Here is a 57,671-nt window from a genome sequence, read left to right on the forward strand (position 1 = left end):
TTATTAGGCGGACAAGTAATTGGAGAAGAAGGTGTAGATAAACGTATTGATGTTATCGCAATGGCACTTTTCAACAAAATGAGCATTCACGATTTAGAAGATGTTGATTTAAGTTACGCACCACCATATAACAGCGTTTGGGATCCAATTCAACAAGCAGCAAGGCGAGCGGAATAGCACTTTTTAAGTGCTATTTTTTTGTTAAAGGGGAATAAATAAAGTTTCACTTTATTTCGAATATACCGTTCACCCTTGAAAACATAGTACGTATCGCTTATATTGTCATATAGTATTTATTTTTTAATAAAGCAATGAACGAATCAGGGGGCACAGTATGGCAATTAACATGAACACAATCGAAGAATGGATTGCTGAATCAAATGCAAGAAACGAAGAAGACTTAGGTAACGTTGTTGAAGAGATGAAAGAAGTATGTGTCGGACTTGATAACGCGACATTAATTTATACGAAAAACGTATTTTGTTTCGGTAAGAAAGTAGAAGTATTGTTCTTCTTCCAAGATCACGTCGTTATCGGAGAAGAGAAGGAAGAGTATATTGAGATTGGGAAATTAAAGTATGATGATATTACAAATAGTAACTTAAAAACAAATGATAAAAATACAACGTTAGAATTAAAGTTTGCTAACGGGCAATCTATCAGTTTAGATAGTCTAAATGATAACTACGGTACGAAAAACTGGTTATTTGCAAGACAAATTAAGAGTATTTTTAAATTAATCTAGTGAAAAAGCAGGCCTTGAAGGGGTCTGCTTTTTACTTGTTTCCAATTATACAAAGGCAACCTCTTTCCTCATAACATTTCACACTTGTAAACCCTGTTTTATAAAAGAGGTTTACTAATTCTTCGGTCGTCTTAAATTTATCCATATGATATTGAATTTTGAAATTTTCAGCGACTAGTAAAAAGGATCCGTTCGGTTTTAAGACGCGAAATACTTCTTTCATATCGTGTTCAAAATCGGGCCAAAAGTAATGAGTTTGAAAGGCAGTAATGAGATCGAAGAAGTTCGTATTGTATGGAATAGAGGACACGCTTGCCTGATGAATGATTATTTTTTCTGTTTTTACATCCTTCATATTGGTTTTCTTTGAGTTTTCAACAGCCTGTTCTGAATAGTCAATGCCGTATATTTTTCCGTGGGGAGTTAGTCTTGAAAGGCTATGTATTGTTTTCCCACCTCCGCAACCGATATCTAAAATAACTGCATCTTCACGTATATGTATTTTTTGTAAAGCCCAATTTGTTAGTCTCGTATGCGCAGCATTCATAATGCAAAGCATAGAGGAACCAATTGTCCCGCGAGGATTTTTCGCTTGCTCGATTAATCTTTTTAAAATACTCAATTCAAACTCTCCTTTTATATAAGAATATGTATTTATTTCGCTTTTAATAATCTAACTCCTTCAAAAAAAGCACGCCATTAATCGGCGTGCTTCTAATTATGCAAGGACCCTTTTAGCCAATTCCGCGCCCGATACGCCCCAACTGGAATTTGAATGAGTGAAGTTTCATTTCCGGCATCAATCCCGTACAATTGATCACAGGAATTTGTATCAAAACTGAGTAAAGGATGCCCGCCCATTCCCATAGCGGTCGCAGCTGAAACAAGTTTATGAACGAGTATACCAGCTTCCATTTGGTGAATGCGATATCCTCTATAGCCTAATGTATTTGTATAGTAATCTTTCTTTCCGACTACGTGTAAGCAAAGCGGTGCTTGAAAAAGGTTTACGTTATCCATCGTCATACTGGATTGCAGAGAATAACGAAGGTCTCCGTGCCTTATGGGCTGTATGGAATGCGTTTTACTGTTATAAGCGTAAGCACCGTTTTCAATGTCTTTTACGTTATAAAAACATCCATATAATGAGACTCGTGCGTTTTTATTTAAATATTTGCCATCAAGGTCGTTGTAATAAGGGAAGGAGAGGCTCGTTTCTTGGAGTAGAGTAGCGAGCTCGACTGCATCCCATTTCGTTAAAATGAAATCAGAATCAGGTGAATATCGTTTTTTACAAAGTTGTAAGAAATCATATGATAAACGCTCTGCTTGCGGTAGCTGCACAGTATGTGAACTATATTGATAATTTTCTGCATGTGTTAACGTTTGAAAGTATTCGGTGGATTCGACCATAGATGCCGCGTTTGTTTTTTTTATCATCGGATAGTCATCTACATGTTTTGAACGAACGAAATGCTCATGTATTAACGGCGGGATTTGTTGCAACAAGTCATGAGAAGTAACTGTTTTATTTTCACGATGATTGTTGTGAAACCAGTCTGCACTTGGTTCTGTACTTAAAGGAAGAACAGCATACACACTTTCTTCACCTTCTGACAGTCCAAGTAAATGATTAATTGCCCGGTCTAGAAACTGAAAATACACACCATTTGTATAACCGAATTGTTTTGCGCATTCAAGCAATTGCCCGATTAGAACACCACTATCTAATCCTTGCAGACGATACGAAAAGTTATTGTATTTAAAGAAGTTTTTCCAAAACATAGTGGATACAAATGCAGCACCAAAACAAGAATGTATGTTGCAACGATTGCCGAGTGCTTCTGTAAGATAAGAATCAAAATTTCCTTCGCGAAGTAAGATAAGACGGTGATGCGCGGCGTCGTAATGGTAAATGCCGTCTGGATAATGATCAATTTTTAAATACATATATAATTCATTTGGATATAAAGCACCCCCAGAAGGGATGAATCTTCGAAATAGAGTCGTTGTTTTATTATTTTCTAGGTTAGTAGTAGGCTGACATAATTGTGTTAAACCAAATGAGTACCAAAGATAATGACCGATTTCCTCTAAGTTAGGTTTAGTAGAAGAATTTCGCAAAGTTAATGGGATTTCTAAAGAGAGAGGGATGACTGGTAAATTTCGATATAATTTATAAGGAAGTGGTGCGTCTTCCCAATCAGTCTCTTTATCGGACGACATAATTTCATTAATAGAAAAATGGAGATGATGTAAAAAAGTATCCAGTTGCATCAAAATTCCCCCTCGCTATGAATTATGGAAACGGATGCGGGTGTGGATTTAAACATTCAATCGTTAAAGGCTCAGCCCTATATCCAAGTGTCATCGGTACGGTATACACTCTATCCAGTCCTGTAACCCGAGTGAGATGGTGGCCAAACGTCATCGGTAACATGCCTGGAATAATGACTTTTACACAATGTAAGCCGTTCTTTTCTATAAGGGGGACCGTTTGATCTACAACAATTACTTCAAGTCCAGATTGATGTAACCTGTTTAAAAGTTGATGAAGATCAGATGTTAAATCCATATCAAATGGTTGTAATGTATTCATTTCTTGGAACGTTTGCACCGGAGCATCTTCACGTAAAAGGAAGTGAAGACGTTCTTCCGCTTCTTTCAATCCGTACAGCATACTATGATCTTCCATGTTATTAACGAGGTAAGGATCTTGTAAGCAGTTTTCATAATGCTCTCTTTTTTGCTTGAGCTCATCGTCTGTTATAAGTAACATGCCTGCTATTTCGTGAATTGCACTCTTTAGAGCTCGGATTGGGTCTAAATGAGAGCCTCCTGCACAAACAACATTCATTCCATTTTCACGCGTATTTTTTGCAATGACCCATAGGCCCGGGATACCATGTTCCATCGTCGCATTAAAAGCATGTAATTCATACCCGGTAATCGTGTGTAACCGCTGGATCATTAATTGTAATTCCGTATCATTTGCTGAACTAAGATCAAGGCGGGGAAGAGGTAATTCGGCATACCAAGTGAGCAAAAAGGCGTCACGCTCTACAATTTCTAAAATGCCGTGAAAAATTGCCTCTTCTAAACTACCACCAATTGCACATCCATTTGATGTTTCATATACGAAAGCATCTCGTTGACCAAGGCTATAATAAGCGATTGATTCTGGAACTAAAAGTGGCTGGCTTTGTGATAAAGAGTATCCCCATACCCAGTTTTGCTCATAATCAGGATCAAACGGCTTAAATGGAAAACTATCACGATTGTAATGTTCATTTGTATGCACACCGAGTGTGAGGGGGTTCAGTGCAATATGCTCTAGCTCATGAAAACTACCATGCACATTTGGCTTTTTCCCGCGAGGCGACATACCGCAATATCGTTCTAATCCTTCTAAAATAGCGGTTGCTTCACTAAGTGCGAATGAATGAGTTCGGCCCGCGACACCTTCATTTCCGAACAGTAATGGCATGTTTATAATGACATCAGCAAACGGTAATAAAGAATGTTGCATTTGGCCGTTTAAAATACCAGTCCGGTAATCTAAATAGTCTCTCGTTAAAAATGTGTTTAGCTCATGAATAGAACGGCAGCGATACGTTTCAGTACTCGTTTTCAAACTTGGTTGTAAAGAAATTTGTGCTGCATCTGCTGTATCGTCAGACAAATTGCTACATACCGGACAGAGAGGGTCTGGAAGAAACGAATGCCGGGTACATTGTAACGTTTGTAAGTCCAGTAAAATGAGTTCATTGTCTATAGAAGAATGTTTGTTAGTTAATATCTTCTCTGTTTCAGCATGAATGAGCTGGCACATTTGTAACATTCCATTTTGGGTAGCGCGTACATCACGCCTCGTCACGTTCTCTGCTTTTAACGCATATTTTCGTTGTAGTTCCCACATTTCTTTTTGATCAAAGCCAGCTATAAACCGGCGTCCATCAGCGCAGTGGGAACATCCAGTTGTAAAAGGCTTCACGAAAGGACCGATAACACCTTCACCAAACGAAGTAAACGCGCGAAGCCACGGAATATTATTTGAGCGAAAGATAAGCTCAGCATCATGATGTACGGAAGAAGGAGACCCGTCATGTAAGACGAGAGCAAGATGAATGTTTTCAGGGAGAGCTTCTGTAATTGTATGCTGGCGGATGAGTGAATATTGCTTACACAATTGCTCATGTACATATTCTGTGAGTAGGCCATCTCCTATAAGTAATATGTTTTGAGTCATTGGTCATCCTCCTTTGCAATTAATACCCCATATACACCGTCTAAGTTGTCTCTTAAAAATGACTCAATAGCTAAATCAAAAACGAATGGATAAAAATTGTTTTCCGCTAAATTTTGCAAGGCAACTTGTAAAGACTGTACGCCTGGAATTTCTTCCTCTTCTTGTATTGCTACTCTAACAGAATCCGTACTATATAAAACGATGGATGATTCTGGTAACATATTAGCTTTATAAGGAATCTCTTCATTTTGAATATGAAGGAGTGCTTGTTGCAGAGCACTTCTTAACGCGAGTGTTATATTAATATTTGCCGCACCATACCATCTATCATTTATACCGATCCAAACGACAGGAAAACCAAGTAACTCCTCACTCATTCCTACTTTAGGTATTTCATGAATTGTAGAGAGAGCATCGTAGTAAAACCTACAATGTTTATCATGAATTTCGGTTAAATCAAGCTCTGTAATCTCTTCTAGCATATGTGATTGGCGTTCATATAATTTATTATTTAAATGTTTTTGTAGTGCTCGGTATACACCTTCTGTCATCGTTTCCCCAGCACCAATACCGATATCAGTATGTTCGGGGATAAGACGATGAATCATTTCAGCTACATATGTTTCAACTCCTGTTAAACCAGCTTCGCGGCGTGCTTCATTATGAGTTAATCCACCGCAAGCTATAGTAGGAAGGGGAGAGGTAGGTCCGTCTGATAATGGATTTGCAACTTGAATATAGCACTGTGATAAAGGCAATTGGTGTAAATCTTGTTCATCCCACATGTGGAATATGCCAGCTTCTTTAGAAGTTAACGTATCAAAAAAACGAAAAAGTTCAGTTGAAGTATATTGTCCGGAACGATGGGCAAGGTTTTCTTGAAGATTTTGCACCGTATCAATTGTAAAGATTTCATCGGTTGCGAGAAGATGTTTTATGAAAGGGTGCCACTTTCCTTCAAGTGTTTCCAAGTTTAATAAAAAGAATTGAGGATTATGCTGCCTGTGTGAATCTTCAGCGACATGTTTAAATAACTCAAAAACGATAATATTTGCTAACATTGCAGATGTAATTGGTGAGAAAGGTTCAGGTGGATTTTCACTTTGTAAAGTAGTTTCGTGTAGACGATGCCAAGCTGATTCCCAGCATTCTTCACGGTCTGCGGTTACGACAGGTCCAGCTAAACCAATTCTTGATAAGCAAATAGCTGGTATGAAATTTTTTCCAATATCTCTACAAATAGTATGGATTGCTCTTAAACTTTCGATATCTCCATTTTGGGAAACGTATAAAATCCAGTCGAAAGGCTCGAATACTTCATGTAAAGGACGATCAATTGTAATATCTATTTCTTGAATAAGTACATTGTCATCATGTGCATATGCACGTTCGCTTAGTTCATGAATTCGATCGTAGTTTGTTTCAGCGCGATCTGTAACAAGATAATGAAATGTAGGTAAACCAGATTCTAATAAAGAAGAAACTAGGGAAGTAAGCATATCGCCAGAACCAATTATAAGCACATTTGCTGCGCGGTACGTTTCGAATTTTAAAGCGCCTGAATGGGAATCAGCTTCTAAAAACTCAATTTGCGAAGCGTATCTGTCGAGTAATGCACTGTTTAATTCGTGGGGAGCATCTTGGCTTACATCACGAATGAAACCATTTTCATATAAAATCTCTCCAATTTCAAATACACGATTTTGATAGGGGAGAGGGAGACCATCGGTTATTTCTGTCAAAGAATGATTACCGTTAAACATAGGCATTAATTTCTCAATCCAGTCATAAATTCCATCACCATCCATACGGAATGAGCTGGAGTTATTTCGAAAGTAAACACCCCCGTTTGAATCGGGGAGGAAGAAAGTATCCTTATTTGCTTTAAGTTTTGCATGAACTGGAAGGTTATTCATGTTTATCCCCCTTACGTTTTAGGCATACATTATTAGTCTATGTAGTGTGATTTGTCCCGTATGAACATAATGAAAAAAGGCTGTAGAATGATTCATTCTACAGCCTTTAATAGATTAATAATCTATCAACCTTCTAATAATAATGATTTTGGATCTTCAAGCATATCTTTAACAGCAACAAGGAAGCTAACTGCTTCTTTACCATCAACAATACGGTGATCGTAAGATAGTGCAAGGTACATCATTGGACGGTTTTCCATACGCTCGTTATCGATCGCAACTGGACGTACTTGGATTTTATGCATCCCTAGAATACCTACTTGTGGACTATTTAGGATTGGTGTCGACATTAGAGAACCGAACACGCCACCGTTTGTAATCGTAAATGTACCACCTTGTAGATCTTTTAATGAAAGTTTATTATCGCGTGCTTTCAGACCTAAATTACGAATCTCGCTTTCAATTTCAGCGAAGTTCAATTGGTTAGCATCGCGTACAACTGGAACAACTAATCCATCTGGAGCTGCTACTGCAATACCGATATCATAGAATTTTTTAATGATAAGCTCGTCGCCTTGAATTTCAGCATTTAATAATGGGAATTGTTTTAATGCTGCAACAACTGCTTTTGTGAAGAATGACATAAAGCCAAGACGTACATCATGTTTTTTCTCGAAAGCATCTTTGCGTTCTTTACGTAATTCCATGATTGCACTCATATCAACTTCGTTAAATGTAGTTAACATTGCAGATGTTTGTTGAACTTCTACAAGACGTTTTGCAATTGTTTGACGGCGGCGGGACATTTTCACACGCTCAACTGGTTTTTCGAATTCAGTTTTTGCAACTGGAGCCGGACTTTGTTTTGGAGCAGCTGGTGCTTCTTTTGGAGCTGCAGCGTGAGCTTGTACATCATGTGGTCTCACACGTCCAAGTGGATCTGTGCTACGTACGTCGTTTAAGTCGATTCCTAATTCACGAGCCATTTTGCGAGCAGCTGGTGATGCGATAGGACGATTTGTATTTGGTAAACCTTGCAACGCTTTATTTTGTTCAGCACTTGGAGCTGCTGCTTTCGGTGCTTCAGTAGTTTCTTGTTTTGGTTGCTCATTAGCTGGAGCAGGTGTACTTACTGCAACTGCTGCGCCGTTTGCATCTAAAATTGCGATAGTAGCGCCAACTTCAACTGTATCTCCAGGTTCGCCTAGTAACTTCGATACAATACCTGAATCTTCTGCAATGATTTCTACATTGACTTTGTCAGTCTCAAGCTCAACAACGCTGCCACCTTTCTCAACTTTGTCGCCTACGTTGATAAGCCATTGTGAAATAGTTCCTTCTGAAATAGATTCTGCAAGCTCAGGTACTTTAATTTCGATCATTTTAAATGTCCTCCCCTTATTTGCCTAACGGTGTGTTTTGTCTTCTTTAATCTTCGGTAATCTCCATTTGTTAGCCCGGCTGTGGCAGATTATCTGCCACAGCTGAGCCTGAAAAACTCATTGTTACTTTCAGTTGCTGAAAACTTCAATTTCTTGTTTATCTTGACGGAAGTTGTACTTCACATCTAAAGCGTGTGCAACGATTAATTCTTGCTCAGCTTTGTGAGCGAATGGATCGCCACCAGATGGGCTAGAACGATCCGGGCGTCCAATGTAACCTGTTCTCACTTTATCCCCAGCTAGTTCGAACAGAATTGGAGCCATGTAATGCCATGCGCCCATATTACGAGGTTCTTCTTGAACCCAAATGATTTCTTCTAAGTTTTTAAAGCGTTTAATAATAGATTGAACTTTTTCAGCAGGGAATGGGTACAACTGCTCGATACGAACCATATGAACTTCATCTAGGCTGTACTCATGCTTACCACTCTCGATTTCTGCTGCTAAGTCAATTGCCATTTTACCTGTACTTAAAACAAGGCGTTTTACTTTGTTTGGTTTCGCAACAAGGTTTCCTTGTTCTAAAGCAGGTTGGAAACGTCCTTCACTTAACTCACTACCTGTAGAAAGTGTAAGTGGGTGACGTAATAAGCTTTTCGGCGTCATAATTACTAATGGTCGAACCGCCTCTGTTCCTAAGATAGATGCTTGACGGCGCAAGATATGGAAGTATTGTGCTGCGCTCGTTAAGTTTGCAACTGTCCAGTTGTTCTCCGCAGCTAATTGTAAGAAACGCTCTGGACGTGCACTAGAATGCTCCGGTCCTTGACCTTCATAACCGTGTGGTAATAGAAGAACTAGACCTGATTTTTGACCCCATTTCGCTCTTCCTGCTGAAACATATTGATCAAATAATGCTTGCGCAGTATTTGAGAAGTCACCATATTGAGCTTCCCACATCACAAGAGTTTCTGGAGCAAATACGTTGTAACCATATTCGTAACCAACAACAGCAGCTTCTGATAACGGACTGTTATGAACAGAGAATGATGCGTTAATGTTCGGTAAACGATGTAATGGTGAATATGTTTCGTTTGTATCAGTATCGTGTAATACGATATGACGATGCGCAAATGTACCACGCTGTGAATCTTGACCAGTTAAACGAATTGGCGTACCTTCTTGCAAAATAGAAGCGAATGCTAAAGATTCAGCAAGTGCCCATTCAATTTTACCGTTCTCTTCCAGAGCATCTTTACGGCGCTCAAGAATTTTCTTCACTTTTGGATATACGTTAAAGCCTTCAGGCCAAGATAATAGTCCTTCATTAATTGCACGAAGCGAGTCAATTGAAACACCAGTGTCAATTGGCTGGATTCCTTTTGCAACAACCTCTGGAACTTTAACGTGAATTGTTGCAGCACTCGTATCAGCTGGTGGCACTTGTGCGTATTCAGCCTTTAATTCCTCTTGCATAAACTGAGTAATTGTTTCGACCTCATCTGCATTCAGAACACCAGCAGATTGTAATTGATCTGCATAAATTGCTCTTACAGTTGGGTGATTTTTAATTTTTTTGTACACTTGTGGTTGCGTAACTGCTGGATCATCCATTTCGTTATGACCATATCGGCGGTAACCGATTAAATCGATTAAGAAGTCCTTTTTGAACAGCGTACGATATTGGATCGCAAGGTTTGCAGCAGCAAGACAAGCTTCCGGATCATCAGCATTCACGTGAACAATCGGAATATCGAAACCTTTTGCAAGGTCACTTGAATATTTAGTAGAACGAGAATCATAGCTATCAGTCGTAAAGCCGACTGCATTATTTGCGATAACATGAATAGTTCCGCCAGTTTGGTATGCATTCAATCTACTTAAGTTCAATGTTTCAGACACAACACCTTGACCAGGGAATGCAGCATCACCATGAACTAAAATTACGAATGACTTTGTAGTATCTTGTTCTGGAAGACCAGATTTTTTACGATTCTCTTGAGCTGCACGTGCGAAACCTTCAACAACAGGGTTAACGAACTCAAGATGACTCGGGTTATTTGCTAATGTAACACGGGTGCTAACTTCTTCATTACCAACGACTTGTTCTCTACCTAAATGGTATTTCACGTCGCCAGTCCAGCCAGCATTTGCCACTGCGCCTTCTATTTTTGCATGTTTGAACTCAGCAAACATGTGACCATATGGCTTTTCTAGTACGTGAGCGAGTACGCTTAGACGACCACGGTGAGCCATACCAATCATGACATCTTCAACGCCGCCTTTAGCACCTTCTGAAACAATTTCATCTAGTACAGGTACAAGCATATCAACGCCCTCTATTGAGAAACGTTTTTGACCAACGAATGTTTTATGCAAGAATTGCTCGAAACCTTCAACAGCAGTTAAACGTTTTAAAAGAGCAGTTCGTTTTTTATTTGATAATGGTTGACGCAATGAATTTGATTCCACCATTTGATGCAACCACGCGCGTTCTTCACTATCTTGTATATGTGAGAATTCATAAGCTAAAGATTTTGTATAAACGTCTTTCAATCCATGAATTACATCAAGTGCAGTGTGAATACCCTCTGGTGCATCTTGCCATACTGTTTTAGCTGGAATCGCTTTCAAATCAGCATCGCTCAGTTCGTTCATTGTTTTCTCGATAAGAGATTGCCCATTTGCAGCATCTTCCATCGGATTGATGTGAGCCAACGTATGCCCGAAAGAACGAATCTGTTCAACAAGTTGAACGACTTTAAGAATCTTTTCAATGTTCCCTGTGTTTTGAGGAGAAAAATGTGTTGCTGTGTTGTCCCCTGTTACGACATCATCTTGAAACGAAGGAGCTCCAAAAATTTCAAAAAGCTCTTGTAATTCCGGATCAACAGAACCTGCTCCAGTTACGTAAAGATCATACTGTTCAATAACATAACCAAGGTTCGGACCATGGAACTTGGCCCAAGGGTTTGTCGTTGTATTCTTCCTCGTCATTTGTTTAAACCTCCCAATGCATATAATCCTTTTCCTATCCAAAAAGGTGCATTTTGCTCTTTTTCAATAATTGATGAAATAATAATTAATGTAAATGTTTTTCTTTACTCTTATGTTATTACAATAATTTACATAATACCAAACACTATTACTTATCTGTTTTGTAAAAAAACATTCACAATAACTTATCACCCAAGTTAATCTTTCATGTTATAAAGTAATTTTACAGAAAAATGGGGTGGATATATTTGGTATACCTACATTAATAACTATAATTGTTGAATTTAAATATAAGTATAACTATCAGAATGTTTCGATAAAATTCAGTTCGAATTATGTATATTGAAATAATAAGCGCTTTCATTGATATTATACAACAATATAACGGAATATAGTATAAAAAATAAAAAATTATGAATTTACCATAAACTTTATATCGATAGTGTTAAATATTGAAAGGAAAATGAAGGATTTCTACAAAAAAAGTGGCTATACATAAAAAATGCTTCATAAACCGTTAGTTTCTATAAATATGGCGAAAAACAACGTAAAAATAATAGCGCACATCACCCAATAAAGAGAAGAATGAAATATTTTAAAAGGATAAAACAAATATGGAGATATTAAATTTTCACAAAAGCGGGGAGGAAATATAGTAACGGCTATATACATTGTTCCATGTTTCATTTCAAAATAGACGTGCTGAATTTGAAAAAATTTCTTCTATATAAATAGAATGCATAATAATTCGAAAGAATGTAAAGGAACCTTGACGTAAAGCTCCCTTTACATATATACTCGATATAAGGGAGGAGGGAGAATTTTCCTTGGAAAATAAAATGGTCGAATACCGAAAAAAATTTGGACTATCTCAAGAAAAATTGGCTGAGAAACTTGGAGTTTCCAGACAAACCATTATCTCGATTGAAAAGGGGAAATATGATCCATCACTTCCGTTAGCATTTGAAATTGCAAAAGCATTTCAGACAACGATAGAACATGTATTTATTTATGAGGGAAAAGAAGAGGAGGAATAGAGATGAATTATTCACAAAAGTACTTTGTAATTATGGGAATTATCTTTTTAATTATGAGTGGAACTATGATATTAGCAGGTATAATGACGCATTCTGCACCGCCAATTCCAACCTATACAGTACTTGCAATGATGATCATGTGTTTCTGCCTAAGCTACTTGCACCCGCAATTTAAAGAAAAAGATGAGCGAATGAAACTCATTCGTTACAAAGGAATGTTCTTCAGTTTTTTTGCGCTAACAGCATACTATCTTCTTTTCTCGATTGGCTTAAACTTAAAAGTAATTACACTATCTGCGGTTGAACTATTGAACATATTAATGGCACTTACGATGAGTACAGTCTTTATATCGTTTGTTGTTTTATCGAAAAGATATTAAGATGTAAGAGAGAAAGGAAGATTAACATATGCAAATGATGTACGCTTTTGGCATGGGGCTTGTTTTATTTTTAGCGGTGTTCCTATTTATTCGTAAAGACGTTCAAGGTGGGACGTTAACGAAACGAGGATTTTATAAAATGATCGGCTGTTTAGTTGTTATGTTTATAGCGATTATTGTAATGATCGTTTTAATAAATCAGTCACTATAGAACTTAAAAACGGAACCTTACTTTTGTAAGGTTTTTCTTTTTGAAAATAAAACTAAAAATTACCATAAAATCCATTTACTATCTATATCTTGTATTATATAATCCGATAAAATGATGAATGAGGAGACTAGTATATGAATAAAAAAGCTATCTTCTTTATAGTAATATGTCTACTACTTATAGCTAGTATTACTTATATAATATGTAACAAACGAGAACATGTACCACCTATATTAGTATGGGAGGGCCAGGAATACTACATTACGAATGAACCTGCCAAAGCAAAAAAGGTCGGGCAAAAACTTGGCGAAGTGACGAAGAAAATTGAAACAAGCAAACAGCCTACTAAAGATAGTGAATCCAACAGATTACAAGAAAAAACAGAAGTATTTGAAATGATTTTAGAAGAAGAGGATGAAAGACCGCCCATACTCGTAAAAGAACCTAATAGTGAAGAATATAGAGTAGCAAGGCCGATGTTAAAACAAGTACTATAATGAAAAGGAGATTCATATGCAGACAGTAACCTCATATCCGTGGTCGTTAAGAAAAACATTTGTCTTTTTCCTTTGCTTTATCCTGCTGCCTATTGGTGCCGTTTACATTTTGATGAATAGAGAGGCGCTACAAAAGAGAGATTTCATTTTATATTTATTATTTGCTGCTGTTAATATATCAATGTGGTTATCACTTATGATTTTTGATCGGAGCATATGAATAAGAGATAAACCGGCAATCTTAAAGTTGCTGGTTTTTATTTTGATATTTATAATGAAGAAACAAATTTTTAATAGAGAGTAGTGAGAGTTATGAGATGGAAAGCAGGAACTTTTGAAAAAATAGAAACGAATGATACATCTATTGAGCAGTTTATACATACATTCAAAGAACAAAACCTAAATGGTGGACCAGTTATAAGTTGTTTTAAAGTACATAACGAAAATTTTTTCAAAGAAATACCGCGTGGAGAAGATGGACACAAGCATTTTTTCAGAAGAATCTTTAACTCTTTAGATATAATCAATAACTTAGAAGAGTTAAAAATACATACATCAGAAAAATATAAGTGTCGTTTTAAAGAGCGTCAGGCAGTTATGCTTGATGGTAGTATTGCCGCTCAAATTTTGTGGGACGGAGCATATGTAGAATTTCAAGAACGACCGGTTGTCGCCAAGCAATTAGCGGTTAATGTATGTCAATACATGTTCCAAGATCGATATGAGGATATTAAAGCATTCGAAAGCTACCGTCCTTGGACAGATTGGTTTTACGGTATTGCATGGGATGCTACTTGGATGGTGTTAGATAGTAAGGATCATAAACTGTGGTTTATTTGTGTTACAGGTACAGATTGATGAAGAAAGCTTTGTAGAAATACTACAAGGCTTTTTCGTTTTCCTATAAGGAATAGAAAACAAATCATATAAATTCTATACTAAAAAATGTTTGTAATGTCAGTTTCATACTATTATATAGTGATGACTTACTAGAAAAGATAAGAGGAGAATGAACGTGAAAAAGATAAAGAAATTATTGCTGTTAATGATGGTAGTAGGATTAACAGTTGGTGTTCTAGCGGGATGTGCAAATCCCAAAGATACTGCTAAAGAATTTTTAACAGCAATACAAAAAGGTGACTTAGAAAAAGCTCGTACATTTGTTGAAAGTGACAAAGAGTTTAGTAAACTAAATGAAAAAACAGATGATGCGGACGGAAAAGCAATGCTAAGCGCAATTACGAAAAACTTTAAATTTGAAAAAATAGAAGAAGTATCAAAAAAGGATGACAAAGCAGAAGTTAAAGTGAAAGTTACATCTGTTGATCTATCTGTTGCCGTAACAAAAGCAATGGGAGAAGTTATGCCAATGGCCTTCGCTAGTGCCTTTAGCGAAAATAAAGAGCAATCTGAAAAAGAGATAGAAAAACTAATGACATCGACAATTATCAAAAACTTATCTGATAAAGAGGCAGCAATGGCAACTCGCGAAGTTACATTGAACTTAAAGAAAGACAAAGATGGCGACTACAAAATTGTTGCTGATGACAACCTACAAGAATTGTTATTTGCTAATGCGAAGTCTTTGGAGAAGATGTTTGGTGGGAAGTGATTGACTGGCAAGATTTTTAGTTTTTATAAGAAGTAACTTGGATAAAAAGAGACACCATATCACCTAATAGGTTGATATGGTGTTTTTTTATGACCCCGGAGAGATTCGAACTCACGACCTCCACCCTGTCAAGATTTGGAAGTGAATATGGGGTATCATTATATGTATAATTGTTGATAATTCAACTTTTCCGATAACTCTATTAACACAATTATACATATTTGATTGACACCCTACAAGAGATTTTAACAACAATATTTAAAATGATAACCAATAGGATGTCGCTTTCCATTCTTTAAATAATATTGAATCGTATTACGTGGAATGTTTAAATTTCGACCCGCCTCGGAGATAGATTGGAACATAATTTCTTCATTTTCATTCATCGCAACAATTTGTTTTTGTTGTTTTCGATATGCCATTTCCCAATTTTCTTTTTGGAGAAGAACCACACAATTTTCAAGCGAATATATTTTTCCACATTTTAAATCTTTGTCCAAATGATAGTCATGATTATATAGTAAATGTCCATTGAGCATTCGGTTATCAATATCATAAACGAAGTTATCAAAATCATGCCAACGTTCATCAACCGTAACACCTTTAGCACCATAATATTTGTAATTTCCGTTTGTTTTGCAATAACATCTATCCCTCATATTCTTCCATGTTTGATATAATGGATGTTTCTTTTTATTCATTTCCATTCCTCCGAAATTTGACCGTTCAGATTCAGCTGTATCGTATTTTAAAATCATTTTAATGTTATTTATCATGAATACATTAAAATCCAATACTCGTCCGTTTGATATATTTAAATCAATCAACGTATTTAAAACGATATCCAGAGCTATGTGTATTACATTTTCTTAAATAATTGTAAACATTTTGGTCTGTCATATTAAATTTTCTTCCAACATCAGCAATAGAATGGAATTCAATTTTTTCAGACCCCCTAATGGCTACAATCAATCGTTTGCTGTCTTTACTTTGGTTTATACTCCTTTTGAATCGGGCGCACGATTGGCACAATGGCAACGTTTCATTTGTAATATACACATGATATGTTTTTTCGCATGTATCATTGCAGTCAACGTTACAACATTTTGTTGTAATTTTAGACCGTACACCTGAAATTGCTCCTATAGAAACAATTTCAAAACCACATAAATTCATATTGTTAATCATTATTTCAATCGACATTTTGCTTGATGTTTCCAACAAATCATTTTGTTTAGCGTATTTCACATTTGGGATGTGTAGCACCATTTCTTCTTTTTTTTCTAAAATCCAATGTTCTGGGGTTTTATATGTTTCAACGATTGGTGATAATTTTTCCATTTCGATCTTCTCCATTTCATAATTTGTTTTTTTATTGACCGTCAACTCATGGAGTCAACGGTCATGATTTATATTAAGCAACCGATTTTTCTATATCTTCTACCGTTTGAATTGCCTTTTTGATTTTTGCAACGATTGATTCAATATCCGAACTGTCATGTTCATGTACTAAAGGCACATGCTCATCAACCGCATCCATAGAAAATAAAACGTCCATATCATAAAGCCCATTGTTTTTTGCAAGTAATAATACGTTGATTCTTCCAAACTTTTTGTGCATGATTAACTGCAATCCTTTACCGAACGCAACACCTTCAAAATTTAAACCTTCACGACCCATTAATACATCAAGCACATCTGAAAGCTCGTCCACTCGTTTTTGTGTTTTCTTTGTTAATTTTGTCATTTTTATTTTCTCCTTTTGGTTTCATATAATTGTATTTTCATAGTATCCACCAACCCGCTAAGGTCGGTGGTCATGTATTTTAGAAATCTGGCATAGTATCGTTTTGAATATCAAGTGGTGCTGGCGGTGCTGGCGGTAACGCTGATGATATTTCTGTATTTTCAGTCTTTTTTACGGACTTTCGTGTACGTTTTTTAGCAGTTTTTTTGGATTTCGTTTCTTTTTGTAATTCTGCAATCACTTCTTCACGAATTTTTTGTTTGTATCGTTCAGCATTTTGTTCACGTTCACGCTTCCACATTTCTTTCTGTTCCAACTTTGCAAGCACCAATTCATCAATGTTATTGCAAATACGAATCATGTTATTCACGATTGTTTTTGCTTTCACACGTTTAATTTTATCAAGGAAGACCAAACCGATATGTCGTCCATTTTCGTCACGCAATCCACTTCTGTAAAATTCTGTGTCAAGAACATATTGACCATTTTCAACCCAAATGTTGAATGTAATATCATCATTTGCATCGACGTATAAAGAAGCATTGCGATAAGCGCTCACCAGATAGTCCATTTTTTCAAGTTCTAAGAAAAATGCCATTTCCTTAAATGCTTTCATTTGTCCTTCGTATTTTCTTTCCAATTTTGCTTCCATCACTTCTAAATTTTTCATATTAACCTATCTCCATTTCATTTTTCGTTTTATTTTTTGTGATTTCGTCTATCACACAACTTTTATATTGATGTAGTAAAAAATGTAAGGCAGCCAAATAGACTTTTCTCATTTTTATTTTTCTTTCATATAATGTATCGTTTGATGTTTGTTTTTTCTTTACACGGTTATTATAGTGAGACGGATTTAATCGTAAAGTGGAAAATGTGGCGAAATTGTGAACAAGTATGCACTATCCACTTTGAGACGAGTCTCTTCATATATAAGTGCAAATACACAACAATAACAGAACATACATTCCGTAATTGTGATATAATGGAATAAATTGAAAAAGGGGTGTTTGCGATGCTAATCAAATTTTTCGAACCAGAACACGCTCAAATGTTTTTAGATGGGAATTTGTATTTCAAAAATACAGGATATTTTATCGACTTAGAAAAAAAGCATGGTAATAAAGGGATTGGCGATAAACATGAAGGTTCTTTTTTCAGACATTTTGACCCAGCAACACAGGAAATTCGTATTGGCATTGAAGGTGGGCAAATGCACAAAATGAATGTGAAAAAAGCATTTTTTACGGAAAGATATGTAGAAACCCGTCAATTTCAGTTAACTTGCTTTACTGGTATTGCTGAAGAAGAAGATATGGAACAAGTTGATGAAAATACAAAAAAAATAAAAGATGAAATAATAGCACGTTTAATAAAAGAATTTCCTGGTAGAATACCAGTATTAATAACGGATGAAAAAGCATTTTTTGATAGGTTAGACAATGCTTTGAAAGAAAAAAATATTCATGCTTGTCATGGTCGTGTTAAGTATTTTGATGAACATGTAGAATCGCCTTTAAAAGAAGAAGATTATCGAAAAGATATTACACAAGCATTCTTTTATAAAAAAAACTTTTTTAAATCACAAAAGGAATATCGCATTATAACTTCACATCCTGTAGAGGGCGATTCATTGACAGTAAATCTTGGTGATTTAAATGAATGTGTTATTAGCTTGGAAAACATTGATAATTTGAAACACCTTACGTTGCAAAAGGTAAAAAAAGAAGAAGTGGAATCATGAACAAATCAACCATAATTGTTAGTTAAAGGACTACAAACAAAAAGGACACGATTATACAGTGTCCTTTTCACTTCATTTCTTTTATCATTTCCATGCGTTCTATCCGTCGAGCTTCGCGCTCCTGTTCTTGCCTTATGGTTTCATCATCCTTATGAAACAAATCGTCCCACACGGTCATAGCCATCATTATTATGACCGACACGAATAATAGGATCGTTGTTATTCGTTCTTTCATTTTTTATTCCGTTCTTGATACAATCGTTCGTCACGTTCAACTATGGCAATCATATCACGTATCAATTCAGGTGTTTCTACTAGCACATATACTTGATACTTTGGGTTATTACGATTCCTCATAGTATGATGGAGGTCATGCCCACGCTTGATTAATTCAATTGCTAACGATTTTTTGTACAGGTTCTTCAGTCTCGGTTTCTCCTTCATTTGTAATTCCTCCATTTTTTATTCATATAAATCTGGTCTGTATTTCAATCGCAATACCTTCAATTCTTCTTTTTTCTTTTCTAAATCAGATTTCAAGAATATGCTTGTACAACCCAGCTTCTTGACGGGAACTATCTTTCCATTTCGAATCATGTGTGACAATCTTGCTCGTGATATTTCTAAGTATTCAATTGCTTCTGGAGTGGTATAAACATTGTCGTGTACCCACTGACGTATATCTATAGGTTGCATTATATATTCGGTCATGTTGTTGCACCTCTCAAGATGTCCTCAATCTGTTCCGCAGCCACATCATTGAACAATCTTATTACATTCAATAGGTCGCAACACTGTGTTTCTTCGAATATTTCCGCTATCAAACTAGCATCTTCTAACAATCCCAATTTCGTATAGAACTCCATCGTTTGCATTCCTAAGTATTGGTCTTGATGTACATAGAATAAAGTCGTTAAAGCTCCTATTGCACTGTGAACATTTTGTCTTTTCATTTTAAAATACCTACTAATTTATTCCATTTTCTATATTGTAATACATTTAGAATGATTCTTAAATAATAATCGAAAAAATTTTCGTGGCTAAGTTTACATCGCAAAACTTCTCAATATAATAGCGGTGTTATGTAAAAACGACACGAAAAAATTTTAAACAACACGGACATTAAACGCCCAAGAGTTTGAGAGTCTATTAATAGAAATTTAAACTTTGTCCGTTTACTGTCCCATAGACGGAGGATATATAAAATGAAAAAAAATTACATTACAGATGTTATCAGCAAAGAAAATGTGGAAGATATTTTGAAACCAGGATTCAGCTTAGTTGCCTCTCCCACAGGAACAGGCAAATCAACATTTATCATCGAGGAACTAATCAAACCTATGTTTAAAAACAAGCAATATGGTTTCGGTGATTGTAGTAAATATCACAGTTTTGCGAGTGCAAATTCATTGTTGCTATCTAATCGAACGGCGGTACGAATTAAGACTGCGGAAGATGTAATACAACTTTATAAACAAATCGAAGCGTACGATTCCAAAAGTGTTGATGTAAGCAGTTATCAAAAGGTATCAACAACCAAAGATACAATCATGGCAATCGACGAAGCGGACGTTATCATATGTGATGAGTCGCATTACTTTATTTCAGACGCATGGAATCTTACTACAGTATTAATCATGGCAAAACTTACTGAAGTAGCGAAAACAAAGCCTGTAATTCTGTTTACCGCAACACCACAATTAATTCTTGAGCACTTCAAATTTAGAAGCATCAAACCGAATCCATTTTTGGACTACCGCAAAGAATTGGGATGGGAACATAGAATGAACTTTATTTGTTCCAACAAACCATTAAAAGAAATCTTGAAGGACATTCCTAAAGATGAAAAATGGTTGGTATTTGTAGAAGATGTAAAGGCACGAGGAATGATTGCAAATTTATGTGAAGAACTGAAAGAAGAAGGATATGACGTAGAATATTATCACTCTATGTGGATCCAACCACGTGATGGTATATTCCGTGGCCTGAAAGATGAAGAGATGCAAGGGAAAATCGGATTATTGGTACAGGATAAACGATTTGCAACTCAAGGAGCACTTGCAAATAAAGCAATTGATAATGGCATTGATTTAAAGGACAAGGACTTGAAACATATCATCCTTTTGAATCAATTCGACCATATACAAATACAACAGATGGTAGGTCGCAAGCGCTTTGACGTAGACGACGAGGACGACAGATTAACTGTATGGTTCACAACTGAGAGTAAAGGAATTTTAAGCAAAACTTTAACGAAATTAAACGACTCAATCGACATTTGCATTAAGTACAACAATTATCATGATGAAATGTTTGATATGTTCAGAGATTCCACCATAAAGGAATTTGAAATGAACAAAGCATCATACAACGATGAAAAATTGGAAGAGATAACATTGGAGAAAGTGTACAAGATGTTCTTGGCAAGATATGAAGACGAGGAAATGTATGAAAGAATTGCAAAATTAAAATTGAATCGTCATTACTTACAAAATGAGCATTATGTGGGATTACTGATATTCCAAAGAAAGTACATCATTCCATTATTGATAGAGAATCATGTGGAAGAAAAAGATATAACAGGCGATTGGAAGATTGTTAAGAAAAAAGACATTGTACGCAACTATCAAATTCTCGTGCGAGAACTGTTCGACCGTCCATCTAAAATTGAATGGTCGAGTAGTTACGATAACACGAAACAAGAGTTTACCAATCGTGTAGCAAATGAATTACAACCGTATTTAGAATCTCTTGAAGGTGTGCAACTTATGAATGAAACAAAGCATGAATTTGAAGCGCAAATCAGTTATTACTATGGTGCATCAAAGAAAAGTGATAGATTAGCAAGTTTAACAAACATTAAGAAGTTCATACATGAACATGGTTTTACAGTTGATGACACACGCAAAACGATTGATAAAAAGAAAGTAACAATCTGGACGATTAAAAAAATATAAACATCGGACACCAGACGGACAATAATTTATGACATATTAATAAGTTGATTGAATTACGTCCGTTTACTGTCCGTAACAAAACTATGAAAATCAAAGGAGAAATTACAATGAAAAAAATTGAAGATAACATTTGGCACGCATTTGGCGAACCATTAAAGGTTGGTTTTGAAACATATTTAACAGCAAAAGCAAAGGTTGATTTAAATCCGATTAGGAGCATTTTTGAAGTATTAGGCATTTTGGCGAAATATCCGCAATTATTATTAAATCCGAGAATGACTTTATGCGAGGATGATTTCGTACAGACATTTCATCAAATGGTATTCAGCGCAATCAAGGATATTGTTTGTAAAGACAATTCGATTCAACGGTTAACATATGTAGACATTGACAATCATCTATCGACCGATGATGAATTGTATGAACTATGGTTAAATTGCAATGGTATTGATTACATGCGAGATGCAATTGAATTATCCAATAAACACACATTTAAAATACATTATCGTGAACTAAAGAAACATACGTTAATGCAACACTTTGCGTGTGCTGGTATTGATATAAGCAGTGTACATGATTACTTACAAACTGATATACCGTTATTATCGAGAAGCAACAACCGTGTTAGAGCTTTAACTTATGAAGAGTTGGAAAGCGAATTAATACCATTGGGCAAAGGCAATGATGATATGCAACAGTTACTATCTGACCAACAACAATTAATCGACACGCATATATCTATATTAATGAAGCGTAAACAGGAGTTACAGTCATTACAAGATAAATTAAAATAATTAGTAGAATACTATGGTTCCTTTTTCGTTCATATTAAATATAAAGAATGCAAGAATAGCAAGAAATGAAATAACAGCCCCCTACCGAAAAAGAAAAAACTAAGGGGAACGAAAGGACAGAAGGGTGGGAGAAAACTAAAAAATCCAGCCCCGAACTTTAAAAAATTCGAGAAAATGACGGTTTTTGAACATGGAAAATTGCGTAGAACCGCACCACTGATGGGTTTCCATCCCCAACTTTAATAAAAAACATGCGATTTTTACGTCATTTTTATGCGTTTTTTATGCAAAAAACTATAGAAAATTGCGTGTTTTTTAACGAAAAATTTAAAGTTTTTTAATACTCTAATAAGACAAGTTTTATTAACACTTTTTCATCTTTTAGCTATTTTTTCATCAACATAATTTGGAGTATTGAAGATTGAGCAAACCTAAATCATGAAAGCGCTTTTTTGCAAGAATTTTAGCATACTGTTATAATTAAACAGTTGTTATTCCCATAGATTAGGAGGATATTAGAATGAATCCGTTACAAGGCTATTATGTTGAGATTGACACTAAAAAACGTACAGCCAAAGTTGTTCACGTGCCCCTTGGATTTAATTTCAAGGCCATGTTAGAATACCAACTTGGAGCATGGACTGAAGAAGTGATGAGTGTAAAGGGTGTTAAAATCGCTGTTGTTTGGAACGATACCATAAAAGGAAAATATAGAACCTTAAAAGTATCGAATGAAGGGAAAGAAATGTTTGGAAAGGTCTTTCTGATAGAGAAATCTGATAATGATTACATAACCACATCTAAGGAAATTGCTGAAGAAGCTGAGAAGTTATGGAAACAAACACTTCTTTCACTTAAAGCTCAGGACGAAGATGAAGAATAAATAAGCTGCCATCCTATTGGGTGGTTTTTTACATTGTCTCTAATTATACTTTAACTTACTTTTCAATAATCTGGCCTCTTTAGTTGAATTTATAAACGTTCTACAAATTAACTAATAGTTGTTTCGGTAGTTTATAAAGTTCTCAATTCTGATAGCACCACATAGTATATCGTTCTTTACTTAATTTATTATTCTCTTTCATAATCTTCAATACTATTTGGAAATGGATATGGTAAAATTTAATATTATAAATATAATTTTTTCTGGGAAATTTACGGGGGTGACAATTTGTAATGAACAAAAACAAAATGACTGAACGTGATATTTGTACAAAATATATTACACCAGCAATTGTGAGCGCTGGATGGGATTTACATAGACAAATACGAGAAGAATATCAAATAACAGATGGCAGAATCATTGTAAGGGGAAGTCTTGTCACAAGGGGAACTAAAAAAAGAGCCGATTATGTATTATTTTATAAAGCAAATCTGCCTATTGCAGTAATTGAAGCTAAGGATAATAAACATTCAATTGGTCATGGAATTCAACAAGCGATTGGTTATGGTGAGATGTTGAAGGTGCCTTTTGTATATTCTTCAAATGGTGATGGCTTTCTTGAGCATGACCGATTAACAGGTAAAGAACGACAAATAAGTTTAGATGAATTTCCAAGTCCAGATCAATTGTGGAATCGTTATAAACAACATAACAATATTGATAGTCAAGAAGAGGAGCTAATTACAGAACCGTATTATTTTCGACTTGGTGACAAAACGCCTCGATATTATCAAATGAACGCAATTAATGAAACGATTAAGAGTGTGGCAAAAGGTCAAAATAGAATATTGTTAGTCATGGCAACAGGGACAGGAAAGACATATACCGCTTTCCAAATTATCCATCGTTTATGGAAAGCAAGAAAAGCAAAACGAATTCTTTTCCTTGCAGATCGGAATATCCTAATTGACCAAACAATGAATCAAGATTTTAAGCCATTTAAGTCTGTAATGACAAAAATTAAAAATCGTAAAATAGATACAAGCTATGAAGTTTATTTAGGACTGTACCAAGCAATAACAGGTCCTAATGAAGAGGATAAAATTTATAAGCAAGTTCCTCCTTCTTTTTTTGATTTGATTGTAATTGACGAGTGCCATCGTGGTTCTGCAAAAGAGGATTCACAATGGAGAGAAATTATTGAATACTTTTCAGATGCTGTACAAGTTGGACTCACAGCAACACCAAAAGAAACGGAGGATGTTTCTAATATTGGCTATTTTGGAGAGCCAGTATACACTTATTCACTCAAAGAAGGAATTGAGGACGGATTCCTTGCTCCTTACAAGGTATATCGCTACGGGTTTGATAAAGATTTAATGGGTTTTAGACCTAAAAAGGGACAACTTGATAAAGATGGGAAAATTATTGAAGACCGTATTTATAATACAATGGATTTTGATACAAATTTAGTATTAGAAAAACGAACAGAATTAGTTGCAAAAGTTATTTCAGATTTTCTTAAAAAGCAAGATAGATTTATGAAAACGATAGTTTTTTGTATTGATATTGAACATGCTGAACGTATGCGTGAAGCATTAGTAAATGAAAATAGTGATTTAGTAAAAGAAGATTCACGATATGTCATGAAAATTACAGGTGATGATAACGAAGGTAAAGCGCAATTAGATAATTTTATAGATCCGAATAGCAAGTACCCAACTATTGTAACAACATCAAAGTTGCTTACAACAGGTGTAGATGCAAAAACTTGTAAGGTTGTAGCTATTGATTCACGAATTGAATCTATGATTGAGTTTAAGCAGATTCTTGGTCGTGGTACAAGAATCAATGAGAAACATGATAAATTGTATTTTAATTTACTAGATTTCCGAGACGTTTCCAATAAATTTGCTGACCCTGATTTCGATGGAGATCCTATTCCTGTTGATAATGGTGATGATGAAAGCGGAGAGAATGGAAAAAGTGGTCAAGGAAAAGGCGGAAGAACAGGTAATGATGGAAATGATGATGACAATGACAGTGGAGAAGGTACAGAACTGAGAAGAAAGATATATGTAAATGATGTTGAAGTAATATTGTTACATGAACGAGTTCAGTACTATGATAAAGACGGTAAGTTAGTAACGGAATCGCTTAGAGATTATTCTAAACGTAATATAAAGGAAGAGTTTGCCGACTTAAATGAGTTTCTAAGACGTTGGAATTCCGAAGAACGAAAAGAAGCAATCATTGAGGAATTAAAGGAACATGGTGTTATTTTAGATGCGTTGCGTGAAGAAACAGGTCTAAATGAAGTTGATGATTTTGACTTGATTTGTCATATAGCATACGATATGAAGCCATTGACTAGAAAAGAACGAGCTAATAATGTGAAAAAACGAAATTATTTCGGTAAGTATTCAGAAGTAGCACAAAAGGTGTTAGAAAATCTCTTAGAAAAGTACATGAATGAAGGAGTCTATAACTTAGAAGATGCTAAAGTTTTAAGACTTGAACCATTCTGTGAAATTGGAAAACCAAAAGACTTGATACAAGCTTTTGGTGGGAGAAATGGTTGGCATGCAGCTATAAAAGAGCTAGAAAAAGAGCTATTTGACATTAGTTAAGTTGATAATTGGGACGCATGTTAATTTGAAACGTGCGTTCTTATTTTTTTAAGTTTGGGATATAGTCTTTATGTTATACTTTACATATTGATAAATGGAGGTTAGATGGAATGTCAATTACAAATTTCGTGAAATCTATACAAGATATAATGAGACAAGACCCTGGTGTCGATGGAGACGCTCAGCGAATTTCTCAATTAGTTTGGATGCTATTCCTAAAAATATATGATGCTAAGGAAGAAGAAGAGTGGGAAGTATTTGAAGACGATTATGTTTCAATCATCCCCGAAGGTTTGAAATGGCGTGAATGGGCAAAAGCGGATGAAGAAACTGGACAAGCTATGACAGGTAATGAGCTTGTTGAGTTCATCAATGAAAAGTTATTTCCTACTTTAAAAGAGTTAGTAATTGACGGACAAACTGAAGAACGTGCAGCTATTGTTAAATATGTCTTTGAAGATGCGTACAATTATATGAAGAATGGTACGTTAACTCGTCAAGTACTCGATGTTATTGATAGCATTGATTTTGGCTCTTATGAAGAACGCCATGCTTTTAATGATATTTATGAAACTATTTTGAAAGACTTACAAAGTGCCGGTAATGCTGGAGAATACTATACACCACGTGCTGTTACAGAGTTTATTGTTGAAATGTTAGATCCAAAAGTAGGAGAAACGTTTGCTGACTTTGCATGTGGAACAGGTGGATTTCTAACATGTGCTTTAGAACACATGAAAAAGCAGCCTGAGTATAAACTTACAGGTGGAGAAGAGGAAGTATTTAGTGGGCTAATTGGAATTGAAAAGAAACCAATGCCACATTTACTAGCAGTAACGAACCTGATTCTTCATGGTGTAGATGCTCCTAAAATTAGGCGTGATAATTCACTTGAAATTGATACTCGTGATATTTCCGATGAACAAAAGGTTAATAAAATTGGAATGAATCCCCCATTTGGCGGAGTAGAAGAAAAGTCTGTCCAAATGAACTTTAAAAAGGAGTTTCAAAATTCTGAAACAGCAGATTTATTTATGGTTCTCATTATGGAACGTTTAAAAGAAAATGGTAAAGCTGGTGTAGTGTTACCTGATGGTTTTTTATTTGGAACAGAAGGTGTAAAACGTAATATTAAAGAGAAATTACTTCGAGAGTTTAACCTTCATACTATTATTCGATTACCAAATGGTGTTTTTGCGCCGTACGCCAAAAGCGTTCAAACTAATTTACTGTTTTTTGATAAAACAGGACCAACCAATGAAGTATGGTTTTTTGAACATCCTTTACCAGAGGGATATAAAAACTATAGTAAAACTAAACCTATACGGTTAGAAGAATTCGATGTTGAACGTTTATGGTGGAATGATCGAAAAGAAAATCAATTTGCTTGGAAATTAAATGTTGAGGATATAAAGAATAACAATTTTAACTTGGATGTAAAGAATCCTAATAGTAAAAAAGAAGAAGATGTATATGACATAAATAAAATTCTGCTCAAGATTGAATCATCTCAGAAGCAGGTTTTATCCTTAACTCAGCAAATTAAGGAGTTAATCGAATCATGAAACTAGGAGAAGTTTTATCATTAGCAAAAAATAATATAGTTCATATAGAAGATAATCTTAAATATGTTATAGCAGGTGTGCAAACCTACGGAAAAGGGATAGTAAATAAAAGAGAAGTATTTGGTAAAGATTTAACAATGAAAAAGTACCAATTAATTGAACAAAATCAATTAATGTGGTGCAAAGTAGATACAAAAAATGGTGGATTTGGAGTAACTAAAAAAGAACATGTTGGTTCACTAGCATCATCAAATATGGCGTTAGCAAACATCAATTTAGAAAAATCTAATCCAGAATTTATTCAGTTATTATTCAGAAATGATTATTTTATTGAATATATTAATAAATTATCTTCAGGTACTACCAATAGAAAATATTTAAAGGCAAAAGATGTTTTAAGTGTTATTGAAATACCTGAAATGACATTAAATGAACAAAACTTATTTATAAAAAGATATAATGCTTTATTTAATAAGTATCAACAAATTGAGGAAGAACTTTCTAATCAAAAAACATACATTGATATACTAAAAAAGCAAATTCTTCAAAATGCTATAAGTGGCACTCTTGTTAATCAGGATGATAATGATGAGCCTGCTATAAAGTTTCTTGAAAAAATAATGCAAGAGACTTTCAAAAGTAATAAAAATCCTAATCAAAAAATAAAAATTTCAGAAGAAGAAAAAGCTTTTAAGCTGCCCAAAGGTTGGGCATGGTGTAAATTAGGGCAAATTTCAAACATTTCCTCTGGCAGCACTCCGTTAAAGTCTAACCCTTTTTATTATGAAAATGGAAATATTGGGTGGTGTACAAGTAGTGTTACAGGTGAAGAATTTGTTTATCAGCCTAATAATTATATTACCGAATTGGCTGTTAAAGAATGTAATCTGAAATTGTATCCACCAGGTACGTTAGTTATGGCAATGTACGGACAAGGTAAAACTAGAGGACAAACAACTGAACTCTTAATTGAAACCACTCTAAATCAAGCGTGTGCTGGAATTGAATTATTGAATAAAAGTGATGTTCATAAAGACTATGTAAAAATATGTTTGAAAGAAACTTATAGTAAAATTAGGGATAAGGCTGTAGGAGGAAACCAACCTAATTTAAATGGCAGTAAAATTAAAAATATTTTAATTCCGCTTCCTCCTTTAAATGAACAAAAGCGTATATCTGAAAAGGTAAATGAGTTAATGGAAATATGCGGAGATTTGGAACAAGGTATAGAACATTCATTAAAAGAAAATAAAAAATTAATGAAAGCTGTGTTACAAGAAGCTTTTACAGTAAAAGAAGAAGTTTTAAATTAATTCGAGATCCATTCATTTTGCATGATAGAAAATATATCGTGTTGAAATGAATGGATTTTTCTTATTGTTAGTGTTGTGAATTCGATAAGTAACTGATTATACTGGAAGTAAATACACAATATTATTTCGATTACATAATAAAAATATATCGAAAGGATGTTGTAGATGGGATTACCAATGTATGACGATGTTCATTTGCCATTATTGGCATTAGTTGATACGTACGCTATTAAGAGTTTGAAAGAGGCAGTAGAAGTATTGTCACATTTTTTCGGTTTAACTGATGAAGAACTGAATGAAAGAGTTAAATCTGGTGGAAAGAAATTCTACTCACAAGTGAGTTTTTCTATGAAGCGATTAATTGAAGCGGGGCTAGTTTTTAGAGGTATAAAGCCATTTAGAACAACTGATTATGCAAGAAAATTATTAGCGAAAAAATCGAAGAAGATTACAAATCATGATATTAATGAATTGATTAAGAGGAAGCAAACTTTAAAGGCTCAAAGAGAGAAAGAGTTAGAACAACAGCTGATTTTTAAAAGATATGAAAAATATCTCCAGAAATTAAAAAAAGTCCACCATACTTACTTTGAAGAAATTTGCGGATTAGTTCTATCTAGAATGTATAATGTAGATTCTTTACAATGCGTAGAAATTACCTCCCCAGGTAATGACGGAGGTATTGATGGTATCATTCATTTGGGAAAAGATAAAAATTCTAAAATTTACTTTGAGTCTAAACGTTACGATGGTGGGAGTGTTGGTAGAAAATTAGTGCAGCAATTCTCGGGTGCATTAGATCCTTATTTAGATTTATATAAGGGTGTAAAAGGTTACTATATTACCACAGGGAAATTTGCTCGTAAGGCTAATGATTATGTAGAAAAAATAAAAAGATGCAAAGATATAATATTGATAGATGGGTATAAGCTTGTTGAGCTCATTTTTAAATACAAACTTGAAAATGAAATAAAAATGGATTGAGCAATGGCTATTCTATGCGGTTGTTTTTCTTTGTTCTTATGAAATAGAAATTTTACCATATAACGCTCATTGTATTTATTGATTAATGAGCGTTATTTTTTTGATTTCTTTCCTTACACTGAAAATAAACACAATATAATAGTATTATGAAAGGTAGGTGAAAATACGATTTTATTTTTCACATTCTCTTATAATTTTTAAATTACATTGCTCATTAAAACCACGTATCGTTCATTTGGTACGTGGCTTCTTGCTGTATATACATATCTTTTCACGGACAGCAAACGGCAATTATTTATAAAAGTATTAATAGAAATTCAAAATCTATACCGTTTCGTGTCCGTCATCATTCAACCAAGCATAAAACAATTGATTCATGGGATTTTTATATTTACGTGTTCCATTACGGAATGATATGTGATTGATTATGTTGTTAATTGCTCCACGGATATATGCTTTTAAATTGCTGATGTTATTTTTATTTTTGATTTCATCAATGACCTTGAAGAACATCTTTTTAGTGATTCCATTTTCACGTGCATATACATATTCCTCATGAATAATAGCGTTTTGTATAACGTTTTCTTTGTTAACAATATTATTATCTATAACTTTATTAGGATTAGAAATATATACTTCGGAATGATTATAGAAATTACTAGTAGGAGATTCAGCAATGTCGTGTGAATCCGTGTCATTGTTGACTTGCTCCGTTTGTACACCGTTTGTTGTCCGTTTGACATTTTTGTTTCCCAAATGTGAATTTTCTTCACATTTTAATTGTAAATTTTCTTTACGATTGGACTGTGAATTTTTTTCACACTTGGACTCTAACTGTAAATTTTCTTTACAGTCGGTTTGTGGAATTAACGTAAACATCAGTGAAGCGAATTGCTCCGTTACATTGCGATTTTGTTCAATTTGAATTAAATCAGCACATTTGTCCTTAATCTTCTTGAGGTTGCGTGAAATTGTAGAAGCTGTAACATCACATTTAACCGCCAATGTTGAATTTTTTTGTGACACCACGAATGAGCCCTTTGCGTACGCTTGTTGGGAAATTGCCTCGATAATAGTAAACAACGTCGATCCATTTTTAACGTTCAGTCGTTCAAGCAAACGTTTCTGAATGTGGTTGATTTCGCTCTTAATACACATGAGTATTCTCCTTTTCATGGAGAAGAAACTTTGCTACAATTAAATAAGCAAGTCCTTCTCGGATTTGTGCTGAACCGTTTAATCCCAAACTTTGGTCGGTGGGGGAGTAGACGGTTTTATTTTTATTTTCTTCTATTATTTCGTTTACGATTGATTACATTTTCACTTCCGAAAAATCCATGAGTAGCATGTTTTTCTTGAACGGTAGTATCCGCTAAATGACTGTATATGAGCACTGTTCGTAAGTCAGCATGTCCAAGGATTTTCCTTAACGATTCAACGTCACCAGAAGATGATAAATAATGGGTGGCGGCTGAATGACGTATCAAATGTAAATAGAAGCGTTTTTTTATTTTGGCTTCGATGGCGTATTTTCGCATATCACGTAACACATTGTTTTTACTTAGCATACGACCGCTCAATGATAGAAAAATTAAATCATCAACATCATCTTCAAACGCTTCATTTTCTTCGAGCAATTGTATAAGTAAACGATATGTTTTATTTGATAATGGTACAGTACGAGTTTTGCGTGATTTGGCATTATTGGATTGAATAATTACCGCTCGATTTGTATGGTCAATATCTGATGGCGATAATAACAATGCTTCGGTGATACGAAACATGCCATCAACGAGAAGATGTAACAATACATAATCACGAAAGTGCTTGAAACTCTTATTAGAATACGCTTTTGCCACCTTTAATAAGTTGTTCAATTCATCAACTGAGAGAATATCAATTTGTGTGTTATCTTTACGAAATCCCTCGAATTTATTGAATGGATTTTTATTGATGATTTCTTGTCGCAAACACCAATTGATGAATGTTTTCAAACGTTTGATTCTACTGGAAATCGTTTCATCCGCTAATCCAACAGTTTGAGCACTTTCAGGTACATAAGCATGACCATCAAAGCGTACATATTCATTTTTTAACCAGTAAACCCAGTCGGAAATGAAGTTTGTTGTAATGTCGGTCATATAAAATGTATGAGCATTTTGTGTTTCGTGAAATGCCTTAATGCTATTAAACATAAGAAGGAATTGATTCAACGATTTGGGGCGTAAATTCTGTTTTACTTTACTATCAACAAATCTTTCGAATACACGTTCAACAGAATTTTCTTTTGAAATTTTGCTAGTTTTTCGTTTGTGGGGTTGTCGTTTTTTTACGATTTCTTTTTCAGTGAAGTATGTTAAAGACATAAAAAAACCTCCTTCAGTCTCATTTAGAGTTAAAGGAGGAATTTCGATCAAAACTTGAGCGGTACTCACCAATAGTTTTGGTCAAAATATGAAATTATCAACAGTTGATACAAAAGGATATGACCCCGGAGAGGTTCGAACTCACGACCTCCACCCTGTCAAGGTGGCGCTCTCCCTGCTGAGCTACGGGATCTTCAAAAATGCTTATGTAATAACATCTTTAATCATTATGCTAAAGCAATTATATATAATTAACTGAAATTTTACAATATTTTTATAGTGATCTTTTAAAGGGAAAGTATTTGGAATCACGCTAGTAGTGTATTCGGGAATATATATAAGAAGAGACTTTAATAGCAATCGGGTTTTGAATAAAGCGGCTATGTTATGACTTCCGATACCAATCCAAAGGCCCCTCATCACTCAAATCAACAAGAAAAGGGAATAAGAAGTGTAAAGGTAAGCTTATAAGTTCTGGCATGGCATTCAATGTTTTCTTTGATATATATTGTCTTCCAAGACAATACGGACAATCTTTTTCAAATGTCACGAGTATTGACCATACATCTTTTATTTTCCACTTCGTTTTACAATACGTACAACGCGCCATGGAGTTCCTCCTCATTTTAAGGTGTTTTCTAATATATTCCATTCGATCGTGCTAAAGTCAAGTGTATTTGGTGTGATAGAATGTAAGTTGGTTTGTTTTTTTATATGGATGTATTCCGTCATTTATGACTAAATGAATGTAGTGTGAGGGTTATATAATAAGAGATTTTCATTTTTAATATGCAAATTGGCCAATATATCCTTTTTACAATTTTCAAGAAATCATGTATAAAAGAAGTACAAGATATTTATAAATATTCAGGAGTAGAGGGAGAATAACTGTAATGGTAAGAAAAACGTTCAAGATGCGTGTGTCTAAAAATAGAACGATTTCGATTGATGGTTCGATTCTTGATGTGGATGTGACGCATGATGAGTTTTTGCAAGAGTTCGTTGAGTGGGTCGATTCTAAAGGTTGGTCATTTATGGGTATGACGGATGAGATTACAGCTGAGGAAGCTGGGCAAAAGTTAATAGATTCGTTGATTGATGAGAAGGATAAGAAAGAGTAATTCCTTCTTATTTTTTATTGTATATTTATGTTCCTCATCGTAAAAGTGTGATATAGTAAAAAATAGTGAATGTTCTTCCAATTTAATACAAATCACATATAGATTGGTAGAGTTATTTTATAGAATGTGAAAGTAAAGTGAAAAGGGAGAGTCATATGGTAAATTTTAAGAAAATTTCGGCTTTTATTATGGTTATTTGTTTATTTTTTTTGACACCTATGACGTTATATGCTGAGACGAATGTTGGAGTGAATCCGGAGCAAGTGGCACCACCACCTAAGGAAGGGCCGAATGTTTTTAGTCAGTTTGCAGCTACGATTGATGCGAAAACAGGGGATGTGTTGTATGACAAAAATGCACATCATCGTGCGTTTCCGGCTAGTATAACGAAAGTGTTAACGGCAATTTTACTTATGGAGCATACGAAGCCAGAGGATCAATTTACATTTTCTCAATTAGCATTAGATCAAGAGAAGAGTAATTATCAAATTGAGTTTCAACCTGGTGAGACTATTAATAGAAATACTGCACTTATGATTTTAATGGTGCTGAGTGCGAATGATGTGTCGTATGCGATTGCGGAGCGTATTGGAGGAAGTGTTGAAAATTTCGCTAATATGATGAATGAAAAGGCGAAGCAATTAGGGGCTAAAGATAGCCATTTTGTAACGCCAAATGGATTGCATGATCCAAATCATTATACGACGCCATATGATATGGCCATGATTACGAGAGGTGTGCAAAAGTATCCTGAAATTTTACAAGCGATGAATACGAAAAGAACGATGGTTACGACATCTACGCAAACAGTTTCTATTTTTAATAAGTCTACTTATTTTGAAAATCCATATAGCATTGGTGGTAAGACAGGATTTACGAATGAAGCGCGCAATACGCTCGTTTTATTAAATGAGAAGGATGGGAATCGTATTATAAATGTAGTAATGGCTTCTCAAAGACCTGAAATTTATGAAGATTTGAAGCAGATGGCGGAATATTCTTTTGGGCAATTTACGAAGCAAACTGTACTAGATAAACATAGTTGGCATCAAAAGACAACGTATTTAAATAAAGATGTTGATTCTGAGCTCGAAAAAAGTGCTGAGCTTATGCTAAAGAAAGATGAAGGGAAAAATATAAAAACGGCTTTTCGGGTTAATTCAGTGGATAAAGAAGCTTTGTACCAAAAAGGAATTCATCGCGGTGAAGTAGTTGGTGCGGTAGATATTATAAAAAATAATCAAACGATTGCGACTATAAATGTTCTTTCAAAAGAAGATGTTACTTTTGCGATGCCTAAAAAAGATAACGTAGCACCTGAAGTAAAGGAGTCCAATGTGAAAGTGATCAGTGTTGGAATAGGTGCGATTGTATTATTTGGAGCCATTTTATATGTAGTGCTGCGCCGAAATAAACAAGGAATGAAATCAGAAGAGAAATAAATTGTTAGTATGGAGACTGTGACGAGATTTTGTCACGGTCTTTTTTGCATGTATTTTAAAAGTGATTTAACTAATAATTGTAAATGTTCTTATTGCATTTCTGTATTGTTCGTTATATTATTTAGTTGTGTTCTTGTTAAAGAACGAAAGTGGATATTACATACTTCAAATAATATAAAACAACGGAGAGGGAGAGAGACGATGAAATTAGTTTGGAAGATTATTAGCAACGTTATCTCATTTGTTTTATTTGCAGTAATGGTTTGTTTAGCTTTTGTAGTTATTTCTTCAAAAGCGAGTGGCGGGGATCCAACTGTGATGGGATATCAATTTAAATCAGTGTTATCAGGATCGATGGAACCGACATTTTTAACAGGATCAATCATTGCAATAGAGCCAACTAAAGATGGCTCTAAATATAAAAAAGGCGATGTTATTACGTTTAAAGAGAAAAATGACAAAATTATCACTCACCGTATTATCGGTGTGAAAGATACAAATGGAAAAGTAATGTATGAAACAAAAGGGGATAACAACAACGGACCAGATTTAGCACCAGTACTTGCAGAGAATGTAATCGGAAAGTATGCAGATATTACAGTTCCATACGTTGGTTATGGACTGAATTATGCGAGTTCAAAAGCGGGAGCAGCATTACTTCTTATTATTCCAGGAGTCTTTTTACTTGGTTATTCCGCGATTTCTATTTTTGGCGCTATTCGTAGCATCGACGGAGAAAAGAAAGATAAAAAAGTAGAACAATCCGTATAGTTAGTTTGGTTATATCTTCCTATTAGGAAGTTGACAAATATATATTATGGGGGATTTGGACATGACTTTAAAGAAAAAATTAGGAATGGGTATCGCATCAGCAGTACTAGGAGCAGCATTAGTTGGTGGAGGAACATTTGCATTCTTTAGCGATAAAGAAGTGTCAAACAATACATTTGCGGCTGGTACACTTGATTTAGCGGCAAACCCATCGACAGTTGTTGATGTATCGAATTTAAAGCCTGGCGATACAATTAAAAGAGATTTTAAACTAGAAAATAAAGGCTCTTTAGACATTAAAAAAGTTTTACTAAAAACAGATTACAAAGTAAGCGATGCGAAGGGCGACAATAAAGATGATTTTGGTAAACATATTAAAGTAACATTCTTAAAGAATGTAGATAAGCATGAAACAATTGTAAAAGAAACAACGCTAGATAAATTGAAGGGTGACACACTTACAGCGGTAGACAATGATTTATCTGCTTGGTTCTGGGATGAAAAAGGTATTTCTGCAGGTAAGTCAGATAAATTTACAGTGAAATTCGAGTTTGTTGATAATAAAAAAGACCAAAATGAATTCCAAGGCGATAAACTAAATTTAACTTGGACGTTTGATGCACAACAAACAGATGGTACAGAAAGATAATATAATATAAAAGGGGCTATCACCTTGATAGCCCCTTTTACAGTTAAATAGCGTGGATTGGAATGTATTTTCTAGGATATGGCTATCATTTTGTACAGGTCTTTATTATAATGAAAGTAACGTTCTGTATAAAGAACACATTGTTCGATGGGAGAGATTAAGATGCTGAAAACACCTCGCAAATTAAAAAGGATGCTTATATTGCCGTGTATGTGCTCTATTACGTTTTATTTAGGCTCTCAAGTGATGACGTATACAGAAGCTTCATTTATTCACGAAACGAAAGTAGAAGCCACTCTTTCTACAGCGATTATATTTCCGAAAACAGTTGATACGTTAAAAGAGCAAGCTGAGCAACATAAACAGCTTATTGGACATGAGTATGGAGAAATGAAAGCGAAATTGAAAGTTACTTCTATTGAAGAAATAGAACAAGCAATTGTTGTATGGCAGCAAGGACGTGAGAAAATTACTTCTGAGAAGGAAGCTTTACAAAATGTATATACTGCAATAGAAACTCCTTATAATCAAATACAAGAAGAATTAAAGGGAAATAAAGATGAGTCGATTCAGCAAGTAGCTTTATATGTGAATGAAGGCTTTCGCAGTATAAAAGAGAAGCGCGATTATATTGAGAAAGAAGTTAGCTTGCAAGCTATTGATGAACAGATCCAGGCTCTCCAGCAACAATTAAATGTTGCAATTGAAGCGGAAGGGCAAAAGAAAGTAGAAGAACAGAAGAAAGTAGAAGAACAGAAGAAAGTAGAAGAACAGAAGAAAGCAGAAGAACAGAAAGCAGAAGAACAAAAGAAAGTAGAAGAACAGAAGAAGATAGAAGAACAGAAGAAAGCAGAAGAACAGAAGAAGATAGAAGAACAGAAGAAAGTAGAAGAACAGAAGAAAGTAGAAGAACAGAAGAAGATAGAAGAACAAAAGAAAGCAGAAGAGAAAAAGAAGGTAGAAGAACAGAAACAAACAGAAACAGCTAAGTAGCCTGAGCAAGTGATTTAATGAGAATGCTACTTCAACTAACCAATAATATTGTGGCTAGCACGACTTAGAGATCGTCATGAAAGAGAATAATGTATATAAGTGTGAGGGAGTATTTATCCTCGCACTTATTGTCTTGCTCTCGTGTGCTTCTAATAGAAAATGTGTTGGAACGAGCTGAAAAAAACTGAAAAATCAAAACAATATTGAGAAATAAAAATAATTGAAAATACTAAAAAAATATTGTTGTATTTATATAGGTTTGTTCGTTATAATGAACTTAAGGTTTTTAGAAAAGAACAAATATTAGCTAAGCTAATATAGTTTTAGTTACACCTCTTATTTTGAAATAAGAGATAAAAATACAAAAAACAGCTAGGGGGAATTGATTGTGAGTCTGAAAAAGAAATTAGGTATGGGAGTTGCATCAGCAGCATTGGGGTTATCTTTAATTGGTGGAGGAACATTTGCATTCTTTAGTGATAAAGAAGTATCGAACAATACATTTGCAGCTGGGACGTTAGATCTTACATTAAACCCTAAAACGCTTGTAGATATTAAAGATTTAAAACCAGGGGATTCTGTTAAGAAAGAGTTCTTATTAAAGAACGAAGGTACGTTAGCGATTAAAGACGTTAAATTAGCGACAAAGTATACTGTTAAAGATGCAAAAGGTGATAATGCTGGTGAAGATTTTGGTAAGCACATTAAAGTGAAATTCCTTTGGAACTGGGATAAACAAAGTGAGCCTGTATATGAAACAACTTTAGCAGATTTACAAAATGTGGATCCAGATGTTTTAGCTAAAGACATCTTTGCTCCAGAGTGGGCAGAGAACGGTGGTCTAGCACCAAATTCAGAAGACTATCTATGGGTACAATTTGTATTCGAAGATGATGGTAAAGATCAAAACAAATTCCAAGGCGATTCATTGAACTTAGAATGGACATTCAACGCAAGCCAAACAGATGGCGAAGAAAAATAATAAAGCAAAAAGCGGGGATTCCCCCGCTTTTTTTTATAAAGAAAAAAAGAAGTGCCCGTTTTAAGCACTCTTTCATATGTATTATTGTTGATTTTTCTTCCATTGTGTAAATTCAAGAAATTCACGAAACTGTTCTTTTGAGACACCGGAGCTCATCGCATCTTTAACGAGTTGTGTCCATTCGGAGTCTAGATGACTTTCTGTTGTTGTTTCATCGTGAAGTAACGTATCAACTGGAATTTGTAGAACAGCTGAAATTTTTTCGAGAAACTGAATGGAAGGGTTTTTTTGTAAATTCCGTTCTATAGAACTAATGTAAGATTTAGCTACACCAGCTTTTTCGGCGAGTTCTGTTAGTGAAATGCCCTTTTGTAAACGAAGGCGTTTTATACGTTCTCCTATCATATTTGCGCACCTTTCTATCAATATGTAGTCGTCTTATGATGTGATTATTATAACATAAACTTCGTTAAAAAGAACGAGGCTATTGAGCCTGGCTCGTATGCTTCATATGTTGGAAAAAGTGTTCAATATCTTGCAGGGCAATGCCAGCATCTAGAGCCTCAAGTATTAAATCAATCCATTCTTGATCTAGTGAGTCAGCCTTATCTTTGTACAAATGTAATTCCTCCCTAATTATTGGTCATAATTGCTGCTACATAGTAGACGATAATTAATCGAATTTTATATTTTATGTATCAAATTATCGAATGTTGTGTAGATGAAACAAAGATAAAATCCCCATTAAATTCCCTCTATGGAAATTATAAGGTTTCAGTCGAAACTTTTCAATATTTTCAGAAAACATTGTTGAATTGTGATATATTCGTATACTAACTATGAAATTTTTACAAATATATTAAAAAAATTACATAATGTGACTAAATATTGAAAAAATATTGAATATTTAATAAAATAAAATATGTAATACATATTTTATATTAGGGGAGGAAATAAGGGATGATAAAGAAACCATTTAAAGTGTTATCAACAATTGCTTTGACAGCTGCTTTAGGCCTTTCGTTTGGCGCTGGAAGCCAGTCTGCGTATGCAGAAACGCCTGGGGATAAAACAGCTACAAGCCCAGTTGATGATCATTTAATCCCAGAAGAGAGATTAGCAAATGCGCTAAAAGAACGTGGGGTAATTGATTCGTCGGCTTCAGAGACAGAAACAAAGAAAGCTGTCGAAAAGTATGTAGAGAAGAAAAAGGGTGAAAATCCTGGAAAAGAAGCGACAAATGGGGACCAACTTACGAAAGATGCATCTGACTTTTTAAAGAAAGTGAAAGATGCGAAAGCAGAAACGAAAGAAAAATCAGAGCAACCAGCAAACGGGACTGCAGCAGGAACAGGTCCAGTTAAAGGGGGCTTAAATGGTAAAGTACCAACTTCACCAGCAAAACAAAAAGGATATAACGGTGAAGTGCGTAAAGACAAAGTACTCGTTTTACTTGTAGAGTATGCTGATTTCAAACATAACAATATTGATAAAGAGCCTGGCTATATGTATTCGAACGATTTTAATAAAGAGCACTATGAAAAAATGTTATTCGGTAATGAGCCGTTTACATTGGATGATGGAAGCAAAATTGAAACGTTTAAACAATACTATGAAGAGCAATCTGGTGGTAGCTACACAGTAGATGGAACGGTTACAAAATGGTTAACAGTTCCTGGTAAAGCTGCTGATTACGGTGCAGATGCTGCTACAGGTCATGATAATAAAGGGCCAAAAGGACCACGTGATCTAGTAAAAGATGCATTAAAAGCAGCTGTAGATAGCGGTCTTGATTTATCACAGTTTGATCAGTTCGATCAATACGATGTAAATGGTGATGGAAATCAAAATCAACCGGACGGTTTAATCGATCACTTAATGATTATTCATGCGGGTGTTGGACAAGAAGCAGGCGGTGGTAAATTAGGTGATGATGCAATTTGGTCACATCGCTGGACAGTTGGACCAAAACCATTCCCGATTGAAGGTACACAAGCGAAAGTTCCATATTGGGGCGGAAATATGGCAGCATTCGACTACACAATTGAACCAGAAGATGGCGCGGTTGGTGTATTCGCACATGAATATGGCCATGATTTAGGTCTTCCGGATGAGTATGATACACAATATAGCGGTCAGGGTGAACCGGTTGAAGCTTGGTCTATTATGAGTGGCGGCAGCTGGGCTGGTAAAATCGCTGGAACAACGCCAACAAGTTTTTCACCGCAAAATAAAGAGTTTTTCCAAAAAACAATCGGTGGTAACTGGGCGAACATCGTAGAAGTAGATTACGAGAAATTAAATAAAGGTATCGGTCTTGCAACATATTTAGACCAAAGTGTTACGAAGTCAGATCGTCCAGGTCTGATTCGTGTTAACTTACCAGATAAAGATGTAAAAGGAATTCAGCCTGCATTTGGTAAACAGTATTACTACAGCACAAAAGGTGACGATCTTCATACAAAGATGGAAACACCTCTGTTCGATTTAACAAAAGCAACGACTGCGAAATTTGATTTCAAATCATTGTATGAAATCGAAGCAGAGTACGATTTCCTTGAAGTACACGCTGTAACAGAAGATGGTCAACAAACGTTAATTGAAAGAATTGGTGAGAAAGCAAATAGTGGAAATGCAGCTACGACAAATGGAAAATGGATTGATAAATCATATGATTTAAGTCAGTTCAAAGGTAAGAAAGTGAAATTAACATTTGATTACATTACTGATGGTGGTTTAGCGTTAAACGGATTCGCTCTTGATAATGCGTCATTAACAGTAGACGGTAAAGTTGCATTCTCTGATGATGCAGAAGGTACACCACAATTTAAATTAAATGGTTTTGTTGTATCTAATGGAACGGAGAAGAAAAAACATAACTACTATGTAGAGTGGAGAAACTATGCTGGTGCAGATAAAGCATTGAAATTTGCGCGTGGTCCAGAATATAACACTGGTATGGTGGTATGGTATGCGGATTCAGCTTACACAGATAACTGGGTGGGTGTACATCCAGGACACGGTTTCCTTGGTGTAGTTGATTCTCACCCAGAAGCAATTGTAGGAACTTTAAATGGTAAACCAACAGTTAAGAGTAGTACACGATTCCAAATCGCTGATGCGGCGTTCTCATTCGATAAAACGCCAGCTTGGAAAGTTGTATCTCCAACGCGTGGAACGTTTACGTACAATGGTTTAGCGGGCGTACCGAAGTTTGATGATTCTAAAGCGTATATTAATCAGCAGATTCCAGATGCAGGACGTATTTTACCGAATCTTGGCCTGAAGTTTGAAGTAGTAGGACAAGCTGATGATAATTCTGCAGGTGCTGTTCGTTTATATCGTTAATACAGTAAAACTACCGAAAGATTTTCTTTCGGTAGTTTTTTTGTGAGCAATGAATTTTATATAAAGGGAAAAGTTATATATAATGTAACTTTAAGAATAGAAATTTGTTACATATGAAGTCTATATAAATAATGAAAGAATTGGATAAAAATAGTGGGAGAAGGTGAGCGAATGAGTATTTCCTCTATTGTAAATAAACAAAAGGAATATTTTTATAAAGGACATACGAGAAGTGTAGAGACGAGAAAGAATAATTTGCAGAAGCTTTATGAAGGGATTCAGCGTTTTGAAGGTGAGATTTTTCAAGCGTTGAAATTAGATTTGAATAAATCAGTTCACGAATCATTTACAACAGAAATTGGATATGTACTAAAAGAGATTTCTTTTCAAATGAAGCATATTTCATCTTGGAGTAAACCAAAGCGTGTTCGCACAGCTCTTACTCATTTTGGATCGAAGGGGAAAGTAGTGCCAGAACCGTATGGTGTGACGCTTATTATCGCACCGTGGAACTATCCGTTTCAATTAGCAATTGCACCACTCGTAGGAGCATTGGCAGCTGGCAATACAGTCGTTTTAAAGCCGTCAGAGTTAACGCCAAACGTTTCAAAAGTGCTTACGAGAATGTTAGGTGAATTATTCCCAGAAGAGCTTGTATCGGTAGTGGAAGGCGGTGTTGAGGAAAGCACTGCACTTTTAAAGGAACCGTTTGACTATATTTTCTTTACAGGTAGTGTTGGTGTCGGAAAAGTTGTGATGGAAGCAGCGGCGAAAAAATTAACGCCTCTTACGTTAGAGCTTGGCGGGAAAAGCCCATGTATTGTACATAAAGATGCAAAGCTAGATGTAACCGCAAGACGTATCGTTTGGGGCAAGTTTTTGAATGCTGGGCAGACGTGTGTAGCGCCTGATTATATGTACGTTCATTCTTCAGTGAAAGAGCAGTTAATCGAGGCATTAAGACATGAAATCGCAGAGCAATATGGAAAAGATGCTTTGCAAAATGACAATTATGTGCGAATTGTAAGTGAGCGTCATTTTGAACGTTTATGTACATTTTTACAAGACGGTAAACCTGTGATTGGCGGGAATTATACGAAAGAAACATTACACATCGAGCCTACAGTGTTAACGAATGTTACATGGCAAAGTGCTGTTATGGAAGATGAAATTTTTGGGCCGATTTTACCAATTATAGAATATGACAAAATAGAAGAGGTAATTGAAACGATTCAGCACCATCCAAAGCCGTTAGCACTATATGTATTTTCTGAAGATAGAAAAGTGCAAAAGAAAGTGACGAGTAATATTTCATATGGCGGAGGATGTATAAATGATGTCGTATATCATCTTGCAACGCCATATTTACCTTTTGGGGGCGTTGGAAGCAGTGGGTTAGGCAGCTATCATGGTGAACAAAGTTTTCGGACTTTTTCCCATTATAAAAGCATTTTGTCCCAATCTACAGCATTCGATATGAAAATTCGTTACTCTTCTACAAAAAGTGCTTTAAAATTCATACGAAAGTTGTTAAAATGATGATGGTGTTTATCAGTAGGCGTAGCCGTATGATAAAAACCCCTTCGCAACTGAAGGGGTTTTTCTGTTCGACATATGTATTATGCGAAAATGAATCAAACATACTACATAAAGAATAGAAGAGAACGCTGCTAAACAACCATTTTTGTTTGGATCGAAACAAAAAATAGTCTATAGAACATAAATATTTATTCATGAATATAAAAATTAAAATTTAAGGTAGATAGGACGGGAAAATGAAAAAGATTATTAAAGTTGAAGCAGTAGAAAAACATTTTGGAAATCAAGTGATTATCCCCCCTCTTTCTTTAGATATTAAAGAAGGAGAATTTTTAACAATTTTAGGACCGAGTGGTTGCGGGAAAACGACTTTACTTCGTATGATCGCAGGATTTGAAACGCCAACTAAAGGGAATCTTTTATTAGATGATGAAAAGATTAACGATTTGCCGCCATACAAGCGTCATATGAATTTAGTGTTCCAACATTACGCACTATTCCCACATATGAATGTTGAAAAAAATATTTGTTTCGGTATGAAAATGCAAAAAGTATCAGCAACAAAGCAGAAAGAACGTGCGGAAGAGGCAATGCGTTTAACGCAGTTACTGGAGTTCCGTAATCGTAAACCTACGAAGCTTTCTGGTGGACAGCAACAGCGTGTAGCGATTGCCAGGGCAATTGTAAACAACCCACGTGTATTACTATTAGATGAGCCACTTGGAGCGCTTGACTTTAAGTTAAGAAAAGATTTGCAACGTGAATTGAAAAACTTACAACGTAATTTAGGAATTACGTTCATATATGTAACGCACGATCAAGAAGAAGCGATGAGTATGAGTGATCGCATTGTCGTTATGAATAAAGGGCATATCGAACAAGTAGGCACGCCTAAAGAAATTTACAATAAGCCGAAAACATTGTTTGTTGCGACGTTCATCGGTGAAAATAATATCGTAAAAAATGGGGAAAACTACGTAGCAGTTCGCCCTGAAAATGTAAAAGTTCGCTCGGTTGAAGAGCCAATTTTAAAAGAATACCACCTTGGGCATATTGAAGATATTGAATTTGTTGGAAATATGGAAAAGCTATATGTACGTGAGGAGAAAACAGCGGAATTACTAATGGCATACCAAACTGCTGAAGAAGCAACGCAGTGGAGCATTGGGGATAATGTATATGTAGGCTGGGGGCAAGAGGACGAGGTGACCTTAAATTGAAGAAAGGGAAATTACTCGCATTACCTACAGTCGTATGGCTGTTACTCTTCTTCCTAATTCCACTTCTGTTCGTATTAGCATTTGCCTTCATGCAGCGCGGAGCATACGGGACAGTGGAGATGAAATTTACATTAGATAACATAGCGCGTGTGTTTGATCCATTATATATGGGGACGTTATGGGAAACAGTGAAGATAGCTGTTATTACTACAGTACTATGTTTATTAATCGGTTATCCATTTGCCTATACAATTACAATTGTTGATCGTAAATATCGTTCTATCCTTCTATTATTAGCAACGATTCCGTTCTGGATTAACTTTCTTGTTCGTTCATACGCATGGATTGTTATTTTACGTTCACAAGGACTTGTAAACACATTGCTATTGAAATTAGGTATTATTAGTGAACCTTTAAATCTGTTGTATAATACACCTTCTGTAATACTCGGAATGGTATATTCTTTATTACCATTTATGATTTTACCAGTGTATGCAGCAATTGAGCAGCTTGATAAGCGTAAGCTAGAGGCAGCTTATGATTTAGGAGCAACACCAGTAAAGGCATTTTGGAATGTAACAGTACCGATGACGATGTCAGGGATTACAACTGGTTCTATTTTAGTATTCGTTTCTTCTATCGGAATGTTTGTTGTATCAGACGTTATGGGTGGATCGAAAGTAGCATTAATCGGAAACGTAATTCAAAACCAATTCTTAGGTTCACGTGACTGGCCGTTTGGTTCCGCGTTATCTATGATTGTTGTTCTATTCTCTGTTCTGTTAATTTACTTATATTATCGTGCAACGAAAGTATATAAATATGATGGAAACGGAGGGGAATAGGCAAAAATGAAGAAGTTTTTAGTTTCTTATTCTTGGTTAATCTTATTGTTTTTGTATTTTCCAATGATGGTTTTAATGGTATATTCCTTCAATGATTCTCGCATTAATGCGGAATGGGAGGGCTTTACACTCCATTGGTATACAGATTTATTTCAAAAACAAGATGTTATTGATGCGTTTGTAAATAGTATTACGATTGCCCTTATAACGACAATTGTGACGACAGTTCTTGGTGTGATTTTTGCTATTGCATTACACCGTTACAAATATCGTTTTGAAGGGGCCATTAACGGCCTTGTATATTTACCAATTTTAATTCCTGATATTTTAATGGGATTATCTTTACTTATCCTATTTAGTCAATTAGGTATGGAACTTGGAAAAACAACAATTATTATTGCACACATTACATTCAGTATTTCATTTGTTGTTGTTATTTTAGCGGCACGTCTTTCTGGTATGGGACGTGATTTAGAAGAGGCTGCAAACGATTTAGGAGCAACGCCGTGGCAAACGTTTCGTTATGTAACGTTTCCAGCAATTGCACCAGGAGTTATTTCAGCCGCATTATTAACATTCACATTATCGATTGATGATTTTGTAATTAGTTTCTTCGTATCAGGACCAGGATCAACAACATTGCCATTATACATTTATAGTATGGTTAAGCGCGGAGTATCCCCTGAAATTAATGCTCTATCTACAATATTAATTGTTGTAATTGTAGGATTAATGGTGCTATCGGAAATCTTCCGTAATAAAGGTGCAGACGGTGAAGAAAACTCTGGAGGACACCTTCCTTTATAATACGAATGATATAGAAAGAACGAGGAGGTAAAAAATCAATGAAATTGATGAAGACATTAGCTGGCGCAGCTATTAGCTTCGGCCTTGTTGCAGGTGTACTTGCGGGCTGTGGTGAGAAGAAAGAAGAATTAAATATTTATAGTTGGGCTGACAACTTTGATGAGCAAGTTTTAAAAGATTTTGAAAAGAAATATAACGTGAAAGTTAACTATGATAAATATGCAAGTAACGAAGAAATGCTTGCGAAATTACAAGCTGGTGGCGCGACATATGATTTAATTCAGCCATCTGATTACATGGTGAAAACGATGGCGAAGATGGACTTATTAGCACCTTTAGATAAGAAGAACATTCCGAACATCGAGAATCTTGTTTCTAACTTTAAAACACCTGCGTTTGATCCAGAAAATAAGTATTCTCTAGTATATACTTGGGGTGTAACAGGCATTGCATACAATAAAAAGTATGTGAAAGAAGTACCTACAAGCTGGGCGGATTTATGGAACGATAAATATAAAGGACATGTTACTTTATTAAATGATTCTCGTGAAGTATTAGGAATGGGACTTAAGAAAAACGGTTTCTCTAATAGCACGAAAGAGGATGCACAGTTAAAGACAGCGTCAAATGATTTACAGAAGCTACTTCCAAACTTATTAGCATTCGATACAGATAACATTAAACAAAAATTCATTACAGAAGATGCTTGGATCGGGACAGTTTGGTCTGGAGATGCAGCATTCATCGCGAAAGACAATAAAGATGTAGGATACGTTGTACCAAAAGAAGGCGGCACAATTTGGGCTGACACGTTAGCGATTCCAAAAGGTGCGAAACATAAAGAACTTGCAGAGAAGTTTATGAATTACTTATTAGATGAAAAAGTAAGTGTGAAAAACTACGAGTCAATTGGTTACAGTAATCCAAATGAAAAAGCTTATCCTCTTCATAGTAAAGAATATCGTGATAATCACATGATCTTCTTAACGAAAGAAGAATTAGATCGTACAGAATGGCTTGTTGATGTAGACGATAAGTTAAAAGACTACGATCGCTACTGGACAGAGCTGAAAACAAAAGGTAAATAAGTAAGAAAATGCGGTTTCTAAAGTAGAAATCGCATTTTTTCATAAGTAGGAGGAAATCGTTTGAAGAAAAAGTTACATCGATATGAGTTCATGTGTATGATTTTATTACTTGCTTTATTCGGCATTATCGCTTGGAGAGTACAAGCAAGCGGAGTTACAGCAGTGGATACATATGTCCGAGAGATGGTAAAAGGATTACAAACAGAAAGCTCAATTACATTCTTCACATATTTTACAAAGTTAGGATCTGCAATTGGAGTTATAACGACACTAATTATAAGTTTGCTCGTTTTTTGGAAAAAACGTTATTATGCTGCTATGATCGTGTATCCAATGGCTATATTAACGACACATCTTGTTAATAAAGGGATAAAAGCAATTGTAAAAAGAGACCGTCCATCATTAAACGAGGCACTTGACGCACTTGGATATAGCTTCCCAAGTGGACATGCAATGCTATCTATTATGACATTTGGTTTTCTTGCCTATATCATTGCTGCCAATTTGAAGAGTGTAGCTGGGAAATGTGGTATTACGATTTCAATGGGCATATTAATTATATTGATTGGATTAAGTAGAGTCATTTTAAATGTACATTATCCAACTGATATTTTAGCAGGTTACTGCGCAGGTGGCATTTTGTTAATCATCGCAATTTATTGTCATCGTTTACTTACCGAGAGGCTTCAGCTTAATAACGAGAGATAGAAAAACGTCTAAAAAAACTATAATTATAGTTTTTTTAGACGTTTTTTGTTTATATGGAGATGTGATACAGTATAAATGATAAGTGAATTATATAAAGTAGGTGAAAATGTGTGAAGACAAATGTACATAAAATTGATAAGTGGGGGAAGATAGGAACTTTTCTGTATCAATTTCGTTATACAGTAATCGTAGCATTACTATTACTTGCGATAGTGCTCGGTACTTTTGCTCCAAAACTTCCAGGAGTATTGGGCGGTGATGGTTTCCAAACAGAAGGGGATTATCAAAAGACGAAAGAAATTTTAGATAAAGATTTTAAGCAGTCTCAAGATACACTTTTACTCGTTTTTGAGAAGGAAAAGGATACTTCGCATGAGGATTTCCAAAAGCGCATAGAGGGGATAATAAATCAAATTCAAGAGAAGGAAACATACGAATCTTTTCATCATCCAATGCAAAATAAAGAGATGTTACAAGATGATATCGGTTATGCGACGATTTTATTTTCCGGGAAAACAAATAAAGATCGAATGGAAAAGACATTGCAATTCGCTGATGAAATCAAGAAAGAAAGTAGTGCAGTATTAAAAGTAACACCGACAGGGTATCCGAAAATTAATCAAGAGATTAATGAAAGAACACAAAATGATTTAAAAGTAGCAGAGATGATCGGTTTACCTATTGCTTTTCTCGTACTATTATTCTCATTTGGTAGTCTGCTTGCGTCTATTTTACCGATTTTAAATGGGATATTAAGTGTAATTAGTACGATGGGGATTTTATATTTTATCGGCGTTGATAAAGAGTTATCTATTTTCGTGTTAAATGTTGCACCGATGATTGGGCTCGCATTATCAATTGATTTTGCACTGTTATTTGTAAATCGCTTTCGAGAGGAAGTTGCGAGGAGAACAGTGAAAGAAGCGATAGCAATTACGTATCAAACGGCAGGGCGTGCTATCGTATTTTCAGGGTTATGTGTATTCGTCGGTTTATCAGGCTTATTTTTCTTTAAGATAGACTATATTCAGTCTGTTGCCATTAGCGGGATGATTGTCGTTATTATGAGCATTTTGTTTTCGCTCACACTTCTTCCAGCGCTATTATCTCTAATTGGTAAAAGGATATTGAAAAAGAATCAGGCGGCGCCTACGCCATCAAATGTATGGCGTAAATTTGCACAGTTTGTAATGAAACATCCAATCGTCATGATTATTGTTGTTATAACATTTATTGTTATTTGTTTATTACCGCTACGTACAGCTAACTTGCAGTTTCCTGGTGTTGAAGCGTTACCTGAAAAGAGTGATACGAGAGTTGCATTTGAGAAGTATGAAGAAGCCTTTAATAAGACTGTCAAAACACACGCCGATGTTACTTTAGTAGTAGAGACGAAGGATGATATAACAGAAAAAGAAAGCTTACAAAAGGTAGAAGATGTCGTTCAAAAGTTAAAAGATGACAAGCAAGTATATAAGGTAAAAAGTGTATATGACGGGCTAAATGGAATGAAAGCAGATCAAGTTGCTGGAATATTGCAGTCGCCAGAAGCTGCGAAAATAGCTCCTGTATTTGAAGCGTATACGAAAGGAAATAAAACAACAATGGAAGTCTTTTTGGATACGAAACCAAGTACAGAAACTGCAAAACAATGGGTTCGTGATTTCAAAAAGAATTATAAAGAAAACGATGTTACTTATTATTTAGGCGGGATGACAACGTTCCAACAAGAGTTGGAAGATGAAATTAAAGATAAAGTTGCAATTGGTATGTCTGTTATATTTGGATCAACCTTTGTCATTTTATTATTCGCATTCCGCTCTATACTCATTCCAATTAAAGCGATTATTATGAACGTACTTAGTTTAAGCGCAACAATTGGAATTGTAATTTGGTTATTTGAAGGTGGGCATTTCGGATTAGAGGAAAGTTCAGTTCTATTTGTATTACCAATCTTTATTTTTGGTCTCGTATTTGGTCTTAGTATGGATTATGAAGTATTCCTTATTTCACGTATTCACGAGCTATATGAGGAGACGAAAGATAATGATAAAGCAACGCTAGAAGGGCTTGTCTCTACAAGTCGTATCATTACGTCGGCTGCTTTAATTATGATTGTTGTTACCGGTGCATTTGCCTTTACCGATATTTTACCAGTAAAGCAAATGGGAATTGGTGTTGCGTTAGCGATATTTCTTGATGCAACAATTATTCGTCTTATGCTCGTACCAAGTTTAATGAAGTTGTTTGGAGATTGGAACTGGTGGTTACCATTCCGAAAGAAAAGGGAAAAATCATCGTAAAAAATGCTCATCTATTAGATGAGTATTTTTTTATGAATAGCAGGGCCTATATTTTGTAAATAGTATGTGATAAGAACAATACATACAAGTAGGTGAAGGCAATGTTTCGTTATTTTAAGTTTAAGCTAAATGATACAGTACAATTTGCTGAAAACGATGGACATATGTATCGCATTGTCGGTTATCGGTTGGAAAAAGGGTTTTATCCAAAAGATGAATGGACTCATATTATTTATGAACTACTTAGAGAATTTGACGGGTATACGATGGATGCGGAAGAAGAGGAAATTGTAAAGGTCATTCAAGTAGAGGATGAGTATTACAAAATACAAGAAGTATCGGGGTATCGTTATCCAGTAAAAATGAAGCAAAAACAGCAAGTTATGAAAGTGGAGAAGATAGACGACTTATTAGATACGTACAACGACTATAAAAAATTGGCGGATTTCTTTAAAGATTTATCGTATGAACAAAAAGCTGAAGAAGTGTTGCAGGAGATGAAAAGGCTTAGAGCGTGAGGGGACAGTCGATTATAAGACTGTCCTCTATTTTTGACGGTGCATCAAAGTATGTTTTCCGTTACAATGAGAGAATCAATAGAAATAAGGTGATTATAGTATGGAAACAAAGAAAAAGGGCGAATGGTGTGAAATTACGGTTCCGGCGACGTGGAATGGTATAAGTATTGAGTCGTTGTTAAAAGTAGAATGGGAAGTACCAAAAAAGTTATTACATCAGCTTCGTATGGAAAAAGGTGTTACGGTTAACGGAGAACAGAGGAGATGGAATGAACTTTTAAAAGAAGGAGATAAGTTACAAGTTCATATGTTTATGGAGGAGGAGTACGGCGTAGAGCCGGAATATGGTGAATTAAATGTAGTGTTTGAAGACGATCACGTACTCATTGTAAATAAGCCCGAGCAAATGGATACACATCCTTCTGAAAAAAATGGGACGGGAACACTTGCCAATCTTGTTGCTTTTCATTTTCAAATGCAAGGTTTAGAGACGAAGGTTCGTCATATCCATAGGTTAGATAAAGATACGACAGGTGGTGTTGTATTCGCAAAACATAGAATTGCGGGTGCAATTATGGATCGTTTATTAATGGAACGGAAAATCAAAAGAACGTATACGGCACTTGTTGAAGGAAGAGTAAAAAAGAAGCAGGGGACAATTGACGCGGCCATCGGAAGAGATCGACATCATGCTACAAGGCGCCGTGTTTCTCCAAAGGGAGACCAAGCTATAACGTATTATAAAGTAGAGAAATATTTTAAAAAACAAAATGCGACGCTCGTAACGTTACAGTTAGAAAGCGGTAGAACGCATCAAATTCGCGTTCATATGAGCTATAATGGAAATCCATTAGTTGGGGATGTATTATATGGTGGGCAAACAACATATATGTCCGGGCAAGCGTTGCATGCGATGAAGATTAATTTTTTGCATCCGATTACGAAAGAAGAGATCGAAGTTGAAGTACAATTCCCTACAAATTTAAACGATGTAATGAAAAAATTTGAAAGAGAAAATGGGTAAAGTGTAAGTTTAAAGTTGAAAAAGGTAGATTTTTGCAGGGATTTCTCTAAAAGAGGCGAAGCCGTTAAGAGAAAAGAGAGGTGAGAATTACTTGATCAAATATAAATATATGCTAGGGATATTTTTCGCTTGTCTTTCACTTACTCTATGTATTTATCCATATTTACCAACTCGTATGGCAGTGCATTGGAATGAGAATGGTGGAGCGAACGAGTTTATGAGTAAACAAGTTGTCGTATTATTTATCCCTGTCCTTATTATTATTTTACATGGATTAGTATATGTTATTTCACATAATATATATAAGTTTAATGAAGGAGAGCATTTCATTATAAGTGGATTTATAAAGAGTATTACTTTATTTATGATGTTTGTCCATATACTAATTCTCTTTATTAATTTGGGAAGTATTATATCCTTTCAGACAGGACTAACAATTGGAATTAGTATGTTTCTTTTTATGTTTAGTAAAGTGTTTAAAAAGGTGAAGGATAGAGAGAAAGAACCGATCAAATTACAAAAAATCCGTTTAGTTAGTAGGCGAATCTTTCAAGGGATGGCATGCAGCATATTATTTTCATTGCTTTTGAGCCTGAAGTGGGGATTTTATTTGTTAATTAGTGTAATAAGCTGCGGGTCTATTTTGTTTATGTTCTACATTTTATACGCATACATATTAGAAAGCTATGAAACATAAAAAAGAGTCTTCTAGGAGAAGACTCTTTTTTATGTTTACTTCGTAATAAATTGTTGTGTCCAGTAGTTGCCGCTTTCTACATAACCAACACCGATATGAGTGAAGCCGCTATTTAAAATGTTTGCACGGTGTCCAGCACTGTTCATCCAAGCTTGTACAACTTCTTCTGGTGTACGTTGACCTTGTGCGATGTTTTCACCTGCAGATGTATAAGAAATACCAAATTTCTTCATCATGTCAAACGGAGACCCGTATGTAGGGCTGTTATGATCAAAGTAGTTGTTTTTTTGCATATCTTCAGACTTAATGCGTGCTACTTTGCTTAATTCAGTATCGATTTGTAATGCTGGTAAGCCTTGTTTTGTACGCTCTGCGTTTGTCAATTCAACAACACGTTGTTCGAATTCGCTTAAAGATTTTGCTTCTTCAGCAGGCTTTTGCTCAGCAGGTTTTTGTGTTTCAGTTTGAGTATTGTTATTTTCAGCAGGTTTTTGAGTTTCTGGTTTTTGAACTTCTTCAGCAGGCTTTTGTTCAGCTGGTTTTTGAGTTTCCTCAGCAGGCTTTTGAGCTTCTGGCTTAGCTGTTGGTTGTTCAGTTACAACATTTTCAGTAGGCTGTTGACCAGGAATGAAGCAATCTTGTTGGAATTGACCTTGATTCCATTGTGCTAATGACTCAACTCCCATAGATTGTAAGAATGCTTGTAATTCTTGTTGGCTCATTTGCTTCATCATTACCTTTGGATGCTGAATATTTTGAACCTTTATGTTAGATGGTTGTACTGTTGCAGCTTGTGCATCTAAAGAAGATACTCCTAAAGTAAGAGCTGTTGCAGCAGCTACAGATAATAAAACACGCTTTTTCATGATGTGTGTCCCCCTATATAAAGTTTTAATTTGTTTTCACACGATTTATTTTTGACAGCCTGTCTGACTGACAAATCCATCGTAGCATACAATTTGCGAGAAAAAAGATGGAAAAAAATTCATAGACTTCGAAATTACCTAATTTATCCTAAGAGGAGAAAAGGGTAGAAATGAGAGAAACATAGAGTGTAAAAGGAATTTCTAGCATTTTTATACTTGGTTTTAAGAGGGTGTTTTTGGATAAATCTACCTAAATCGAAAATGAAGAATCCTATTGTATCAATGGTTTTAGCATTTTATTGAGGAATATACTGGATTGATTTTTACAAAACTGTAATGTTTCTGTTGTTCTTTTTTATAATAAAGTAACATATTTTTAATGTTGTAGCAGACAAAAAAGCGGCTATCTCTTTACATAGACGAAGGAGATAGCCGTTTTCCTATTATTACGTATGTTACGAGTTGGTTTCAATTGCTTCTAATAATAAATCTACAATGTGAATTCCTCTCATTTTATGAGAAAGATCTTCTCGTTCAATACCTAATTTCATTTGTAATAGACAACCTGGATTTGCAGTAACAATTGTCGCCGCGTCTGTTTCATGCACACGGTCCATTTTATAATCTAGAAATTCCATTGATAACTCTGAATGAACAATATTGTAAATACCAGCAGAACCACAGCAACGGTCCGCATCTTTCATTTCACGGTATGTTGAGCCTTGGATGGCCTCTAGTAACATACGAGGCTCAGAAGATGTTCGCATAACATTACGTAAATGACAAGAATCTTGATACGTAATGATCTGCGGCGTGAGTCGTAAGTCAGTACGTTTATGGAAATCTAATTCTACTAGTATAGCAGTAATATCTTTAATTTTAGAAATAAACTGCTTTGCTCGTTCAGCCCACTTAGGATCATCTTTTAATAAATAATCATAATCTACGAGATAAGCTCCGCAACCACCTGCATTCGTAATGATATAGTCGATTTGTAAATCTTCGAACGCTTGTATATTTCGTTTCGCTAATTCCTTTGCCCCACTTTTTTCACCAGCATGTCCGTGTAATGCTCCGCAACAACTTTGTGTTTTCGGAATAACGACATCACAACCAGCTAACTGAAGAAGTTTCATCGTTGCGTTATTTGTTTCTAAAAACATCGTATCCATTAAACAACCTGTGAAGAATGCAACTTGTTTCTTCTTTGCCACCTCAGCAGGTAAAAATTCAGGACGATCTTTCATTGCTTTCATTTTAGGGACTTTTGGCAAAACGAGATCCATCGTTGCAAGTGTTTCAGGGAATAACTTCATAATACCCGTTTTATGTGTTAGCGTTTGTAAACCAGAACGCTGGTAAAATCCGATTAGCCCTGTTAGTGTTCTCATTCGGTTTTGATGCGGGAATAGTCCTTCAAAAACGACTTTACGAACAGCTCTCACGGGCACTGAGAATTTTTTGTTTTGATTAATAATGTCACGAGTTTCTTCTAATAAATGTCCATAATTAACACCAGATGGACAAACGGGCTCACAAGCACGGCAGCCTAGGCAAACATTTAAAGTATTTTCAACATCTTCATCTGGATCAATTAAACCATCTACGACGGCTTTCATTAATGCGATACGACCGCGTGGTGAATGTGATTCTTTATATCCAGATTGAATGTAAGTAGGACAAGTAGGTAAACAAAAACCGCATCGCATACAATTTAATAGTTCATCTTCACTTAATCGTTCTTTAAATTCCTTTTGAATTTTTTCTTTATTTAATGTTGTCATCGCTCAACCACCACTCTTTTACGAGAGTCTTTCGCGAACATCTTTCCAGGATTCATAATGTTGTTTGGGTCGAAGGCTTGTTTAATCCCTTGCATAGCAGCAATACCTTCTTTACCTAATTTCATTTCTAAATAAGGAGCTTTCATCGCGCCAACACCATGTTCACCAGTAATCGTGCCACCAAGCTCAATCGCTTTCGCAAATATTTCAGCAAAAGCCTGTTCAGCACGGTGCATTTCTTCTTCATTACGGGCATCTGTCATACAAGTTGGGTGCAAATTGCCATCACCAGCATGACCAAAAGTACAAATAGGAATATTATATTTCTTTGCAATTGCATTAATAGCTTCAACCATTGGAGCTATTTGTGAACGTGGTACAGTTGCATCTTCTAATATTGTCGTAGGTTTTAGTCTTGCAAGTGCTGATAGTGCACTACGGCGTGCTGTACGAAGCGCATCTGCTTCGGCTTCATCTTTTGCAACGCGAACATCGACCGCATTCATAGCACGGCAAACGTTAGCCATTTTTTCGATATCGCGATTGACAACCTCGGGCGGGCCATCTTGTTCAATTAATAAAATTGCTTTGACGTCAGTTGGTAAACCGATTTGTGCAAACTCTTCTACAACTTCAATTGTTGGTTGGTCTAAAAACTCAAGTGTCGCCGGAATAATTTTATTTGCAATAATAGCAGAAACAGCTCGAGCAGCTTCATTAATATCTTCATATAGCGCAAGCATCGTTTTCTTCGTTTCAGGCATAGGGACAAGTTTTAATATAGCTTCCGTAACAACACCAAGTGTTCCTTCAGAACCAATAAATAAACGAGTTAAATCATAACCAGCTACATCTTTTGCTAATTTACCGCCAGTGCGAATGATATCGCCGTTCGGTAAGACAATTTCAAGCCCCATTACATAATCACGTGTTACGCCATATTTTAAACCACGTAATCCGCCGGAGTTTTCATTAATGTTACCGCCGATTGTAGAAATTTTCATAGAGCTTGGATCTGGTGGATAAAATAAACCTTTTTCTTCTACTGCTTTAATAATATCAAGTGTAATAACGCCAGCTTGTACAGTAATTGTTAAATTCTCTTCGTCAATTTCTAAAATATTGTTCATATGGCGGAAAATAAGGACGATACCACCTTCAAGTGGACACGTTCCAGCACAAAGGTTTGTTCCAGACCCGCGAACATATACAGGGATTTTATGAGTGTTACACACTTTTAACACTTCGGCTATTTCATTTGTATTACGAGGAGCAATGACTGCATCAGGCATCGCTTGGAAGTTTGGAGTGGCATCATAACTATAAGTTAAACGTCCCATATTGGATGTATCTACATTATCTTCACCAACAATAGATACGAATGAATCAATAATTTGCTTTTCTAACATTGGAAATCCCCCTCAAACTGTTAACGTATTTCGTCATAGTAAAAAACGTTTTAACAGTGCTTTCATTATAATGATAAAAAAGTCGGGGGATTCTTTCTATGTACAATCATCTAAAGATTAATCTGTTTTATCGTTATTTTTTGTATGATTATCTAATAAGAGGAGTGCGAAGTATAAAATATTTAAATCTTTGAATTGTTTCGGGTCAAGTCCTGTATGTTCTTCAATCTTTTTTAGCCTGTAATGCAATGTGTTAATGTGTATATGTAATTGCTCAGCTGTCTGCTTATAAGATTGGTTATAATCGATAAATAAACGTAAAGTGTGCATAAGCTCAGGAGATGATACTAAGTTTTCAATGGTACGCTCTAGAAACTGTTCCCGAGTTTCAGTAGAAATATCTTGTAAGCACATTTCTAAACGTAAATCTTCATTAAATACAATTTCTTTCGTTTTAAGTGATACTGAAAGGGCGCGTAATGCTTGTTCGTACGATAAGGTCATATTGCTTGGTGTAACTGTTTGTCCAATCCCGATATATAAAGTAATAGAAAATAAAGTTTCACAGTCTCGTTTTAACCGTTTTAAAAATTGAAAGGTTTGCTCTTTGGATTGCATTGTTGTAAACAAAATAAACCGATCATTTCCCCAGCGAACAAATAAATTTTCTTTTGCTAAAATGTTGCGCATATGTTGCCAAATTTTACGCTGGAGCATCGTATTATCTTGGGCGATTGATAATAAAATAAGTTGTTTCTTCTTATATAAATCAATGCCAAGCGTTTTTGCACGATCGAGAAAACTTGGAGACCAGTCTGTATTTTGAAGCCAATCAAAGACAAATGCTTCATAAGAACGGTGCTCAAGTTCTAGTTGTTCTAAAAAGTAGTTTTCATGGATTAATAATTCGGTCATCTTACGTAATATTTCTCCGTATTGTGAAATATTTTCAGGTTCTCCTGTAATTCCAATCACGCCGATTACTTCGTCATGGAATAGTAAAGGAAGATTCATACCAGCTTTTACACCTTGCAGTCGTCGTTCATCATCTTTTGTAATAATGACAGTTTTCTTTTGTTTCGAACAGCGGAGTGCACCTTCATGAAATTGACCGATTCTTTCCGCATCTGTACTTGCGATAATAACGCCTTGTATATTAATAATAATAATGTTTTCAGTAATTAATCTGCGTACTTCACGTACAATTTTATTCGCTAAATCAGGAAAAAGCATAATTTACACACCTCAAATTCTATTTGTTGTACATTATATATGTAAGTTTATTAATAAAGGAAGATTTCACATTTTCCACACATTTATTTGTTATTTTACAATTATAACGAAATCATCCGAAGATGGAGGGAATCTTTTGAGAAAGTACGTTTTTCTTCTCTGTTTTTTATTTCTATTAGTAGGGTGTCAAGGAAGTCTGTATACACCGATTACTAAAGATAAAAGTGTTATTATAACAACAAATATAAAGGAAGGTAGTATTAGTTTTATTGATAAAAAAACAAAGAAGCTATTAACAACATGGGAATTAAATGA

56 protein-coding genes, 1 tRNA gene and 1 pseudogene (2 of these 58 only partly in view) are annotated in these 57,671 nt (G+C 35.2%); 35 read left to right on the forward strand and 23 right to left on the reverse strand.

What is annotated here, in order from left to right; translation table 11 throughout:
- Both ACFVQC_RS10995 and ACFVQC_RS11000 read left to right on the forward strand, forming a co-directional pair.
- Positions 1–177, forward strand: the 3' end of a protein-coding gene (locus tag ACFVQC_RS10995; protein WP_377898356.1) for an FAD-dependent oxidoreductase. 1,158 nt of this gene lie to the left of the window's left edge; 177 of the gene's 1,335 nt are visible here — the last part of the coding sequence; the start codon falls outside the window, past its left edge; its stop codon occupies positions 175–177.
- Between the two features lie 157 nt (positions 178–334).
- A complete protein-coding gene (locus ACFVQC_RS11000; RefSeq protein ID WP_002158830.1) occupies positions 335–745 on the forward strand; it encodes a DUF3908 family protein in 411 nt (136 codons plus the stop codon).
- Positions 746–776: 31 nt separating this feature from the next.
- Here the strand turns inward: ACFVQC_RS11000 and ACFVQC_RS11005 are convergent, their stop codons facing one another.
- The 6 genes from ACFVQC_RS11005 to odhA form a co-directional block, all read right to left on the reverse strand.
- On the reverse strand, positions 777–1,367 hold the full coding sequence (locus tag ACFVQC_RS11005) for a class I SAM-dependent methyltransferase (protein WP_377898357.1): 591 nt from the start codon (positions 1,365–1,367) through the stop codon (positions 777–779).
- A gap of 92 nt (positions 1,368–1,459) precedes the next feature.
- Entirely contained in the window at positions 1,460–3,022 is a 1,563-nt protein-coding gene (locus ACFVQC_RS11010; RefSeq protein ID WP_377898358.1) for a SagB family peptide dehydrogenase, read from the reverse strand.
- A gap of 22 nt (positions 3,023–3,044) precedes the next feature.
- Positions 3,045–4,994, reverse strand: coding sequence for a TOMM precursor leader peptide-binding protein (locus tag ACFVQC_RS11015; protein ID WP_377898359.1), 1,950 nt, complete (start codon positions 4,992–4,994; stop codon positions 3,045–3,047).
- On the reverse strand, positions 4,991–6,910 hold the full coding sequence (locus tag ACFVQC_RS11020; RefSeq protein WP_377898360.1) for a putative thiazole-containing bacteriocin maturation protein: 1,920 nt from the start codon (positions 6,908–6,910) through the stop codon (positions 4,991–4,993). Before ACFVQC_RS11020 ends, ACFVQC_RS11015 begins: the two co-directional genes overlap by 4 nt.
- A gap of 125 nt (positions 6,911–7,035) precedes the next feature.
- Positions 7,036–8,292 carry a 2-oxoglutarate dehydrogenase complex dihydrolipoyllysine-residue succinyltransferase gene (odhB, locus tag ACFVQC_RS11025; protein WP_377898361.1) on the reverse strand — a complete coding sequence of 419 codons (1,257 nt, stop codon included), beginning with the start codon at positions 8,290–8,292 and terminating at the stop codon, positions 7,036–7,038.
- Positions 8,293–8,421: 129 nt separating this feature from the next.
- Positions 8,422–11,289 carry a 2-oxoglutarate dehydrogenase E1 component gene (odhA, locus tag ACFVQC_RS11030; protein ID WP_377898362.1) on the reverse strand — a complete coding sequence of 956 codons (2,868 nt, stop codon included), beginning with the start codon at positions 11,287–11,289 and terminating at the stop codon, positions 8,422–8,424.
- Between the two features lie 827 nt (positions 11,290–12,116).
- Between odhA and ACFVQC_RS11035 the strand changes: the two genes are divergently transcribed.
- The 7 genes and pseudogenes from ACFVQC_RS11035 to ACFVQC_RS11065 all read left to right on the forward strand — a co-directional run bounded on the left by ACFVQC_RS11035 (position 12,117) and on the right by ACFVQC_RS11065 (position 15,026).
- Complete coding sequence (locus ACFVQC_RS11035) at positions 12,117–12,326, forward strand: helix-turn-helix transcriptional regulator (RefSeq protein WP_002158820.1); 210 nt, start codon at positions 12,117–12,119, stop codon at positions 12,324–12,326.
- 2 nt (positions 12,327–12,328) lie between these two features.
- Entirely contained in the window at positions 12,329–12,706 is a 378-nt protein-coding gene (locus tag ACFVQC_RS11040; RefSeq protein WP_002117153.1) for a hypothetical protein, read from the forward strand.
- A gap of 28 nt (positions 12,707–12,734) precedes the next feature.
- Positions 12,735–12,917 carry a DUF3976 domain-containing protein gene (locus ACFVQC_RS11045; protein WP_002086895.1) on the forward strand — a complete coding sequence of 61 codons (183 nt, stop codon included), beginning with the start codon at positions 12,735–12,737 and terminating at the stop codon, positions 12,915–12,917.
- Between the two features lie 134 nt (positions 12,918–13,051).
- Positions 13,052–13,414: a hypothetical protein gene (locus tag ACFVQC_RS11050; protein WP_377898363.1), complete on the forward strand. Its 363-nt coding sequence runs from the start codon at positions 13,052–13,054 to the stop codon at positions 13,412–13,414.
- 16 nt (positions 13,415–13,430) lie between these two features.
- Positions 13,431–13,631 (forward strand): annotated as a pseudogene (locus ACFVQC_RS11055) (hypothetical protein); the annotation flags it as partial.
- Positions 13,632–13,726: 95 nt separating this feature from the next.
- Entirely contained in the window at positions 13,727–14,272 is a 546-nt protein-coding gene (locus tag ACFVQC_RS11060; RefSeq protein ID WP_377898364.1) for a hypothetical protein, read from the forward strand.
- A 157-nt stretch (positions 14,273–14,429) separates the two neighbouring features.
- Positions 14,430–15,026, forward strand: a complete 597-nt coding sequence (locus ACFVQC_RS11065; RefSeq protein WP_377898365.1) for a hypothetical protein — start codon at positions 14,430–14,432, stop codon at positions 15,024–15,026.
- Between the two features lie 245 nt (positions 15,027–15,271).
- Here ACFVQC_RS11065 and ACFVQC_RS11070 read toward each other — a convergent pair whose 3' ends face one another.
- The 4 genes from ACFVQC_RS11070 to ACFVQC_RS11085 form a co-directional block, all read right to left on the reverse strand.
- Positions 15,272–15,727: a hypothetical protein gene (locus ACFVQC_RS11070; RefSeq protein ID WP_377898366.1), complete on the reverse strand. Its 456-nt coding sequence runs from the start codon at positions 15,725–15,727 to the stop codon at positions 15,272–15,274.
- Between the two features lie 118 nt (positions 15,728–15,845).
- Positions 15,846–16,367: a hypothetical protein gene (locus tag ACFVQC_RS11075; RefSeq protein WP_257145016.1), complete on the reverse strand. Its 522-nt coding sequence runs from the start codon at positions 16,365–16,367 to the stop codon at positions 15,846–15,848.
- Positions 16,368–16,440: 73 nt separating this feature from the next.
- Positions 16,441–16,773: a hypothetical protein gene (locus tag ACFVQC_RS11080; RefSeq protein WP_098987380.1), complete on the reverse strand. Its 333-nt coding sequence runs from the start codon at positions 16,771–16,773 to the stop codon at positions 16,441–16,443.
- A 79-nt stretch (positions 16,774–16,852) separates the two neighbouring features.
- Entirely contained in the window at positions 16,853–17,443 is a 591-nt protein-coding gene (locus ACFVQC_RS11085; protein WP_377898367.1) for a hypothetical protein, read from the reverse strand.
- A gap of 345 nt (positions 17,444–17,788) precedes the next feature.
- Between ACFVQC_RS11085 and ACFVQC_RS11090 the strand changes: the two genes are divergently transcribed.
- On the forward strand, positions 17,789–18,517 hold the full coding sequence (locus tag ACFVQC_RS11090) for a hypothetical protein (RefSeq protein ID WP_098987382.1): 729 nt from the start codon (positions 17,789–17,791) through the stop codon (positions 18,515–18,517).
- Positions 18,518–18,748: 231 nt separating this feature from the next.
- Here the strand turns inward: ACFVQC_RS11090 and ACFVQC_RS11095 are convergent, their stop codons facing one another.
- Genes ACFVQC_RS11095 through ACFVQC_RS11105 form a run of 3 tightly spaced genes read right to left on the reverse strand, consistent with a single transcriptional unit; the run spans position 18,749 to position 19,470 of the window.
- Positions 18,749–18,961: a hypothetical protein gene (locus ACFVQC_RS11095; protein ID WP_098987384.1), complete on the reverse strand. Its 213-nt coding sequence runs from the start codon at positions 18,959–18,961 to the stop codon at positions 18,749–18,751.
- 18 nt (positions 18,962–18,979) lie between these two features.
- Positions 18,980–19,228, reverse strand: coding sequence for a helix-turn-helix domain-containing protein (locus ACFVQC_RS11100; RefSeq protein WP_098987385.1), 249 nt, complete (start codon positions 19,226–19,228; stop codon positions 18,980–18,982).
- Positions 19,225–19,470, reverse strand: coding sequence for a hypothetical protein (locus ACFVQC_RS11105; RefSeq protein ID WP_098987386.1), 246 nt, complete (start codon positions 19,468–19,470; stop codon positions 19,225–19,227). The genes ACFVQC_RS11100 and ACFVQC_RS11105 overlap by 4 nt, the downstream gene beginning before the upstream one ends.
- Before the next feature lie 252 nt (positions 19,471–19,722).
- Here ACFVQC_RS11105 and ACFVQC_RS11110 point away from each other — a divergent pair, with 252 nt between their 5' ends.
- The 7 genes from ACFVQC_RS11110 (at position 19,723) to ACFVQC_RS11140 (ending at position 29,643) form a co-directional block, all read left to right on the forward strand.
- A complete protein-coding gene (locus tag ACFVQC_RS11110; RefSeq protein WP_377898368.1) occupies positions 19,723–21,474 on the forward strand; it encodes a DEAD/DEAH box helicase family protein in 1,752 nt (583 codons plus the stop codon).
- A 107-nt stretch (positions 21,475–21,581) separates the two neighbouring features.
- On the forward strand, positions 21,582–22,268 hold the full coding sequence (locus ACFVQC_RS11115) for a hypothetical protein (protein ID WP_377898369.1): 687 nt from the start codon (positions 21,582–21,584) through the stop codon (positions 22,266–22,268).
- Between the two features lie 520 nt (positions 22,269–22,788).
- Entirely contained in the window at positions 22,789–23,151 is a 363-nt protein-coding gene (locus ACFVQC_RS11120; RefSeq protein ID WP_377898370.1) for a hypothetical protein, read from the forward strand.
- A gap of 293 nt (positions 23,152–23,444) precedes the next feature.
- The gene (gene hsdR, locus ACFVQC_RS11125; RefSeq protein ID WP_377898371.1) at positions 23,445–25,781 is read left to right on the forward strand and encodes an EcoAI/FtnUII family type I restriction enzme subunit R; all 2,337 of its coding nucleotides are present in this window, start codon (positions 23,445–23,447) and stop codon (positions 25,779–25,781) included.
- Positions 25,782–25,891: 110 nt separating this feature from the next.
- Entirely contained in the window at positions 25,892–27,346 is a 1,455-nt protein-coding gene (locus tag ACFVQC_RS11130; RefSeq protein ID WP_377898372.1) for a class I SAM-dependent DNA methyltransferase, read from the forward strand.
- Positions 27,343–28,659, forward strand: a complete 1,317-nt coding sequence (locus ACFVQC_RS11135; RefSeq protein WP_377898373.1) for a restriction endonuclease subunit S — start codon at positions 27,343–27,345, stop codon at positions 28,657–28,659. The genes ACFVQC_RS11130 and ACFVQC_RS11135 overlap by 4 nt, the downstream gene beginning before the upstream one ends.
- Positions 28,660–28,824: 165 nt before the next feature.
- The gene (locus ACFVQC_RS11140) at positions 28,825–29,643 is read left to right on the forward strand and encodes a restriction endonuclease (protein ID WP_377898374.1); all 819 of its coding nucleotides are present in this window, start codon (positions 28,825–28,827) and stop codon (positions 29,641–29,643) included.
- Between the two features lie 324 nt (positions 29,644–29,967).
- Here ACFVQC_RS11140 and ACFVQC_RS11145 read toward each other — a convergent pair whose 3' ends face one another.
- From ACFVQC_RS11145 to ACFVQC_RS11160, 4 genes are all read right to left on the reverse strand, one after another.
- Positions 29,968–30,801, reverse strand: a complete 834-nt coding sequence (locus tag ACFVQC_RS11145; protein WP_000334965.1) for a hypothetical protein — start codon at positions 30,799–30,801, stop codon at positions 29,968–29,970.
- A 122-nt stretch (positions 30,802–30,923) separates the two neighbouring features.
- Positions 30,924–32,009: a tyrosine-type recombinase/integrase gene (locus ACFVQC_RS11150; protein WP_377898375.1), complete on the reverse strand. Its 1,086-nt coding sequence runs from the start codon at positions 32,007–32,009 to the stop codon at positions 30,924–30,926.
- 120 nt (positions 32,010–32,129) lie between these two features.
- A tRNA-Val gene (locus tag ACFVQC_RS11155) sits at positions 32,130–32,202 on the reverse strand.
- A gap of 192 nt (positions 32,203–32,394) precedes the next feature.
- Positions 32,395–32,619 (reverse strand): hypothetical protein, encoded by a 225-nt coding sequence (locus ACFVQC_RS11160; protein WP_377898376.1) that lies wholly within the window; start codon positions 32,617–32,619, stop codon positions 32,395–32,397.
- A gap of 283 nt (positions 32,620–32,902) precedes the next feature.
- Here ACFVQC_RS11160 and ACFVQC_RS11165 point away from each other — a divergent pair, with 283 nt between their 5' ends.
- The 6 genes from ACFVQC_RS11165 (at position 32,903) to calY (ending at position 37,967) form a co-directional block, all read left to right on the forward strand.
- On the forward strand, positions 32,903–33,130 hold the full coding sequence (locus tag ACFVQC_RS11165; protein ID WP_199672448.1) for a hypothetical protein: 228 nt from the start codon (positions 32,903–32,905) through the stop codon (positions 33,128–33,130).
- 155 nt (positions 33,131–33,285) lie between these two features.
- Complete coding sequence (locus tag ACFVQC_RS11170) at positions 33,286–34,572, forward strand: D-alanyl-D-alanine carboxypeptidase family protein (RefSeq protein WP_377898377.1); 1,287 nt, start codon at positions 33,286–33,288, stop codon at positions 34,570–34,572.
- A gap of 201 nt (positions 34,573–34,773) precedes the next feature.
- Complete coding sequence (sipW, locus tag ACFVQC_RS11175; RefSeq protein WP_377890671.1) at positions 34,774–35,343, forward strand: signal peptidase I SipW; 570 nt, start codon at positions 34,774–34,776, stop codon at positions 35,341–35,343.
- Between the two features lie 61 nt (positions 35,344–35,404).
- Entirely contained in the window at positions 35,405–35,992 is a 588-nt protein-coding gene (locus tag ACFVQC_RS11180) for a CalY family protein (protein WP_002064335.1), read from the forward strand.
- 162 nt (positions 35,993–36,154) lie between these two features.
- Positions 36,155–36,985: a DUF4047 domain-containing protein gene (locus ACFVQC_RS11185; RefSeq protein ID WP_377898378.1), complete on the forward strand. Its 831-nt coding sequence runs from the start codon at positions 36,155–36,157 to the stop codon at positions 36,983–36,985.
- Between the two features lie 388 nt (positions 36,986–37,373).
- The gene (gene calY, locus ACFVQC_RS11190; protein ID WP_377898379.1) at positions 37,374–37,967 is read left to right on the forward strand and encodes a biofilm matrix protein CalY; all 594 of its coding nucleotides are present in this window, start codon (positions 37,374–37,376) and stop codon (positions 37,965–37,967) included.
- 81 nt (positions 37,968–38,048) lie between these two features.
- Here the strand turns inward: calY and ACFVQC_RS11195 are convergent, their stop codons facing one another.
- Together ACFVQC_RS11195 and ACFVQC_RS11200 are read right to left on the reverse strand one after the other, a co-directional pair.
- Complete coding sequence (locus tag ACFVQC_RS11195; protein ID WP_002064339.1) at positions 38,049–38,372, reverse strand: helix-turn-helix domain-containing protein; 324 nt, start codon at positions 38,370–38,372, stop codon at positions 38,049–38,051.
- Positions 38,373–38,451: 79 nt separating this feature from the next.
- A complete protein-coding gene (locus tag ACFVQC_RS11200) occupies positions 38,452–38,586 on the reverse strand; it encodes an anti-repressor SinI family protein (RefSeq protein WP_113937743.1) in 135 nt (44 codons plus the stop codon).
- A 341-nt stretch (positions 38,587–38,927) separates the two neighbouring features.
- Here ACFVQC_RS11200 and inhA1 point away from each other — a divergent pair, with 341 nt between their 5' ends.
- The 11 genes from inhA1 (at position 38,928) to ACFVQC_RS11255 (ending at position 52,064) form a co-directional block, all read left to right on the forward strand.
- Complete coding sequence (gene inhA1, locus ACFVQC_RS11205; protein ID WP_377898380.1) at positions 38,928–41,315, forward strand: M6 family metalloprotease immune inhibitor InhA1; 2,388 nt, start codon at positions 38,928–38,930, stop codon at positions 41,313–41,315.
- Positions 41,316–41,468: 153 nt separating this feature from the next.
- Positions 41,469–42,854 (forward strand): aldehyde dehydrogenase, encoded by a 1,386-nt coding sequence (locus ACFVQC_RS11210; RefSeq protein ID WP_377898381.1) that lies wholly within the window; start codon positions 41,469–41,471, stop codon positions 42,852–42,854.
- 236 nt (positions 42,855–43,090) lie between these two features.
- Positions 43,091–44,074, forward strand: coding sequence for a spermidine/putrescine ABC transporter ATP-binding protein PotA (gene potA / locus ACFVQC_RS11215; protein ID WP_377898382.1), 984 nt, complete (start codon positions 43,091–43,093; stop codon positions 44,072–44,074).
- Entirely contained in the window at positions 44,071–44,919 is an 849-nt protein-coding gene (gene potB / locus ACFVQC_RS11220) for a spermidine/putrescine ABC transporter permease PotB (protein WP_002126118.1), read from the forward strand. Before potA ends, potB begins: the two co-directional genes overlap by 4 nt.
- 6 nt (positions 44,920–44,925) lie before the next feature.
- Positions 44,926–45,726, forward strand: coding sequence for a spermidine/putrescine ABC transporter permease PotC (potC, locus tag ACFVQC_RS11225; protein ID WP_002149696.1), 801 nt, complete (start codon positions 44,926–44,928; stop codon positions 45,724–45,726).
- Positions 45,727–45,764: 38 nt separating this feature from the next.
- Positions 45,765–46,814, forward strand: coding sequence for a polyamine ABC transporter substrate-binding protein (locus ACFVQC_RS11230; RefSeq protein ID WP_002149695.1), 1,050 nt, complete (start codon positions 45,765–45,767; stop codon positions 46,812–46,814).
- A gap of 60 nt (positions 46,815–46,874) precedes the next feature.
- Positions 46,875–47,522 (forward strand): phosphatase PAP2 family protein, encoded by a 648-nt coding sequence (locus tag ACFVQC_RS11235; RefSeq protein WP_377898383.1) that lies wholly within the window; start codon positions 46,875–46,877, stop codon positions 47,520–47,522.
- Between the two features lie 110 nt (positions 47,523–47,632).
- Complete coding sequence (locus ACFVQC_RS11240; protein ID WP_377898384.1) at positions 47,633–49,825, forward strand: MMPL family transporter; 2,193 nt, start codon at positions 47,633–47,635, stop codon at positions 49,823–49,825.
- Between the two features lie 101 nt (positions 49,826–49,926).
- A complete protein-coding gene (locus ACFVQC_RS11245; RefSeq protein ID WP_377890655.1) occupies positions 49,927–50,343 on the forward strand; it encodes a histidinol dehydrogenase in 417 nt (138 codons plus the stop codon).
- Positions 50,344–50,443: 100 nt separating this feature from the next.
- Positions 50,444–51,367 (forward strand): RluA family pseudouridine synthase, encoded by a 924-nt coding sequence (locus ACFVQC_RS11250; RefSeq protein ID WP_377898385.1) that lies wholly within the window; start codon positions 50,444–50,446, stop codon positions 51,365–51,367.
- 91 nt (positions 51,368–51,458) lie between these two features.
- On the forward strand, positions 51,459–52,064 hold the full coding sequence (locus ACFVQC_RS11255) for a DUF1648 domain-containing protein (RefSeq protein WP_377890651.1): 606 nt from the start codon (positions 51,459–51,461) through the stop codon (positions 52,062–52,064).
- 35 nt (positions 52,065–52,099) lie between these two features.
- On the opposite strand, the gene ACFVQC_RS11260 is transcribed toward ACFVQC_RS11255, so the two are convergent.
- The 4 genes from ACFVQC_RS11260 to ACFVQC_RS11275 all read right to left on the reverse strand — a co-directional run bounded on the left by ACFVQC_RS11260 (position 52,100) and on the right by ACFVQC_RS11275 (position 57,356).
- Positions 52,100–52,930, reverse strand: a complete 831-nt coding sequence (locus tag ACFVQC_RS11260) for a CAP domain-containing protein (RefSeq protein ID WP_377898386.1) — start codon at positions 52,928–52,930, stop codon at positions 52,100–52,102.
- A gap of 455 nt (positions 52,931–53,385) precedes the next feature.
- Positions 53,386–54,714: a (Fe-S)-binding protein gene (locus ACFVQC_RS11265; RefSeq protein ID WP_377890647.1), complete on the reverse strand. Its 1,329-nt coding sequence runs from the start codon at positions 54,712–54,714 to the stop codon at positions 53,386–53,388.
- Positions 54,711–56,123 carry a glycolate oxidase subunit GlcD gene (gene glcD, locus ACFVQC_RS11270; protein WP_341307346.1) on the reverse strand — a complete coding sequence of 471 codons (1,413 nt, stop codon included), beginning with the start codon at positions 56,121–56,123 and terminating at the stop codon, positions 54,711–54,713. Before glcD ends, ACFVQC_RS11265 begins: the two co-directional genes overlap by 4 nt.
- 117 nt (positions 56,124–56,240) lie before the next feature.
- Complete coding sequence (locus tag ACFVQC_RS11275) at positions 56,241–57,356, reverse strand: CdaR family transcriptional regulator (RefSeq protein WP_377898387.1); 1,116 nt, start codon at positions 57,354–57,356, stop codon at positions 56,241–56,243.
- Positions 57,357–57,492: 136 nt separating this feature from the next.
- On the opposite strand from ACFVQC_RS11275, the gene ACFVQC_RS11280 reads away from it, so the two are divergent.
- On the forward strand, positions 57,493–57,671 hold the 5' end (the start) of the coding sequence (locus ACFVQC_RS11280) for a YncE family protein (RefSeq protein ID WP_377890642.1). The gene runs 793 nt beyond the window's last position; 179 of the gene's 972 nt are visible here — the first part of the coding sequence; the start codon lies at positions 57,493–57,495; its stop codon lies beyond the right edge, outside the window.

Origin of the sequence: Bacillus sp. NPDC057893, from assembly GCF_042796455.1 — a bacterium.
GTDB lineage: Bacteria > Bacillota > Bacilli > Bacillales > Bacillaceae_G > Bacillus_A.

Coding starts and splice junctions, on each gene's coding strand:
- ACFVQC_RS11000 (WP_002158830.1), top strand. CDS start 335: ATGGCAATTAACATGAACACAATCGAAGAATGGATTGCTGAATCAAAT.
- ACFVQC_RS11010 (WP_377898358.1), bottom strand. CDS start 3,022: ATGCAACTGGATACTTTTTTACATCATCTCCATTTTTCTATTAATGAA.
- ACFVQC_RS11015 (WP_377898359.1), bottom strand. CDS start 4,994: ATGACTCAAAACATATTACTTATAGGAGATGGCCTACTCACAGAATAT.
- ACFVQC_RS11020 (WP_377898360.1), bottom strand. CDS start 6,910: ATGAATAACCTTCCAGTTCATGCAAAACTTAAAGCAAATAAGGATACT.
- odhB (WP_377898361.1), bottom strand. CDS start 8,292: ATGATCGAAATTAAAGTACCTGAGCTTGCAGAATCTATTTCAGAAGGA.
- odhA (WP_377898362.1), bottom strand. CDS start 11,289: ATGACGAGGAAGAATACAACGACAAACCCTTGGGCCAAGTTCCATGGT.
- ACFVQC_RS11040 (WP_002117153.1), top strand. CDS start 12,329: ATGAATTATTCACAAAAGTACTTTGTAATTATGGGAATTATCTTTTTA.
- ACFVQC_RS11045 (WP_002086895.1), top strand. CDS start 12,735: ATGCAAATGATGTACGCTTTTGGCATGGGGCTTGTTTTATTTTTAGCG.
- ACFVQC_RS11050 (WP_377898363.1), top strand. CDS start 13,052: ATGAATAAAAAAGCTATCTTCTTTATAGTAATATGTCTACTACTTATA.
- ACFVQC_RS11060 (WP_377898364.1), top strand. CDS start 13,727: ATGAGATGGAAAGCAGGAACTTTTGAAAAAATAGAAACGAATGATACA.
- ACFVQC_RS11070 (WP_377898366.1), bottom strand. CDS start 15,727: ATGAATAAAAAGAAACATCCATTATATCAAACATGGAAGAATATGAGG.
- ACFVQC_RS11075 (WP_257145016.1), bottom strand. CDS start 16,367: ATGGAAAAATTATCACCAATCGTTGAAACATATAAAACCCCAGAACAT.
- ACFVQC_RS11080 (WP_098987380.1), bottom strand. CDS start 16,773: ATGACAAAATTAACAAAGAAAACACAAAAACGAGTGGACGAGCTTTCA.
- ACFVQC_RS11085 (WP_377898367.1), bottom strand. CDS start 17,443: ATGAAAAATTTAGAAGTGATGGAAGCAAAATTGGAAAGAAAATACGAA.
- ACFVQC_RS11090 (WP_098987382.1), top strand. CDS start 17,789: ATGCTAATCAAATTTTTCGAACCAGAACACGCTCAAATGTTTTTAGAT.
- ACFVQC_RS11095 (WP_098987384.1), bottom strand. CDS start 18,961: ATGAAGGAGAAACCGAGACTGAAGAACCTGTACAAAAAATCGTTAGCA.
- ACFVQC_RS11100 (WP_098987385.1), bottom strand. CDS start 19,228: ATGACCGAATATATAATGCAACCTATAGATATACGTCAGTGGGTACAC.
- ACFVQC_RS11105 (WP_098987386.1), bottom strand. CDS start 19,470: ATGAAAAGACAAAATGTTCACAGTGCAATAGGAGCTTTAACGACTTTA.
- ACFVQC_RS11110 (WP_377898368.1), top strand. CDS start 19,723: ATGAAAAAAAATTACATTACAGATGTTATCAGCAAAGAAAATGTGGAA.
- ACFVQC_RS11115 (WP_377898369.1), top strand. CDS start 21,582: ATGAAAAAAATTGAAGATAACATTTGGCACGCATTTGGCGAACCATTA.
- ACFVQC_RS11120 (WP_377898370.1), top strand. CDS start 22,789: ATGAATCCGTTACAAGGCTATTATGTTGAGATTGACACTAAAAAACGT.
- hsdR (WP_377898371.1), top strand. CDS start 23,445: ATGAACAAAAACAAAATGACTGAACGTGATATTTGTACAAAATATATT.
- ACFVQC_RS11130 (WP_377898372.1), top strand. CDS start 25,892: ATGTCAATTACAAATTTCGTGAAATCTATACAAGATATAATGAGACAA.
- ACFVQC_RS11135 (WP_377898373.1), top strand. CDS start 27,343: ATGAAACTAGGAGAAGTTTTATCATTAGCAAAAAATAATATAGTTCAT.
- ACFVQC_RS11140 (WP_377898374.1), top strand. CDS start 28,825: ATGGGATTACCAATGTATGACGATGTTCATTTGCCATTATTGGCATTA.
- ACFVQC_RS11145 (WP_000334965.1), bottom strand. CDS start 30,801: ATGTGTATTAAGAGCGAAATCAACCACATTCAGAAACGTTTGCTTGAA.
- ACFVQC_RS11150 (WP_377898375.1), bottom strand. CDS start 32,009: ATGTCTTTAACATACTTCACTGAAAAAGAAATCGTAAAAAAACGACAA.
- ACFVQC_RS11160 (WP_377898376.1), bottom strand. CDS start 32,619: ATGGCGCGTTGTACGTATTGTAAAACGAAGTGGAAAATAAAAGATGTA.
- ACFVQC_RS11165 (WP_199672448.1), top strand. CDS start 32,903: ATGGTAAGAAAAACGTTCAAGATGCGTGTGTCTAAAAATAGAACGATT.
- ACFVQC_RS11170 (WP_377898377.1), top strand. CDS start 33,286: ATGGTAAATTTTAAGAAAATTTCGGCTTTTATTATGGTTATTTGTTTA.
- sipW (WP_377890671.1), top strand. CDS start 34,774: ATGAAATTAGTTTGGAAGATTATTAGCAACGTTATCTCATTTGTTTTA.
- ACFVQC_RS11180 (WP_002064335.1), top strand. CDS start 35,405: ATGACTTTAAAGAAAAAATTAGGAATGGGTATCGCATCAGCAGTACTA.
- ACFVQC_RS11185 (WP_377898378.1), top strand. CDS start 36,155: ATGCTGAAAACACCTCGCAAATTAAAAAGGATGCTTATATTGCCGTGT.
- ACFVQC_RS11195 (WP_002064339.1), bottom strand. CDS start 38,372: ATGATAGGAGAACGTATAAAACGCCTTCGTTTACAAAAGGGCATTTCA.
- inhA1 (WP_377898380.1), top strand. CDS start 38,928: ATGATAAAGAAACCATTTAAAGTGTTATCAACAATTGCTTTGACAGCT.
- potA (WP_377898382.1), top strand. CDS start 43,091: ATGAAAAAGATTATTAAAGTTGAAGCAGTAGAAAAACATTTTGGAAAT.
- potC (WP_002149696.1), top strand. CDS start 44,926: ATGAAGAAGTTTTTAGTTTCTTATTCTTGGTTAATCTTATTGTTTTTG.
- ACFVQC_RS11230 (WP_002149695.1), top strand. CDS start 45,765: ATGAAATTGATGAAGACATTAGCTGGCGCAGCTATTAGCTTCGGCCTT.
- ACFVQC_RS11245 (WP_377890655.1), top strand. CDS start 49,927: ATGTTTCGTTATTTTAAGTTTAAGCTAAATGATACAGTACAATTTGCT.
- ACFVQC_RS11250 (WP_377898385.1), top strand. CDS start 50,444: ATGGAAACAAAGAAAAAGGGCGAATGGTGTGAAATTACGGTTCCGGCG.
- ACFVQC_RS11260 (WP_377898386.1), bottom strand. CDS start 52,930: ATGAAAAAGCGTGTTTTATTATCTGTAGCTGCTGCAACAGCTCTTACT.
- ACFVQC_RS11265 (WP_377890647.1), bottom strand. CDS start 54,714: ATGACAACATTAAATAAAGAAAAAATTCAAAAGGAATTTAAAGAACGA.
- glcD (WP_341307346.1), bottom strand. CDS start 56,123: ATGTTAGAAAAGCAAATTATTGATTCATTCGTATCTATTGTTGGTGAA.
- ACFVQC_RS11275 (WP_377898387.1), bottom strand. CDS start 57,356: ATGCTTTTTCCTGATTTAGCGAATAAAATTGTACGTGAAGTACGCAGA.